At 72.0% G+C, this 54,795-nt stretch carries 55 protein-coding genes, 1 pseudogene and 1 riboswitch (1 of these 57 only partly in view); of the genes and pseudogenes, 19 read left to right on the forward strand and 37 right to left on the reverse strand.

Going from position 1 to position 54,795, the window contains the following annotated elements; all coding sequences use genetic code 11:
- Nucleotides 1-118 precede the first annotated feature (118 nt).
- Nucleotides 119-673: a TetR/AcrR family transcriptional regulator gene (locus tag HHX30_RS32495; protein ID WP_169986847.1), complete on the reverse strand. Its 555-nt coding sequence runs from the start codon at nucleotides 671-673 to the stop codon at nucleotides 119-121.
- 43 nt (nucleotides 674-716) lie between these two features.
- Here HHX30_RS32495 and HHX30_RS32500 point away from each other — a divergent pair, with 43 nt between their 5' ends.
- Nucleotides 717-1,877 (forward strand): serine hydrolase, encoded by a 1,161-nt coding sequence (locus HHX30_RS32500; protein WP_169986849.1) that lies wholly within the window; start codon nucleotides 717-719, stop codon nucleotides 1,875-1,877.
- A 61-nt stretch (nucleotides 1,878-1,938) separates the two neighbouring features.
- Entirely contained in the window at nucleotides 1,939-2,184 is a 246-nt protein-coding gene (locus tag HHX30_RS32505) for a hypothetical protein (protein ID WP_169986851.1), read from the forward strand.
- 251 nt (nucleotides 2,185-2,435) lie between these two features.
- On the opposite strand, the gene HHX30_RS32510 is transcribed toward HHX30_RS32505, so the two are convergent.
- The 4 genes from HHX30_RS32510 to HHX30_RS32525 form a co-directional block, all read right to left on the reverse strand.
- A complete protein-coding gene (locus HHX30_RS32510; RefSeq protein WP_169986853.1) occupies nucleotides 2,436-2,816 on the reverse strand; it encodes a PLDc N-terminal domain-containing protein in 381 nt (126 codons plus the stop codon).
- Between the two features lie 280 nt (nucleotides 2,817-3,096).
- On the reverse strand, nucleotides 3,097-3,318 hold the full coding sequence (locus tag HHX30_RS32515; protein WP_169986855.1) for a hypothetical protein: 222 nt from the start codon (nucleotides 3,316-3,318) through the stop codon (nucleotides 3,097-3,099).
- Between the two features lie 99 nt (nucleotides 3,319-3,417).
- Nucleotides 3,418-3,987 carry a hypothetical protein gene (locus HHX30_RS32520; RefSeq protein ID WP_169986856.1) on the reverse strand — a complete coding sequence of 190 codons (570 nt, stop codon included), beginning with the start codon at nucleotides 3,985-3,987 and terminating at the stop codon, nucleotides 3,418-3,420.
- 264 nt (nucleotides 3,988-4,251) lie between these two features.
- Nucleotides 4,252-4,668, reverse strand: coding sequence for a hypothetical protein (locus HHX30_RS32525; protein ID WP_169986858.1), 417 nt, complete (start codon nucleotides 4,666-4,668; stop codon nucleotides 4,252-4,254).
- 413 nt (nucleotides 4,669-5,081) lie between these two features.
- Between HHX30_RS32525 and HHX30_RS32530 the strand changes: the two genes are divergently transcribed.
- A complete protein-coding gene (locus tag HHX30_RS32530; RefSeq protein ID WP_169986860.1) occupies nucleotides 5,082-5,378 on the forward strand; it encodes a hypothetical protein in 297 nt (98 codons plus the stop codon).
- A 187-nt stretch (nucleotides 5,379-5,565) separates the two neighbouring features.
- Nucleotides 5,566-7,221, forward strand: a complete 1,656-nt coding sequence (locus HHX30_RS32535; protein WP_211592920.1) for a class I adenylate-forming enzyme family protein — start codon at nucleotides 5,566-5,568, stop codon at nucleotides 7,219-7,221.
- A 69-nt stretch (nucleotides 7,222-7,290) separates the two neighbouring features.
- On the opposite strand, the gene HHX30_RS32540 is transcribed toward HHX30_RS32535, so the two are convergent.
- From HHX30_RS32540 to HHX30_RS32570, 7 genes are all read right to left on the reverse strand, one after another.
- Nucleotides 7,291-8,919, reverse strand: a complete 1,629-nt coding sequence (locus HHX30_RS32540) for a beta-1,3-glucanase family protein (RefSeq protein ID WP_169986862.1) — start codon at nucleotides 8,917-8,919, stop codon at nucleotides 7,291-7,293.
- A gap of 157 nt (nucleotides 8,920-9,076) precedes the next feature.
- Nucleotides 9,077-9,706: a PaaI family thioesterase gene (locus HHX30_RS32545; RefSeq protein ID WP_169986864.1), complete on the reverse strand. Its 630-nt coding sequence runs from the start codon at nucleotides 9,704-9,706 to the stop codon at nucleotides 9,077-9,079.
- Complete coding sequence (locus HHX30_RS32550; protein ID WP_169986866.1) at nucleotides 9,703-10,572, reverse strand: MaoC/PaaZ C-terminal domain-containing protein; 870 nt, start codon at nucleotides 10,570-10,572, stop codon at nucleotides 9,703-9,705. Before HHX30_RS32550 ends, HHX30_RS32545 begins: the two co-directional genes overlap by 4 nt.
- A gap of 3 nt (nucleotides 10,573-10,575) precedes the next feature.
- Nucleotides 10,576-11,793: a lipid-transfer protein gene (locus HHX30_RS32555; RefSeq protein ID WP_169986867.1), complete on the reverse strand. Its 1,218-nt coding sequence runs from the start codon at nucleotides 11,791-11,793 to the stop codon at nucleotides 10,576-10,578.
- Complete coding sequence (locus HHX30_RS32560; protein ID WP_169986869.1) at nucleotides 11,790-13,991, reverse strand: acyl-CoA dehydrogenase; 2,202 nt, start codon at nucleotides 13,989-13,991, stop codon at nucleotides 11,790-11,792. The genes HHX30_RS32555 and HHX30_RS32560 overlap by 4 nt, the downstream gene beginning before the upstream one ends.
- Nucleotides 13,992-13,996: 5 nt before the next feature.
- Complete coding sequence (locus HHX30_RS32565; protein WP_169986871.1) at nucleotides 13,997-15,181, reverse strand: steroid 3-ketoacyl-CoA thiolase; 1,185 nt, start codon at nucleotides 15,179-15,181, stop codon at nucleotides 13,997-13,999.
- Complete coding sequence (locus HHX30_RS32570; protein ID WP_169986873.1) at nucleotides 15,174-16,787, reverse strand: acyl-CoA synthetase; 1,614 nt, start codon at nucleotides 16,785-16,787, stop codon at nucleotides 15,174-15,176. The genes HHX30_RS32565 and HHX30_RS32570 overlap by 8 nt, the downstream gene beginning before the upstream one ends.
- A gap of 199 nt (nucleotides 16,788-16,986) precedes the next feature.
- Between HHX30_RS32570 and HHX30_RS32575 the strand changes: the two genes are divergently transcribed.
- On the forward strand, nucleotides 16,987-17,919 hold the full coding sequence (locus HHX30_RS32575; protein ID WP_169986875.1) for a 3-oxoacyl-ACP reductase: 933 nt from the start codon (nucleotides 16,987-16,989) through the stop codon (nucleotides 17,917-17,919).
- Between the two features lie 28 nt (nucleotides 17,920-17,947).
- Here HHX30_RS32575 and HHX30_RS32580 read toward each other — a convergent pair whose 3' ends face one another.
- The 5 genes from HHX30_RS32580 to HHX30_RS32600 form a co-directional block, all read right to left on the reverse strand.
- Complete coding sequence (locus HHX30_RS32580; protein ID WP_169986877.1) at nucleotides 17,948-18,652, reverse strand: hypothetical protein; 705 nt, start codon at nucleotides 18,650-18,652, stop codon at nucleotides 17,948-17,950.
- A 40-nt stretch (nucleotides 18,653-18,692) separates the two neighbouring features.
- Nucleotides 18,693-18,914 carry a hypothetical protein gene (locus HHX30_RS32585; RefSeq protein ID WP_169986879.1) on the reverse strand — a complete coding sequence of 74 codons (222 nt, stop codon included), beginning with the start codon at nucleotides 18,912-18,914 and terminating at the stop codon, nucleotides 18,693-18,695.
- A gap of 73 nt (nucleotides 18,915-18,987) precedes the next feature.
- Nucleotides 18,988-19,764 (reverse strand): SDR family oxidoreductase, encoded by a 777-nt coding sequence (locus HHX30_RS43520; RefSeq protein WP_169986881.1) that lies wholly within the window; start codon nucleotides 19,762-19,764, stop codon nucleotides 18,988-18,990.
- 28 nt (nucleotides 19,765-19,792) lie between these two features.
- On the reverse strand, nucleotides 19,793-20,539 hold the full coding sequence (locus HHX30_RS32595) for an SDR family NAD(P)-dependent oxidoreductase (RefSeq protein WP_169986882.1): 747 nt from the start codon (nucleotides 20,537-20,539) through the stop codon (nucleotides 19,793-19,795).
- Nucleotides 20,540-20,588: 49 nt separating this feature from the next.
- Nucleotides 20,589-21,218 (reverse strand): TetR family transcriptional regulator, encoded by a 630-nt coding sequence (locus HHX30_RS32600; RefSeq protein ID WP_169986884.1) that lies wholly within the window; start codon nucleotides 21,216-21,218, stop codon nucleotides 20,589-20,591.
- Nucleotides 21,219-21,374: 156 nt separating this feature from the next.
- Between HHX30_RS32600 and HHX30_RS32605 the strand changes: the two genes are divergently transcribed.
- A complete protein-coding gene (locus HHX30_RS32605) occupies nucleotides 21,375-22,913 on the forward strand; it encodes an FAD-binding protein (protein WP_169986886.1) in 1,539 nt (512 codons plus the stop codon).
- 64 nt (nucleotides 22,914-22,977) lie between these two features.
- On the opposite strand, the gene HHX30_RS32610 is transcribed toward HHX30_RS32605, so the two are convergent.
- The 3 genes from HHX30_RS32610 to hsaA form a co-directional block, all read right to left on the reverse strand.
- Nucleotides 22,978-23,736, reverse strand: a complete 759-nt coding sequence (locus tag HHX30_RS32610) for a maleylpyruvate isomerase family mycothiol-dependent enzyme (protein WP_169986888.1) — start codon at nucleotides 23,734-23,736, stop codon at nucleotides 22,978-22,980.
- Nucleotides 23,736-24,107: a TetR-like C-terminal domain-containing protein gene (locus tag HHX30_RS32615; RefSeq protein WP_211592922.1), complete on the reverse strand. Its 372-nt coding sequence runs from the start codon at nucleotides 24,105-24,107 to the stop codon at nucleotides 23,736-23,738. Before HHX30_RS32615 ends, HHX30_RS32610 begins: the two co-directional genes overlap by 1 nt.
- Before the next feature lie 86 nt (nucleotides 24,108-24,193).
- On the reverse strand, nucleotides 24,194-25,360 hold the full coding sequence (gene hsaA / locus HHX30_RS32620; protein ID WP_169986890.1) for a 3-hydroxy-9,10-secoandrosta-1,3,5(10)-triene-9,17-dione monooxygenase oxygenase subunit: 1,167 nt from the start codon (nucleotides 25,358-25,360) through the stop codon (nucleotides 24,194-24,196).
- Nucleotides 25,361-25,532: 172 nt separating this feature from the next.
- On the opposite strand from hsaA, the gene HHX30_RS32625 reads away from it, so the two are divergent.
- From HHX30_RS32625 to HHX30_RS32635, 3 genes are read left to right on the forward strand one after another with little or no spacing between them, the layout of a single operon-like run.
- Nucleotides 25,533-26,702: a Rieske 2Fe-2S domain-containing protein gene (locus tag HHX30_RS32625; RefSeq protein ID WP_169986892.1), complete on the forward strand. Its 1,170-nt coding sequence runs from the start codon at nucleotides 25,533-25,535 to the stop codon at nucleotides 26,700-26,702.
- A complete protein-coding gene (locus tag HHX30_RS32630; protein WP_169986894.1) occupies nucleotides 26,699-26,953 on the forward strand; it encodes a ferredoxin in 255 nt (84 codons plus the stop codon). Before HHX30_RS32625 ends, HHX30_RS32630 begins: the two co-directional genes overlap by 4 nt.
- Entirely contained in the window at nucleotides 26,950-27,747 is a 798-nt protein-coding gene (locus HHX30_RS32635; RefSeq protein ID WP_169986896.1) for an SDR family oxidoreductase, read from the forward strand. Before HHX30_RS32630 ends, HHX30_RS32635 begins: the two co-directional genes overlap by 4 nt.
- Nucleotides 27,748-27,798: 51 nt before the next feature.
- Here the strand turns inward: HHX30_RS32635 and HHX30_RS32640 are convergent, their stop codons facing one another.
- Complete coding sequence (locus tag HHX30_RS32640; RefSeq protein WP_169986898.1) at nucleotides 27,799-28,575, reverse strand: TetR/AcrR family transcriptional regulator; 777 nt, start codon at nucleotides 28,573-28,575, stop codon at nucleotides 27,799-27,801.
- A gap of 113 nt (nucleotides 28,576-28,688) precedes the next feature.
- On the opposite strand from HHX30_RS32640, the gene HHX30_RS32645 reads away from it, so the two are divergent.
- From HHX30_RS32645 to HHX30_RS32655, 3 genes are read left to right on the forward strand one after another with little or no spacing between them, the layout of a single operon-like run.
- Complete coding sequence (locus HHX30_RS32645; RefSeq protein ID WP_169986900.1) at nucleotides 28,689-29,279, forward strand: NADPH-dependent FMN reductase; 591 nt, start codon at nucleotides 28,689-28,691, stop codon at nucleotides 29,277-29,279.
- A gap of 1 nt (nucleotide 29,280) precedes the next feature.
- Nucleotides 29,281-31,023, forward strand: a complete 1,743-nt coding sequence (locus HHX30_RS32650) for an ABC transporter ATP-binding protein (RefSeq protein ID WP_169986901.1) — start codon at nucleotides 29,281-29,283, stop codon at nucleotides 31,021-31,023.
- A complete protein-coding gene (locus HHX30_RS32655) occupies nucleotides 31,020-32,840 on the forward strand; it encodes an ABC transporter ATP-binding protein (RefSeq protein WP_169986903.1) in 1,821 nt (606 codons plus the stop codon). The genes HHX30_RS32650 and HHX30_RS32655 overlap by 4 nt, the downstream gene beginning before the upstream one ends.
- Nucleotides 32,841-32,924: 84 nt before the next feature.
- Here HHX30_RS32655 and HHX30_RS42950 read toward each other — a convergent pair.
- Nucleotides 32,925-33,323 (reverse strand): annotated as a pseudogene (locus HHX30_RS42950) (TetR/AcrR family transcriptional regulator); the annotation flags it as partial.
- Between the two features lie 22 nt (nucleotides 33,324-33,345).
- Here HHX30_RS42950 and HHX30_RS32665 point away from each other — a divergent pair.
- The gene (locus HHX30_RS32665) at nucleotides 33,346-33,687 is read left to right on the forward strand and encodes a dihydrofolate reductase family protein (protein WP_249350696.1); all 342 of its coding nucleotides are present in this window, start codon (nucleotides 33,346-33,348) and stop codon (nucleotides 33,685-33,687) included.
- An 18-nt stretch (nucleotides 33,688-33,705) separates the two neighbouring features.
- Here HHX30_RS32665 and HHX30_RS32670 read toward each other — a convergent pair whose 3' ends face one another.
- Genes HHX30_RS32670 through HHX30_RS43525 form a run of 3 tightly spaced genes read right to left on the reverse strand, consistent with a single transcriptional unit; the run spans nucleotide 33,706 to nucleotide 36,858 of the window.
- On the reverse strand, nucleotides 33,706-34,455 hold the full coding sequence (locus tag HHX30_RS32670; protein WP_169986905.1) for an SDR family NAD(P)-dependent oxidoreductase: 750 nt from the start codon (nucleotides 34,453-34,455) through the stop codon (nucleotides 33,706-33,708).
- Nucleotides 34,455-35,936, reverse strand: coding sequence for an FAD-dependent oxidoreductase (locus HHX30_RS32675; protein ID WP_169986907.1), 1,482 nt, complete (start codon nucleotides 35,934-35,936; stop codon nucleotides 34,455-34,457). Before HHX30_RS32675 ends, HHX30_RS32670 begins: the two co-directional genes overlap by 1 nt.
- A 7-nt stretch (nucleotides 35,937-35,943) precedes the next feature.
- Nucleotides 35,944-36,858, reverse strand: coding sequence for a VOC family protein (locus tag HHX30_RS43525; protein ID WP_169986909.1), 915 nt, complete (start codon nucleotides 36,856-36,858; stop codon nucleotides 35,944-35,946).
- 160 nt (nucleotides 36,859-37,018) lie between these two features.
- Between HHX30_RS43525 and HHX30_RS32685 the strand changes: the two genes are divergently transcribed.
- Complete coding sequence (locus tag HHX30_RS32685) at nucleotides 37,019-37,837, forward strand: SDR family NAD(P)-dependent oxidoreductase (protein ID WP_211592924.1); 819 nt, start codon at nucleotides 37,019-37,021, stop codon at nucleotides 37,835-37,837.
- 58 nt (nucleotides 37,838-37,895) lie between these two features.
- Here the strand turns inward: HHX30_RS32685 and HHX30_RS32690 are convergent, their stop codons facing one another.
- The 4 genes from HHX30_RS32690 to HHX30_RS32705 form a co-directional block, all read right to left on the reverse strand.
- On the reverse strand, nucleotides 37,896-38,234 hold the full coding sequence (locus tag HHX30_RS32690; protein ID WP_169986911.1) for a TraR/DksA family transcriptional regulator: 339 nt from the start codon (nucleotides 38,232-38,234) through the stop codon (nucleotides 37,896-37,898).
- The gene (locus HHX30_RS32695) at nucleotides 38,221-39,051 is read right to left on the reverse strand and encodes a rod shape-determining protein (RefSeq protein ID WP_169986913.1); all 831 of its coding nucleotides are present in this window, start codon (nucleotides 39,049-39,051) and stop codon (nucleotides 38,221-38,223) included. Before HHX30_RS32695 ends, HHX30_RS32690 begins: the two co-directional genes overlap by 14 nt.
- On the reverse strand, nucleotides 39,048-39,371 hold the full coding sequence (locus tag HHX30_RS32700) for a TraR/DksA C4-type zinc finger protein (RefSeq protein ID WP_169986915.1): 324 nt from the start codon (nucleotides 39,369-39,371) through the stop codon (nucleotides 39,048-39,050). Before HHX30_RS32700 ends, HHX30_RS32695 begins: the two co-directional genes overlap by 4 nt.
- A gap of 347 nt (nucleotides 39,372-39,718) precedes the next feature.
- Nucleotides 39,719-40,084: a hypothetical protein gene (locus HHX30_RS32705; RefSeq protein WP_169986917.1), complete on the reverse strand. Its 366-nt coding sequence runs from the start codon at nucleotides 40,082-40,084 to the stop codon at nucleotides 39,719-39,721.
- A 235-nt stretch (nucleotides 40,085-40,319) separates the two neighbouring features.
- On the opposite strand from HHX30_RS32705, the gene HHX30_RS32710 reads away from it, so the two are divergent.
- The gene (locus HHX30_RS32710) at nucleotides 40,320-40,778 is read left to right on the forward strand and encodes a hypothetical protein (protein ID WP_169986919.1); all 459 of its coding nucleotides are present in this window, start codon (nucleotides 40,320-40,322) and stop codon (nucleotides 40,776-40,778) included.
- Nucleotides 40,779-40,811: 33 nt separating this feature from the next.
- A complete protein-coding gene (gene secD, locus HHX30_RS32715) occupies nucleotides 40,812-43,058 on the forward strand; it encodes a protein translocase subunit SecD (RefSeq protein ID WP_169986921.1) in 2,247 nt (748 codons plus the stop codon).
- 48 nt (nucleotides 43,059-43,106) lie between these two features.
- Here the strand turns inward: secD and HHX30_RS32720 are convergent, their stop codons facing one another.
- Entirely contained in the window at nucleotides 43,107-43,829 is a 723-nt protein-coding gene (locus HHX30_RS32720; RefSeq protein WP_169986923.1) for a glycoside hydrolase family 25 protein, read from the reverse strand.
- A gap of 12 nt (nucleotides 43,830-43,841) precedes the next feature.
- A riboswitch (cyclic di-AMP (ydaO/yuaA leader) is annotated at nucleotides 43,842-43,986 on the reverse strand.
- A gap of 360 nt (nucleotides 43,987-44,346) precedes the next feature.
- Between HHX30_RS32720 and uppS the strand changes: the two genes are divergently transcribed.
- Both uppS and HHX30_RS32730 read left to right on the forward strand, forming a co-directional pair.
- The gene (gene uppS, locus HHX30_RS32725; RefSeq protein WP_311922962.1) at nucleotides 44,347-45,063 is read left to right on the forward strand and encodes a polyprenyl diphosphate synthase; all 717 of its coding nucleotides are present in this window, start codon (nucleotides 44,347-44,349) and stop codon (nucleotides 45,061-45,063) included.
- Nucleotides 45,060-46,505: an oxygenase MpaB family protein gene (locus HHX30_RS32730; protein WP_169986927.1), complete on the forward strand. Its 1,446-nt coding sequence runs from the start codon at nucleotides 45,060-45,062 to the stop codon at nucleotides 46,503-46,505. The genes uppS and HHX30_RS32730 overlap by 4 nt, the downstream gene beginning before the upstream one ends.
- A 43-nt stretch (nucleotides 46,506-46,548) precedes the next feature.
- On the opposite strand, the gene HHX30_RS32735 is transcribed toward HHX30_RS32730, so the two are convergent.
- The 7 genes from HHX30_RS32735 to HHX30_RS32765 form a co-directional block, all read right to left on the reverse strand.
- Nucleotides 46,549-47,733, reverse strand: a complete 1,185-nt coding sequence (locus HHX30_RS32735) for an acyl-CoA dehydrogenase family protein (protein ID WP_169986929.1) — start codon at nucleotides 47,731-47,733, stop codon at nucleotides 46,549-46,551.
- A gap of 8 nt (nucleotides 47,734-47,741) precedes the next feature.
- Nucleotides 47,742-48,764 (reverse strand): 4-hydroxy-2-oxovalerate aldolase, encoded by a 1,023-nt coding sequence (gene dmpG / locus HHX30_RS32740; RefSeq protein WP_169986931.1) that lies wholly within the window; start codon nucleotides 48,762-48,764, stop codon nucleotides 47,742-47,744.
- Nucleotides 48,765-48,776: 12 nt separating this feature from the next.
- Nucleotides 48,777-49,670, reverse strand: coding sequence for an acetaldehyde dehydrogenase (acetylating) (locus HHX30_RS32745; RefSeq protein ID WP_169986933.1), 894 nt, complete (start codon nucleotides 49,668-49,670; stop codon nucleotides 48,777-48,779).
- A 9-nt stretch (nucleotides 49,671-49,679) separates the two neighbouring features.
- Nucleotides 49,680-50,468: a 2-keto-4-pentenoate hydratase gene (locus HHX30_RS32750; protein WP_169986935.1), complete on the reverse strand. Its 789-nt coding sequence runs from the start codon at nucleotides 50,466-50,468 to the stop codon at nucleotides 49,680-49,682.
- A gap of 137 nt (nucleotides 50,469-50,605) precedes the next feature.
- A complete protein-coding gene (locus HHX30_RS32755; protein WP_169986937.1) occupies nucleotides 50,606-51,640 on the reverse strand; it encodes a ferredoxin--NADP reductase in 1,035 nt (344 codons plus the stop codon).
- Nucleotides 51,641-51,653: 13 nt separating this feature from the next.
- Nucleotides 51,654-53,348, reverse strand: a complete 1,695-nt coding sequence (locus HHX30_RS32760) for an FAD-binding protein (protein WP_169986939.1) — start codon at nucleotides 53,346-53,348, stop codon at nucleotides 51,654-51,656.
- Nucleotides 53,345-54,211 carry an alpha/beta fold hydrolase gene (locus HHX30_RS32765; protein ID WP_169986941.1) on the reverse strand — a complete coding sequence of 289 codons (867 nt, stop codon included), beginning with the start codon at nucleotides 54,209-54,211 and terminating at the stop codon, nucleotides 53,345-53,347. Before HHX30_RS32765 ends, HHX30_RS32760 begins: the two co-directional genes overlap by 4 nt.
- Nucleotides 54,212-54,440: 229 nt before the next feature.
- Between HHX30_RS32765 and HHX30_RS32770 the strand changes: the two genes are divergently transcribed.
- Nucleotides 54,441-54,795 carry the 5' portion of a flavin reductase family protein gene (locus HHX30_RS32770; RefSeq protein WP_169986943.1) on the forward strand. It continues 218 nt past the right edge of the window, so the window shows 355 of its 573 coding nt (coding positions 1-355); it begins with the start codon at nucleotides 54,441-54,443; the stop codon falls past the right edge of the window.

Genomic DNA, 54,795 nt, shown 5'->3' on the forward strand with positions numbered 1-54,795 from the left:
GACCACGACGCTCCAAGCATGGCAGCTGCGCCCCGAGCAGCTTCTCTACCCCTGGCAGACCGACGACCCCCAGTAGCCACACCAGGCGAGGCGACAACAACTCATCCACAGATCTTGACTATTGCTCGCCGTTCAGCGCAGGCAGGCCCTGACGCACGAGTTCGAGCAGGATTTCAAAGTCGATGTCACGCTGGTCGGGCGGTACGTCGTGGAACCGGCCGCCGGCCTCGCTTGCCAGGAATCCGAGGGCGACCGTAGAGACGAGACGTTCACCACGATCCAGGTCTTCAGCCGAAACACCACAGTCGAGCAGCGCGCCACGGATCCGCGCGCGCAGAAGCAGACTGCCACTTGTGATCGCGGGCCGCTGCAGGAGCAGAGGAAACACATGCGGGTGCCGTTCCGCGGCCGCGCGTAGCCCATGAGCAAGCGCCTCGAGCAGTGGCCATCCGGAGAGACGACTGCCGGGGTCCGAGAGCTCACTCAACACGGCTTCGACCAGGAGATCGAGCAGGTGCTCCTTATCGTCGACGTGCCGGTAGAGCGCCATCGGCGTGACGCCGACTCGTCCGGCGACCGCAGCCATCGTTACCGCACCGAGACCTTGTTCGTCGGCGATCGAGAGCGCGCCGGCTATCACGTCGTCGCGTGTGAACCGTGAGTGACGTGGCATCGGGAACCTCCTCCGCCATAACTATATGGCATATAGTTATGGCGTGAAGCGAACAGCAAGAATCTGCCTGCTCTCCCTCTCCGCTGCTGTGATGGTCGCGGTGACGGCGGTGGTCGTCCTTTCCGGCGGAGACACTGCCTTCGCATGGCGGGTCATCCGCCATGGCGAGTCCAGCACAGACGACATCCGCTGGAAGCAGCACGCGATTCTCCCTGCGGATGATCCGAAGCCCTGGGTGGGTTCAGATCAATGCGACGACGTGCGACGGGTGGCCGGCGCGAGCCTCGATGATGTCTTGATTCCAGGCGGCGCAACCCAGCTCGTAGTAGTCCGACATGGACAGCTCATATGCCAGTGGTCTGCCCCGGGCCACGGGCTCGACGAACCACGGCCCGTGTTCTCGATCAGCAAGACGATCAGCGCACTGTTGCTATCGAGGGCTGCTGAGGCAGGGAAGATGGCCTGGGATGACCCGATCACGAAGTGGGTTCCAGAACTCAACGAACGAGACGCCCGGTTCGCGCGGATCACCCTCAGCGATTTGGTGGACATGCGATCCGGGATCGATTTTCAAGTGGTCGCCAGGTTCCCATGGTTCAACCAGGACGCCCCACGCGTCTACTACGCCAGCGACCTGAGGACCGCCAGCATCAACGACCCTCGCATCACCTCCGAGCCTGGCCTCTTCACATACAACGACTGGGCGCCCAACCTGCTCGGCATCGCATACCAGCGCGCAACCGGGAACCTCATGACCGGGCCGGGCGCAGAAGCCCTGTGGTCAGGGATCGGCGCTCAGAACCCAGCATGGTGGCTCGTCGACAGCCACGGCTTCCCCTGGCACGAGAGCGGATTCGTCGCATCCGCCCCCGACATCGCCCGAATCGGCCAGCTTCTCCTCGACGAACCGAACAGCGACTTCGCACGCCGCAGCGCGGCTGCGCTCAACACACCGGTGGTCTCGGACGCTACAGGTGCCCCGCCCCGCTACGGCCGCATTCCCATGGGCTACGGAAACGGTTTCTGGATCCTGCACGACACGCCTCAGCCTGCATACGCTGCACTCGGTTACCACGGAGAAGTGATGGTCGCCGATCCGAGCACGGATACAGTCATCGTGCGACTCGGGAACTCCGGTTACGAAAACCTCGCCTCGGAACCCCAGATCGCCGCCCAACTAGAACATTGGGCTCGAAAACTTTGACCTCCCTGCTCGCTGGCCCCGTCAACAACCTGGCCAGCAACAATTAGGTCCACTCGCCTGAGTGATGTGGTTACACGCGGACGAGCAGCGTCACCTACAACAGCTGCGCGACCATCTCGGCGAACTCCTCCGGGGACACGATTCGCACGACGAGGGATTCGGGCTCCGCCCGCTGGACCCCGCGGTCTCTCCCGCGACGACCAGCGAGGTCTTCGCCGAAACGCTGGACGACGCCCGGCCCCCGGCCTGTTCGATGAGCTCGTTCCTCTGTTCCGCGTACAGCCGCGTCGTCTCGGCAGAAGCGTGACCCGGACTTGGACCGGGACCTGACCCGCCACCTGACTTCCGGCTTCTACGGCGTCCAGCTCACCGCTGCCGTCGCGCCGGACATCAAGTCGGGCGACCACCTGCCGGAAGCCGCGCTGCAGCCTCTCCCCGAGGCGCGCGACCGTGCTTTCGAGATCTCCGCGGACGTCCTCGCGCTGCCCGGCAACCGGTCCGTGCCCGGCTTCACCTCGCTGACGTTGGGCCGGATCGGGCTCGCACCACAGCCCGCCACTACTGGTCCTGGTTCTTCTCCGCCCGACGCTGCTGTTCGCGGTGGGCGCGGCGCTGCTCCTCGGCCCGCTCCCGGCAGCGGCGGAGGAACTCCTCGTCGTCGTCCGGGTTGGAGGGGACGAACCGGCCCGGCCGGTCGTACTCGGGGAAGCGCCCGGTGTTGCCCTTGTACGGCAGCCCGCCGGGCCGCGTCACGGTCTGCGGCCGGCCTGCGACCAGCCACAGGATCGACCCGACCTCGGGGAGGAACAAGACGATCAGGATCCACAACCCTTTGGGCAGGTTCCGGCAGTCCTCCTCCGCCGCGACGATCACGTCGAACAGGCAGAAGATCCATAAGGCGAGCAGAACCAGACCGAACCCGCCGTAGATGAGGGGCATCCCGAATCCTCCCAGTTTCAGACGCGCAGAGCGTAGTGGATCCGATCTTCGTCTGATGGGACTTTGCCGGTAGGTGATCTTTTCGATATGGCGCCGGCCGCCGGCTCTGGCGACTCGCGGCGCAAGTGAAATCCCGCGCGGCGCCCTGCTGCCCGACACCCTCACCACGCCGGTCGAATGCGATTTGGGCCAGCACGCTGCTGACACCCTGCACGACAGGCCGTGTGCGCGAAGTACCGCTCAGCTTGCGCTCAGCGCCGCACCACCGGCCCCAACGGGTTCAGGCGCTTTCGCGGCGCCGCCAACGTGCCAGGATGCGCTGGTCCTGCTCAGCCTCGTCTCCCTGCCACAGCTCAGATTCCCGCTGGGCGTAGGGCAGCCATTGCGGGTATTCCGGGTCGTCCGGGCGGACCTCGCGGGTGCCGTCGACTTTGGTGCCGTTAGGCAGAGTGGTCGCGGTCGGCACGCGGAGCACACCGCCGGGCAGCATTATCACGCTCATCGCCGCGCCTCTCCGTTCGAACAGCCGTTACCATGGCCGCTCCGCCAGCATAACCGCAACGTTTGCCCGCCTACCATCACAGGCCTTCCCCGAGCGCCGTCATCCGATGCCGTAGCGACCCGACAGCCAGTGATAGGCGCGTTCGGCCGACGCCTCGTCCCCGCCGAAAAGCCGGATCAGGCGGGTGACCTTCCTGATGAGCGTGCACGCGAAGGCCTCGGCGAACAACTCGCCGGCATCTTCCCGGTAGGGCCGTATCAGGCGGTCTCGGCAGCTGTCCTGCACGTGCTGCCAGAACTCCTCGCGTGAGGGGTATCCGTCCATGTGATCGCAGGCATGACCCAACTCGTGGCCGCACACGCTGACACTCGTCGACGGGACGGTACCGATCCCGATGCGCCGGGTGTTGGGATCGTAGACCCCCGGAGTCAGGTCCCATGAGGCGTCCTGGACGGGCAGTCGCAGGCTTCGCAGGGACTCGAACCCGGGCAGGTCCGGCACCGAGCCGTAGCCCAGGTAGACGCCCCCGGTGAGGTGGGCCGCCAGGTGGACCGCGAGGGCGTGAGGCACTGCGGCCAGCGTCATCACGGCGAGGAGCAGCTCGGCGTCGGGGAAGGTGTCCGGACTCCAGCCGCGTGTCAGCCGCTCCTCCAGGGGCCCGACGTGCATCCACCCGGGGCGTCCCCGATTCTGGCCGGCCAATCGCGAACCCTCCGCCTTCCGCTACAAGATCAGGTACAAACTCTAGCCAGGGCCCGGGCGACGGGGGACGGCGTCACTCTGACGGACGCCGGCCGGCATAGCGGGGGCATCGGGTTCTGTGCGGCTAGGCATCCTTAGGCGGAGCCAGGCAGATCGGCCGATAGATCCCGGCTGAAGGACCGCGGTCAAGCCGTGGTTTCCCGCCGACCGGTGTGATCACCGTGGCAACGACTACTGAGCCCGGTCTCGTCCGGCAGACCGCGATCGGTGACGACCAACTCGTCCGCCAGGGACGCTCACCCGGCCGTGATCGAACTCCAGCACAAGCCCGATCTCCGCGTCGAGGTGTCGATCCACGATGTGCCTCACCGCTCGGATCGATTGGCCGAGGAAGCCGCTCATCGGGAAGGCCTGCGGGGCGGAGGCGACGACGACCCGGCCGCACTCGTCCATGTCGTAGTCGCCGTGTGGTTGATCGAGGGCCAGTTCGACCGAATCGTCCGGCGCTGTGTGGAAGCGGACGGAGCCCAGGCCGCTCACGTGAAGCCACATGTGCACCAGCGAGGGCTCGTCAGCGCTCGAGTGCTCGTGCAACGACAGCGTCACCTGTTCAAGCCGCCGGCCAACGAGCTCATCAGCGGAGATCACCCCGTCATGGTGTCACGGACGTCGAGGCCGCCGCATGCAGGTGTGGGCGGATGTAGGCGTGCCGGGCGGCGGCTTCGTCACTGACGCCGAGACGACACCGAGGACAAGGAGCAGAGCCCGGCCGGACTGTTGTCGAGTCCAACGGCCGAGGCCGGAGCGCCGTCCCGCTGATGGCTCGCTCCGGCGGGGCTCCGACCTGCCGCGGAGGATCCATCGAGGAGGAGACGGTGTCGCCGGCCTTCTTCGCACCGGTGGCCAGCCCCGTGATGACCCGCCCCCGCCGCGCCTGCGGCAGGACCCGCGGCGGCGCCGGCCTTCGCAGCCGACGCCCCGGACCCGCCGGACGCGGCGGCCGCTGCGGAGGAAGGGCCTGCACCGGTCGGGGGCGGCATCGCCGAGGACATGAACCGGGCGTGCTCGACCGCGCTCGCCCCCCGCCGTCGCCGCCGCCGAAACCACCGGAACCGGACCGGCCCCCGCGGAAGGCGCGACCGCGACCGCTCCCCCCCACGGCCGTACCGAGCAGACCACCGTCCGAGGCCGCCTCGCTGACGCTGCCGCTCGCCCAGGTGAAGAACTTCGGCAACGCGGGCAGCGCCAGGATCGGCATGACGACCATCGCGAAGCCCATCAACGTCGCCCGGGCTTCGGAGACCTTCCCCAGCATGGTGAAGGCCGTCGCGCACACCATGGCGGCTGCGGGCTTCTAGAAGATCAACGCGAGCATCCAGCCGGTCACTCGGCGTCTCAGTGAGCGGCACGCCGGACGGCGACGGCCGTCCACCCGTCCCGGTGACCGGGAGTCCCGGCGTGCCGCGCCCGGCCTATGCTCACAATTCTCGCCACGGACTGACTCCGGCTCGCGGTGCATCCCGGCGTGAAGGGGAACTGATAGGCATGTCGACAGATCCGAGGCTCGCGGCGGCGGCGGTGATGGCCGGCCTCACCGGTCCCGGCGGGGTGTTCGAGCTCGCCGAGGAGGAGGTCCTCGGCACGCGCATGACGGTCTTCAAGAACCGGCACCGCGATCTCGGCGAGGTGCTCACCGCCTCCGCGGCGTACGGCGACCGCGACTACGTCGTGACGGCGGACGAGCGGCTGAGCTTCGCCGAGCACGCGCGCCGGGTGGCCGCGCTCGCCGCCGCGCTGCGCGAGGAGCACGGCGTGCGCCCCGGCGACCGGGTCGCGATCAACGCGGCCAACCACCCGGGCTGGATCGTCTCGTTCTGGGCGGCGGTGGCCGCCGGGGCCATCGCGGTCGCGTACAACGCGTGGTGGTCACGCGGGGAGGTCGAGTACGCCCTCGGCCACACCGAGCCGAAGGTGCTCATCGCCGATGCCAAGCGGGCCGCGCTCGCCCCGGCGGGGACGACGGTCCTGACCCTGGAGGAGGACCTCCCCCGGCTCGTCGAGCGGTACGCGGGCGCCCCGCTGTCCCCGCACGCCGCCGCCGAGGACGACCCGGCGGTCATCATCTACACGAGCGGCACCTCGGGCCGTCCCAAGGGCGCGGTCCACACGCACCGCAACCTCACGTCCGTCGTCGAGTACCACCGGATGAACGACGCCCTCGGTAAGGCGTTCGGCGACCCCACGGACCCCGCGGACCGGCGCTACCTGCTGGCGCTGCCGTTGTTCCACATCGCGAGCCTGCACAATCTCGCGGTGCCCCGCCTCGCGACCGGCAGCGCCGTCGTGATGCACCTGGGCGCGTTCGACGTCGACCGGGTGCTGCGGCTCATCGAGCGGGAGCGGGTCACCAACTGGGGCGCGGTGCCGACGATGGCCAACCGGCTGATCGAGCACGGCGACCTGTCGGGCTACGACCTGTCCTCGCTGACCGCCTTCGCGCTGGCCTCGGCGCCGTCCTCCCCCGCGTTCAAGGAGCGGCTGCGCCAGGCGTTCCCGGTCGCCCGGCAGTCCCTGGTGGACAGCTACGGCCTGACCGAGTCGTCCACCGCGATCGCCGTCGCCACCCCGATGGACCTGCAGGAGGCGCCCGGCACGCTGGGCCGTCCGATCGCGACCGTACGGCTGGAGATCCGCGACCCCGAGGGCAAGGCGCTGCCGGAGGGCGAGGAGGGCGAGGTCTGCGTCCGCAGCCCGTTCAACATGCTCGGCTACTGGCGTGACCCGGAGGCGACCGCGCAGGCCATCCGGGAGGACCGGTGGCTGCACACCGGCGACATCGGGGTGATCGAGGACGGGCGGCTGCGCCTGAGCACCCGCCGCTCCGACCTGATCATCCGGGGCGGGGAGAACGTCTACCCCGCCGAGATCGAGAACGCGCTGGCCGAGCACCCGGCGGTGGTGGAGTGCGTCGTGCTCGGCGCCCCGCACTCCGACCTCGGCCAGGAGGTCGTGGCCGTGGTCGTCACGGCGGCCGGGCGGGACGTGGGCGAGGACGACCTGCGGGCGTATCTGCGGGACCGGCTCGCCTACTTCAAGGTGCCGTCGCGGTGGCGGATCACGACCGAGGCGCTGCCTCGCAACGCCACCGGCAAGGTGCTCCGTCAGGAGGTCAAGCGCGAGCTCGGCATCGCCGGCTCCTGAGCCGCGGGACGGGCGACCGGCCCGGCGGTGCGAGGGCGCGCCGCCGGGCCGGTCTGTCACTCTGCTGTCTCACCGCATGACGAAGCGCTGTGCCGCGGTGCCGTTGCAGTCGTAGATCTGCAGGCGGGTGCCGTTGCCGGTCGCGCCGCCGGGCGAGTCGACGCACCGGCCCGACTGCGGGTTCTGGATCGACCCGTCGGACAGCCGCACCCAGTTCTGGGCACCGGTGTTGTTGCAGTCGTAAAGCTGCAGCGGAGTGCCGTTGGCGGTGCCGCCCGACCGCACGTCGAGGCAGCGGCCGAGGGTGCGCAGCGTCTGCCCGCTCCAGGTCCAGAACTGGTCCTTCGCGTAGGACTGGCAGTCCCACAGCTGCACCGCCGTGCCGTTGCCGCCCGTGTCGTCGCCCGCCACGTCGACGCACTTGCCGCCGGGGCCGATGATGTTCGCGCCGCCCGGGCCGCCCGTGCCCCCGCCGAATCTCCCGATCGTCATCCCGGCCGACGACGGGTTGGGCTGGTCGATCGTCGGGGCGAACCCGCCGACGTCGTCGTAGGAGAAGCCGTAGGCCAGGCCGTTCAGCGAGTTGGCGTGGATCGTCTTGCTGAACAGGTTCGACGCGGACTGCCCGTAGAACCTCGTCGCGTCCGTCGTCGGCTGGGTGTCGTACATGACCCGGCCGGCCGTCGAGAGCGTCGCGCGGTTGAGCGCGGCGCACACCCGCGCGCCGACCGCGAGGATGGCCGCCTGGTCGGGCTGGTTCGGCGGTTGCATGCCGCCGGAGCACGCGAAGACGTCGCTCGTGGCCGGTCTGGTGAGCGTGCCGATGACGGCGCCGGACGCGTTCCTGAACGTCCAGTTCGTGCCGCTGGTGGTGCCGGTGAAGGTGCCCAGCGACGTCTGCACGGTCAGCGGACGCGTCGCGTAGTAGGACCAGACCCCGTTCACGTAGGAGTCGAGGTACGTCGAGGGGAACAGGCCCTTGGCGATGGCGTGCACGGGCGCGAGCACGCGCAGCGGGAGACCGTCGGAGGCCCTCGTCGTCGTCAGGGCCGACCACGGCGACCCCAGGCCGGCGAACGCGTTGAGTATGCCGGTGCGGTTGCCGGCGATGCCCTGCGTCTGGGTGCCGCCCGAGGCGTCGGTGACGCTGACCGTCACCGGGATGCTGAACATGTCGACCGTGGTCGAGTTGATGAAGATGCCCGTGCCGCCGTTGCTGGTCCGGGCGAACTCGGTCCAGTCGTAGAGGATGCCGGCGTTCGGGTCGCTGTCGACCCAGGGCGCGGGCTCGACCAGTCCGTTCGTGGTCAGGAAGAACCGCAGCTTCGCGCCCATGGACAGGTAGACGCGGCCGCCGGACAGGTTCGGCGGCAGCGTGATGGTCGTGCTGGCGCCGTTTCCCGGCCCGGGGATCGCGATGTCCGGCGCGGGGACCGGCCCGTTGGGGATCGACGAGGGGAAGGAGTACGCGCGCCACGTTCCCGCGGCGTCCACGTATCCCTGCTGACCGGTGGCCGAGTTGCGCGCGACGACGTAGACGTACGTCGCGTCGCCCCGGCCGGAGTTGTTGGTGATCGTGAATGGCAACCGCGTGACGGCGGCGTCCGCCGCCCGCTGCCCGGCGGCGAGGACCACTACCTGGGTCAGCAGGACGACGGCGAGTAGGGCTCGCCGCCATCGCCGCAACGACATGTGCATCTCTCGGCTCCTCTGGGGGGTGCGAAGACAAGCCATGAGAGCGCTCTCAGAAAAGTAACTTTACTGTTAACTGACCGCTCGTCAATACCTTCTGACGCCTGTCTATCGCCGCGAGAAGCCGAAGCCGTTCGAGAGAGCGTTTCCTCGATCGGCGTGATCAGCGGGGCCGGTCGAGCTGCTTGTCGATGAACAGGCCCTCTGCGCTGACGCACACCTGCCCGCCCGCGCTGATCGACCCCGTGGTGTGGATCTTGCGCCCGTCCACCGAGGTCTGCCGCCCGGTGACCGTCAGCGGCTCGAACAGCGGGGTGACCCGGTGGTAGCGCAGCGTCAGCGTGCCCGTCATTCCCGAGGTCCCCGCCCAGGCGTTCGCGACGCCCAGCGTGTGGTCGAGCAGCAGCGCCGACACGCCGCCGTGCACGCACCCGGGAGGTCCCTGGTACGGCATGCCCAGCACGACCGTGCCCTCGATCGAGCCGTCGTCCTTGCCGTACAGGCGCAGCGGCGGGGCGATCGCGTTCTCCGGCCCTGTCACCGGGTCGTGCCGGGTCACGCCCTCCCCCCGCCACATGTCGACCATGCGCTCGCCCACCGTGGGGGCGTGCGCCTGCAGGTGGTCGGCCACGGCGTTCAGCTGCTCGGCGACCTGGGTCATCTCGACCGCCGACAGGTCGCCGGAGTGGAGCAGCGCGTCGATCACGCGGCGGGCCGCGGCGACCGCCGCGTCCACGCCCTCGTTGTTCGGGGTCGCCGTCAGCTCGGTACGGTCGATCCGCGTCTCCGTCATGAAATCTCCGCTGTCGCGTGGGTGAGCACGGCGGCGTCGCCGCGCTCCGGGCAGGTGGACCGGAACACCAGCCGGTCGCCCTCACGCCACACGCTGGTCCGGATCGTCTCACCGGGGAACAGCACCCCGGCGAAGCGTACCGACAGCCCGGTCAGCCCGGTCACCTCGCCCCCGAGGACGCCGTCCACGATCGCCTTGGCCACGATGCCGTACGACGCGAGGCCGTGCAGGATCGGGCGGTCGAAGCCGGCCGCCCGCGCGAACCCGGGGTCCGCGTGCAGCGGGTTGAGGTCGCCGTTGAGCCGGTACAGCAGCGCCTGCCCGGGGGTGGTCGGCGAGTCGAGCACGAAGTCGGGCGCACGGTCCGGCGCCGCCCAAGGGGTCTCCGGTCCCGGCTCGCCGCCGAAGCCGCCCTCGCCCCGCGCCCAGATCCGCATGGTCGTGGTCCACAGCGGGCAGCCCTCGCCGTCCGTCGCGGACTGCTCCATCTCGATCACCGCGGCCTTGCCCTTGTCCCAGACGTTCGCGACGCGGGAGGACACGACGGCCCGCCCGGCGGCGGGCAGCGGCCGGTGCACGGTGAGCGTCTGCCCGGCGTGCAGGATCCTGCGCAGGTCGATGTCGATCCCGGGCATGCTCATCGCCGCCGGCGGCCGGTCGCCGGAGGAGACGCCCTGTCCGGCGACCATGGCGAAGGTGGGCAGCACGCGCAGCCCGCGCTCGTAGGTGTAGGACAGCTCGGGATCGGAGGCCGCGTCCGCCCCCGCTCCCAGGCTGAGGTGATAGAGCAGCACGTCCCTGCCGGTCCAGGCGATCTCCCGGGTCGCCGGCGGCGCCCCGAGCGCCGTGCCGAGGTCGATCGGCATGTCTCAGCCCTCCTCGTCGTCTCGACGGCCTTCGGCAGGGCCGCGGTAGAGGGTCACGACACAGGCGCCGCCGAGACCCAGGTTGTGCTGCAGCCCGACCCGCGCGCCCTCGACCTGGCGCGGACCGGCCTCGCCGCGCAGCTGCCAGGTCAGCTCGGCGCACTGCGCGAGTCCGGTGGCGCCCAGCGGGTGTCCCTTGGAGATCAGGCCGCCGGAGGGATTGACAACCCAGCGCCCGCCGTACGTGGTCGCGCCCGACTCGGCGAGCTTGCCGCCCTCGCCCTCGGGACACATGCCGAGGCCCTCGTACGTGAGGATCTCGTTGATCGAGAAGCAGTCGTGCAGCTCGATCACGTCCACGTCCTCGATGCCCAGCCCGGCCTCGGCGAACACCCGGTCCTTGGCGGCACGGGTCATGGCGGGGCCGACGAGGGCGATGTCCGAGCCGCCCGCGAACGCCTCGGCGGTGTCGGTGGTGAGGGCCTGGGCGACGATCTCGACGGCGCGGCCGGTGAGCCCGTGCTCCCGGGCGTACCGCTCGCTCACGACGACGGCGGCCGCGGCGCCGTCGGAGGTGGGCGAGCACTGCGACCGGGTCAGCGGCGCGTGGATGGACTTGTCCGCGAGAACCTGCTCGAGCGTGTACTCGTCGCGGAACTGCGCGTACGGGTTGTTCACCGAGTGCCGGTGGTTCTTCACCGCGACCGCGGCGATCTGCTCGGCCGTCGTGCCGTACCGCTCCATGTGCTCGCGGGCGGCGTTGCCGAAGAACTGGGCGGTCATCGGCGCGTTCGCCCAGCCGCGGCCCGCGGCCGGCACGGCGAGGTGCCGGTCCACGATCGTGACCTTGGGCATGCCGCCCGGCGGGTTGAGCGCCTCCTTCGTCATCTTCTCGAAGCCGACGGCGAGCGCCACGTCCACGAGGCCGGCCTGGACCCACTCCCGTGCCAGCATCAGCGCGGTCGAGCCGGTGGCGCAGTTGTTGTTGACGTTGACGATCGGGATGCCGGTCAGGCCCACGTCGTACAGGGCGCGCTGCCCGGCGGTGGAGGGCGCGAACACGTATCCGACCGCGGCGCGCCGCACGGCGTCGTAGCCGATCCCGGCGTCAGCGAGCGCCGCGCCGACCGCCTCGGCCACCATGTCCGGGTACTCCCAGTCGCGGGTCTCGATCTTCTCGAACTTCGTCATGCCGACGCCCGCGACGAACGCCCTGCTCATGACTTCACCTCCGGGTCGCGGGGCAGGCCGAGCAGGCGCTCCCCGATGATGTTGAGCTGCACGTCGGTGGTGCCCCCTGCGATGGACATGCAGCGGGAGCTGAGGAAGCGCAGCGTGGGGTCGGACCACCGGTCCATGCCCTCGCCGGTCAGCGACTCCGGGCCGATCCAGTCCATGGCGGTCTCCCAGACCTCCTGGACGTGCTCGACGCCGATCAGCTTGGCGACGCTGGACTCCGCGCCGGGCTGCTGCCCGGTCAGCGACCGCAGCGTGGTCCGCAGCGCGAACAGGGCGCCGGACTGGGCGTCGCAGAGGATGCCGCCGAGCCGGGTCAGCCGCTCGTCGTCCATCTCGTCCGGGCGTGCCGCGGCGATGTCGAGCAGCGCCTCGCCGCCGCTGCCGAGGGAAGAGTCGTGCGACAACGACACCCGTTCGTTGGCCAGCGTCGTACGGGCCAGCTTCCAGCCGTCCCCGGGCCGCGCCACGATCATGTCGTCGGGGACGAACACGTCGTCGAGGAAGACCTCGTTGAACAGCGCCTCGCCGGTCAGCTCGCGCAGCGGCCGGATGTCGATGCCGGGACTGGACATGTCGAGGAGGAAGTACGACAGGCCCTTGTGCTTGGGGGCGTCCGGGTCGGTGCGGGCGAGCAGGATGCCCCACTGCGCCTCGCGGGCCATCGACGTCCAGACCTTCTGGCCGTTGATCTTCCAGCCGCCCTCGACCTTCTCGGCGCGGGTGCTCAGCGCGGCCAGGTCGGAGCCCGCGCCGGGCTCGCTGAACAGCTGGCACCACACCAGGTCGCCGCGCAGCGTCGGCGGCAGGAACCGTCCCTGCTGCTCGGGGCTGCCGTGCGCGATCAGGGTCGGCACCACCCAGGCGCCGATGACCATCTCGGCGGCGCGGAGGCCACCGGCCCGCATCTCCTCGGCGACGACGAGCTGCGTGACCGCGTCGGCGCCCTTGCCCCAGGGCGCGGGCAGGTGCGGCGCGGTGTAGCCGTGCTCGGCCAGGTACCTCAGCCGGTCCCGGCCGGCGAGGTCGAGCGCGGGCCGCAGCTCCGCGCGCACCTCCGCGCGGATCCGCTCGGCCTCCGGCGGCAGCTCGACGCCGAGCTCGCGGCGCACGCCGTCCAGCGTGAGCCGGGCCACCCTGCGGCGCCACCACGAGCCCGATCCGAGCGTGATGCGCAGCGTCTGCGCCCGGCGCAGGTACAGACCGGCGTCGTGCTCCCAGGTGAAGCCGATGCCGCCCAGCGTCTGGATGCAGTCCTTGGTGACGGAGAAGGCCGCCTCCGGGCTGGTCGCCCCCGCGACCGCCGCCGCGAGCGACGCCTCACCGTGAGCGCCGGCCTCGTCGAGGGCCCGCGCCGCGTCCCAGGCGCACACCCTGGCCTGCTCGGCCCGGGTCAGCATGCGGGCGCAGCGGTGCTTGACGCCCTGGAACTGGCCGATCGGACGGCCGAACTGGTGGCGCACCTTGGCGTACTCGGCGGCGGTGACCGTCGCCCAGTCGGCCAGGCCGGACGCCTCGGCCGCGAACAGCGCGGCGGCCAGGTCGAGCACCGCGCCGTCGGCGAGGCCGTCCAGCACGTCGGCCGCCGGCACGGCGACGCCGTCCGCCCGGACCCGCGACGGGCGGCGGGTGAGGTCGTGACCTGGCAGGTCCTCGGTCGTCTCGACCGCCTCGCGCGGCAGCACGACCCAGGCCGTGCGGGTCCCGTCGGCCGCGGGCAGCACGAACACGTCGGCGACGTGGCCGCCGAGGACCGGTTCGGACACGCCGGAGACCGTACCGCTCCCGTCCGCACCGCGGGTGAGCGTGAGCCCGCCCGGGCGCAGGCCGACCGCGCCGACCGTCGTGCCGCTCGCCAGGCCTTCCAGCAGGGCGCCGTGCCCGGCGCGGTGCAGCACCGCGCCGGCGAGAACCGTGGGCAGGAACGGCCCGGGGACCATCGCCCGGCCCAGCTCCTCCAGCACGACGGCGAGTTCGAGCAGCCCGGAGCCCGCGCCGCCGGCCTCCTCGGGCAGGTGCAGCCCGAGCAGGCCCTGCTCGGCCAGCAGCGGCCAGAACTTCGGCAGCTCCTCGTGCGCGGCGTCCACCGCGCCGCGCACCACGGCGGACGTGACGTGCCGCGTGGCGAAGGCGCGTACGGCGTCGCGCAGGTCGCGCTGCTCGTCGGTCAGTCCGATCGACATGTGCCTCAGATCCGTTCGATGATGGTCGCCGTGGCGTGCGCGCCGCCGGCGCACATGGTCACGAGGGCCGTCGAGCCTCCGGTGCGCTCCAGTTCGCACAGCGCCTGGGTGATCAGGCGGGAGCCGGTCGAGCCGACCGCGTGCCCGAGCGCGATCGCGCCGCCGTTCACGTTGACCTTGTCCATGTCGGCGTCGAGCACCCGCGCCCAGGAGAGCACGACCGAGGCGAACGCCTCGTTGATCTCGACGAGATCGACGTCGGACAGCTTCATGCCCGCCTTGTCCAGCACGTGCCGGGTCGCGTCGATCGGCCCGTCGAGGTGGTAGTAGGGGTCGGAGCCGACCATGCCGGAGGCGACGATGCGCGCCCGCGGGCGCAGCCCGAGCGCGCGCGCCCGGTCCGCGCTCATCAGCAGCACACCGGCCGCGCCGTCGCTGATCTGCGAGGAGTTGCCCGCGGTGTGGATGCCGCCCGGCATCACCGGCTGCAATCTCGCCAATGCCTCCATGCTGGTGTCGCGCAGCCCTTGGTCCCTGGTGACGACGGCGGTCTCCCCCGTCGGTCCCTCGGATCCCATCACCGGCGCCTCGACCGCGAGGACCTGGCCGTCGAACCTGCCCTCCGCCCACGCCTGCGCGGCGCGCCGCTGGGAGCGCAGGCCGAGCGCGTCCGCGTCCTCACGGGTGATGCCGCGCCGCTGCGCGATCCGCTCGGCCGCGGTGAACTGGTCGGGCATGTCCAGGGACCAGGACGCCGGGAGCGGGCTGCCGGCGCCCGGGGTGACCGCGGCGCCGAGGAAGACCCGGCTCATCGACTCGACCCCGCAGCCGATGCCGATGTCGATCGCGCCGGCCGCGATCAGCCCGGCGACCAGGTGCACGGACTGCTGGCCGGAGCCGCAGGCGCAGTCGATCGACGTACAGGCCGTGGTGTACGGCAGGCCCGCGTGCAGCCAGGCCTGGCGGGTGACGTTGTTGGCCTGCTCCCCGGCCTGGGTGACGCAGCCGCCGACGACCTGCGCGACCGCGTCGGGGGCGAGGCCGTTGCGCTCGATCAGAGCCCGGTGCACCGTGCCGAGCAGCTCGGCCGGGTGCAGCCCGGACAGGGCGCCGTAGCGCTTGCCGACCGGTGTGCGCACCGCGTCGACGATGACGGCCCCAGTGACGGCCCCGTTGACGGCCTCAGCCATCGTTCCTCCTCGTGTGGGTGGACAAAACGTTCTTGGCCCACCGGTAGTCGGCCTTGCCGCTGGGCGAGCGTTCGACCGTGTCGACGACGACGATCGAGGCGGGCACCTTGTAGCCGGCGATCTGGGTGCGGCAGTGCGCGCGCAGTTCCCCGGCGTCCGCCGCCACGCCGGGGCGTAGCTCCACCACGGCGGCGACCCGCTCGCCGAACCGCTCGTCGGGCACGCTCGCGACCACCGCGTCCATGACCGCCGGGTGGGACTTCAGCGCCTGCTCGACCTCCTCGGGGAAGACCTTCTCCCCGCCGGTGTTGATGCAGCCCGATCCGCGGCCGAGCAGCACGATCGTGCCGTCCTCCTCGACCCGGGCCATGTCGCCGAGCACCGCCCAGCGCACGCCGTCGACGACCGGGAACGTCTTCGCCGTCCTGTCCGGGTCGTTGTGATAGCGCAGCGGGACGTGCCCGGTCCGCGCGACGTACCCCAGCCGATCGGAGCCGGGCTCGATCGGCCGGAAGCCCTCGTCGACCACCTTGATCCGGGGGCCGGCGGCCAGCCGCATCAGCCCGTCGGGGCCGATCCCGATCGTGCCGTCCACGCCGGACTCCGACGAGCCGAAGCCGTCGTTGACGTAGAGACCGGGAACCAGCGAGGTGGCCTCCTCGCGCACGCTGCGCGACAGCAGCGCCCCTCCCGAGCCGAGCACCTTCATCGAGCTCAGGTCGTGCTCCGCGCCGTGCTCGCGGATGGCGTCGACCAGCGGGCGGGCGATGGCGTCGCCGACCACGGTGACGATCACAGCGTGCTCGCGTTCGATCAGTCGCAGCGTCTCGACCGGGTCGAACCGCCGCAGCAGGACCGTTGTCGAGCCGGCCAGCAGCGCGCTCAACAGCGTGTAGCAGGCCGCGCCGTGCATGAGCGGGGCGGTGAGCAGGTAGACGACGGGCGTGCCCGCCGCCGCGGCCGCGGCCAGTTCCTCCGCCGTCCGGTACGGCGGGCCGTAGTGGTTGCCGCCCTTGAGCGCGGCGAAGTAGAAGTCCTCGTGCCGCCACACGACGCCCTTGGGCATCCCGGTCGTCCCGCCCGTGTAGAGCACGTAGTGGTCGTCGGGGCCGCGCTCGCCGGCCATCGGGACGGCGGCGGGCCGGGCGGCGACCGCCTTCTCGTAGTCCACGACCTCGACGCCGGCCGGCCAGTCGGGCGCCCGCGTGCCGTCGTCCACGACCACCACGTGGCGCAGCTTCGGGCACCGGTCGGTGAGGGCGGCGGCGGACGGGGCGAACTCGCCGCCGATGACGAGGGCGACCAGGCCGGCGTCCTCGTAGATGTAGTGCAGCTCCCGGTCGGTGTACCGGTAGTTGATGTTGATCGGGACGGCTCTGATCTTCAGGCAGGCGAGCAGGGCCTCGACGAACTCCACCCCGTTGAGCATGTGCACGCCCACGTGCTCCTCCGGCCGCACACCGGCCGCGCGCAGGTGGTTGGCCAGGGCGTTCGCCCGGGCGTCGAGCTCCGCGAAGCTCAGCCGCCGGGTGTCGCAGACCAGTGCGAGGCGTTCGGGGACCGCCGCGGCGACGGCCTCGAACAGGGATGCCACGTTCAGCGTCATGGGGTGAGGCTAGAAATCATTTCTGTTTCAGGCAACGGCCCGGTCCCGCTCAGTGGTGCCGCCGATCGCTCGCCGTGCTGCATAGACCCATCCTTGTGTCACTGAGTGGGACACCCGCGACTGAGAGGCCACCCACTGGGCGAGAACTAGAATACATACTAGTTCTGACTGTGATCACTGAGCGGGCAGGAGTGCGCGGATGAGCTCGAACACGAGCCTGGAGGACAAGACCGCCGTCGTCACCGGCGCCGGGGCGGGCCTGGGCCGCAGCGAGGCCCTCGCCCTCGCCGAACGCGGCGCGAACGTCGTGGTCAACGACGTCGGCCCGGCGGCCGAGGACGTCGCGGCCGAGATCAGGGCGCTCGGCCGCAAGGCGGTCGCGGTGACCGGCGACATCGGCGACTGGTCCATGGGCGACCGCCTCGTCCAGACCGCCGTGGAGTCCTTCGGCCGCCTCGACATCGTGGTGAACAACGCCGGCGTGCTGCGCGACAAGATGCTGTTCAACCTGACCGAGTCCGACTGGGACGACGTCATCCGCGTGCACCTCAAGGGGCACGCCGGGCTGTCGCGGGCCGCGGCCGTCCACTGGCGGGCGGCGAGCAAGGCCGCGGGCGGCCCGGTCTACGGCCGTGTGATCAACACCTCCTCCGAGGCGTTCCTGTTCGGGTCGGCCGGCCAGCCGAACTACGCCGCCGCCAAGGCCGGCATCGTCGCGCTGACGCTCGCGACCGCCCAGGGCCTGTCCCGGTACGGCGTGCGGGCCAACGCGATCTGCCCCCGGGCCCGGACGAACATGACGGCCGGCGTGTTCGGCGACGGCGGCGAGGTCGGCGGGCTGGACGTCCTCGCTCCCGAGCGGGTGGCCACGTTCGTCGGCTACCTCGCCTCCCCCGCCTCCGAGGAGATCAACGGCCAGGTGTTCGTGGTGTACGGCGACATGGTGGCCCTCATGGCGGCCCCGACCGTGGAGCGCAAGTTCACCGCCGGCGACGGCGTGTTCTCCGTCGAGGAGCTGGACGCGCAGGTCACCCCGCACTTCAGCGGGCGGGACCCGTACCGGACCTACGCGGCCTACTCGGTCGCGCAGCTCGACACCACCGGCGTGCGGAACGTCGCGCACGCGAAGTGAGGAAGGCGGGCCGCGCGCCGTCGCCCGCTCAGCCGGGAGCCGGCGTGCGGGACCGAACCGGCCGTACGGCCGTACGGACTGAAGCGGCGACGGCCGCGGCGAGAACGGGCAGGCCGGCGGCCAGAGCGGCGATCGACGGCCACGGAGTCGCGAAGCCCACCCGGGGCGTCGGTTCCCACCAGGACGAGGTCGTGACCGGCCACGCCAGGAGCAGGCCGATGAGGCAGCCGGCGGCCACACCCACCGCCGTGCCGATGGCGGCGGCCAGCCCCGCACGGCACGCGGCGGACCACCGCGGCCGTGCGTCCGGGCCGCCGGCCCGCGGTGGTACGCGTCGCGACCGGGCGCCGGGGACCCGGCCGGCCGCGACCAGCGCGCCTCCGAGTGCGACGACGACCGCCACCGCGACGACGATCCGCCAGCCGGACGGAGGTTGGTACCCCCGTTCGACGTAGGTCTGCGCCACGTCGCCGAGCCGCCGGTCCAGCCGCTGCTGCTCCATCTCCGAGGTGCTGTGGACGGAGGGGTCGACGATCAGTTCATCGGGCTCCAGGTTCTGGCCGAGATCCCGGAAGACCCGCGCCGGAAGGAAGACCTCCTCCACGGAAGGGTCGGCCGGCCTCGCGACGGTCGCGGGGACCTGCTTGATCACCGGCGCCGTCGTATCCTCGCCGAGGAGGTCGTACCTGATCGTCACGGAGCCGACCTCGACGTCGTCGGCCGTGACCACCACGGCCGTGTTGTGACCGCGAGGGCCGTGGCGACCATCGTCGTCACGAGCGCGGGAGCGGTCTGTCGTCGTAGTGCACGTCCTCGTGAGTGGACCAGGCGGCGAGCGCCATGATCGCGAAGCCGCTCACGAGGAGAGCCGCTCCCCAGACCAGGGGACGCCGGCGTACGAGCGCACTGGGGGCGGACGGGACGGAGCGCGCCGCGAGCACCGCCGAGCCGAGCCCGAATCCCGCGAAAAGGAACGTGAGGATCTCCGCAGGCACGACAGCAGCGTATTGATCGACCGGCGCGGGTGCCAGGAGTCGAACGGCGACGACCGGGGAGCCGCGCGGGCCGTCAGTACACGTCGGGGCCGCGCAGCGTGGCCTCGGCGCCGCCGTCCACGAAGACGATCTGCCCGGCCATGTGGGAGTTCTCCGGGCTCACCAGCCAGCGCAGCGCGCCGGCGACCACCTCGGGCTCGGCGTAGCCGTTCAGCGGCATCGGCACCGCCCGGTCCATGACCTTGCGCATCGCCTCGTCCTCGAACAGCGGCGCCGACATCGGGGTCAGCACGACGCCCGGCGCCACCGCGTTGAGCGGGATGCCGCATCCGGCCCATTCCGGCGACACCGCCCGGGCGCGCAGCCAGCGGGCCAGGGCGGACTTCGAGGAGGGGTAGAGCAGCCGGCCCTGGCCGCGCTCGACCGCCCGCTCCGCCAGCGCGACCGCCCGCGGTTCGTCGCCGTCGAGGCAGGCGCGGACCACTTCGGGGTCGGCCGGCTGGGTGGCGGAGATCGAGGCCACCGCGGCTGCGCGGGGCCGCTCCGCGCGGGCGAGCGCCGGACGCAGCCCCTCCAGGATCGCGGTCACGCCGAAGAAGTTGACGGTGACCGTGCCCACGGTCACCCCCGAGAGGCCGGCGCAGGCCACGACGGCGTCCAGCTCGCCGCCCGCCCGCTCCAGCACCTCGTGCACCGCGCGGGCGCGGCCTTCGGGGGCGGACAGGTCGGCGCACACCTCGGCGTCCCTCAGGTCGACGCCGATCACCTCCTCGCCTCGCTCCCGCAGCGAGGCGGCCAGCGCCCTGCCGATGCCCGAGGCCGAACCGGTCACCGCGATCGTCCGTGTCACGTCGTCACTCCTTGTCGAAGGGGGCGCGTCAGGTTCCGGAGCCGCCGTCGACCCGGAGGTTCGCACCCGTGAGATATCCGCCGTCGCAGGAGGCCGCGAACGCGATCGCGGCCGCGATCTGCTCGGGGGCGGCGCTGCCGAGCAGCGAGCGGATCCGCCCGAAGTACCGCAGGTCCGCGCCCTCGGGAAACTCGATGTCGCGCGTCAGGGGGGTCGCCACCGTGCCCGGGGAGATCGGCACCACGCGGATGCCGCGCCCCACCACCTCGGCGGCCAGGCTCAGCGAGAAGGCCAGCACGGCGCCCTTCGACGCGGCGTACGCGGTCATGTACGGGTTGCCCTGGGTGGCCGCGATCGACGCGACGTTCACGATGACGCCGGTCCGGTCGGGCAGGTGACGCAGCGCCTCCCGGCAGAACACCGCGGTGCCGACGAGGTTGACCGAGAACAGCAGGTTGAGATCGGCCACGGTCAGCGACTCGATCGGCGTCGTCCGCTGGATCCCCGCGACGTTGACGAGCACGTCGATGCCGCCGAGCGCGGCCGCCGCCGCGTCCACGGCCGCCACCACGGCGGCCTCGTCGGTCACGTCGGCCACGTGCGGGACGTACCGGCCAGGACCTTCGATCAGCGAGCCGGTCTCCGCGAGCCCTGCGGCCGCCCGGTCCACCGCGAAGAGGTCCGCTCCCTCGGCGGCGAGCCTGACCGCGGTGGCCCGCCCGATCCCCGAGCCGGCCCCCGTGAGCAGGACCTTCACCCCGTCGAAGCGATTCATACGCGCACGCTAGCGGCGCGCGGCGGGAGCGGCCCGGGGCGCGTCCCGGTCAGCGGGAGACGGGACCGGAGGGCGCGTTCGATCGGGGCGCCAGCAGCAGCCGGCAGGCGATCCGGATGTCGCTTTCGGTGTCGGTGACCGACGCCCGGCCGTTCAGGCTCATCTGCAGCACGCCGTACCAGCACTGCATCAGCAGCCGGATCAACGTGACGTCCATGACGGTGGGCTCGGCGATGCCGAGCGTCCGCAGGACGATCTGCCGGAACATCAGGTCGATCCGGCCCGCGTCGGCCACCGCGGCGGCGTTGGCGGAGTTCGCCGACTGCAGCATCGCGGTGGCGAGCGCGGGGCGGCGCAGCAGTTGCCTGCTGGCGAGCACGAGCACCTCGCCGACCGCGTCATCCGGCGTCATCCCCGGCTTGGGCTGCTGGACGGTCTCGCCGAACCTGTCGATCTGCTCGGCCATCACCGCGGTGAACAGATGGGTCTTCGAGGGGAAGTACCGGTACAGCGTGGCGATCGCCACCCCGGCCTCCTTGGCCACCTCGTGCATCTGGACCCGCTCGAGCCCCTTCTCGGCGCCCATCCGGGCGGCGGCGCGCAGGATGCGCAGATGACGGGCGCGCTGCTCGGGTGAGCTCGGCTCGGCCGGCGCCCTGACCTCGGCGATCCTCGGCACGTCTCCCCCTGGTCGTTCGTGTGTCGCAACGACGATACACAGCGGAGCTCGCCCACCCGCCACTGGTCCATACCGCTGAGTGGGACGAACGGGCCGGTCACGCGTCCGCTGCGCTTGCCTGTAGCCACCACTATCAGCGACGACAGGAGGAGCGGCATGGCGGGCGCACCCACCCGGGCCTGGGACGACGAGTACGACGTGGTGGTGGCCGGGTCCGGCGCGGGCGCCATGACCGGCGCGCTGACGGCGGCGGCGGGCGGACTGCGCACCGTGGTGCTGGAGAAGACGGCGCTGCTCGGCGGCACGTCCGCGTACTCGGGCGCCGCCGTCTGGCTGCCCGGCACCCAGGTGCAGCGCCGTGCCGGGATCGGCGACTCGACGGAGTCGGCCCGCGCCTACCTCACCGCCCTGCTCGGCGAGGCGGAGGCCGACCGGCGGGAGGCGTTCCTCGCGACCGCGCCCGAGGTGGCCGAGTTCCTGGAGCGCGACCCGGCGATCGAGTTCGAGTGGCGGGCCTTCCCCGACTACTTCCCCGCCCCGGGACGGCTCGACGCGGGGCGGTCGTTCGTGCCGCTGGACCTGCCCGCCGAACGGCTCGGCGACCTCGCCGCGCTGGTCCGGCCGCCGGTGGACCGCGACCGCGAGGGCCGCGGCCACGGCGAGGGCCCGCTGTCGGCCGGGCGGGCGTTGATCGGGCGGCTGCTGCTCGCCCTCGTGAACACCGGCAACGGCACCGTGCGCACCGGCACCGCCCTCACCCGGCTCGTCGTGGAGGACGGCCGGGTGACCGGCGTCGAGGCCGCCACCGCGGAGGGCACCGTACGGCTGCGCGCCCGGAAGGGCGTGCTGCTGGCGGCCGGCGGCTTCGAGGGCGACGCGACGATGCGGGCGGCCCACGGCGTCCCCGGAACGGCCGAGTGGTCGATGGCCCCGGCGGGCGCGAACACCGGCGACCCGATCCGGGCCGCCGCCGCGATCGGCGCGGCCACCGGCCTGATGGACGAGGCGTGGTGGTGCCCGGGCGTGGCGCTGCCGGACGGCCGGGCCGCCTTCACGCTGGGCTTCCACGGCGGGCTCATGGTCGACGCGTCGGGCCGCCGCTTCGCCAACGAGTCGCTGCCGTACGACCGGATGGGCCGCGAGATGCTCGCCGAGCCCGGCCGCGTGCCCGCCCACCTGATCTTCGACTCCCGCTTCGGCGGGCGGCTCCCGGCGATCTCACTGCCGGGACGCCGCGCCGAGGAGCACCTGGAGGCCGGCACCTGGGTGCGCGCCGGCACCCTGGAGGAGCTGGCGGAGCTCATCGGCGTGCCGGGCGAGGCGCTGAAGCACACCGTCGATCGGTTCAACGGCTTCGCCGCGACCGGCGTGGACGAGGACTTCCACCGCGGTGAGGACCCCTACGACCGGTTCTTCGCCGGGAAGTCCGAGGCGCCGAACCCCTGCCTGGTCCCGCTGGGCACCCCGCCCTACTACGCCGCCCGGGTGGTGCTCAGCGACCTCGGCACCAAGGGCGGCCTGCGCACCGACCCCGACGCGCGGGTGCTCCACGGGGACGGGCGGCCGATCCCCGGCCTGTACGCCGCGGGCAACACCAGCGCCTCGTTCTCCGGGCGCCGCTACCCCGGCCCCGGTGTCCCGATCGGCTCGGCCATGGTCTTCGCCTACCGGGCCGCCAGGGACATGGCACGTTGAAAGGACCATTGATGTCAGTCCCCGACCGGCGCCCGCACACGTGGCGGCTTCGCGCCGATACGCGTCAGAAGGGCACGGGCTGGGTGAGCAGCCCGGTTCCGCCGCCCCTGCCGGAGAGGATCCGGCAGAACTCGACGGCGTCCAGGGTGATCTGCTCGCCGCCGCCGCCGTCGCCACCGGTGAAGGTGCCTCCAGCGGGCCCTGTCAGGTGAAGCCGGAACGGCCGGCCGTGGCGCCGTGCCCACTCGGCGGCCACGTCCGCCACGATGCGGCCGTCGTGATCGGCCGTGAGCACGAGGGGGCGGCCCACCGCCCTGGCGATGTCGACACGGTGCATCCACGTGTCGCGGGTGTAGACGACGTCGTACAGGTAGCCCAGCGTCCAGGTCTCCGTCACGCCCCCGACGTCTTGCCTGAGCGGCATCCGGCGCAGCGGCGCCGGCAGCCCGCGCCGGGCGCGAGCGGCGCGGGGCGCCATGGCGGTGAGCCGTTCGACGAGCTGGGACGTGCTCAGATGGGCGCGCTCGGCGACCTGCACCTCGGTGATGCCGTCGATGAGGGGACGGTCGCCCGCCGCCCTGCCGCCCGCTCGGACCTGGTGGACGAACTCACGCAGGGAGACAGGGGACTCCATCGCACCCAGCACGTGCGCGACCACGGCCCGCACGTCCCAGGCCGGGCAGTCGGTCTGTAGGGCCCAGTCGTCGCCGTCCAGCGATCGGACGAGGTCGGCGAAACGCTCGTTCTCGGCCTCGGCCAGCATGGCGGCCTGTGAGCGGCCGAGTGATCGTACGGACTCGATCGCCGTCGCGGTGTCGGGCATCAGCGGACCTTCCTGTGCGTTCGGCTGCGCATGTGGGCGAGAAACATCTCCATGGCCTCGTCGACCAGCTTGAGCCAGCGGTCTCCACCCGGGTCGTTGGAGATCTGCTGGTCGACCAGGCCCGTGGTGAGCGCGGTGAGCATGTCGAGCGCTTCGGGGGCGGTTATGCCGATCGTCACCAGCCCCGCCCGCAACGACTCCAGTGCCTGAACCGCCAGGGCGTAGGACTCGGCGGACGGTTCGAACCCCGGAACCGTCCGCTGGAACATCAGCTGGTAGCGAGCCGGGTCCTCAACGCAGAAGTCGATGAAGATCCACGCGCCGGCGGTCAGATCGCGCAAGGGGTCGCCGGTGAGATCGTGCCGCGACAAGGAGACCGTCAACACCCCGTCTGCGAAGGACGCGCACGAAGAAGAAGCCCGGGCGCGGCGTGCGCCCGGGCTCCCGCGTCGCGGCGTCAGATCAGGTTGTCCTCGACGGCCAGGCCGAACTCGCCCTTGCCGTACATCGCGAGGGCCCGCTCGACGTCGTTGGCCACGTGGACGCTGCCCGCGTGGGCGTCGCGCCAGGCCCGCTCGATCGGGTTGCCCCGGCTGAGGGAGTTGCCCCCGGCGGTCTTGAACAGGATGTCGATCGCCTCCAGCGCCCGCTCGGTGGCGCGCACCTGGTCCCGCCGCACCCGCAGCCGCAGCTCGACCGGGATCGTCTCGCCCCGCACCGCGTGCTCGTACACCTCCCGCACGTTGCGGTCGGTCTGCAGGATCGCCGCGTCGATCTCCGACGCCGCCCGGGCGACCGCCACCTGCGCGAACTGGTCCTCGGCGAACCGGCCGCCGCCCAGGCTGAGCCGTACGCGGTCACGCATCGCGGTCACGTACGACCGGTAGCAGCCGGCCGCCATCCCGATGACCGGGGCGGTGATCGTGGTGGTGAACACGGTGCCGAACGGGATGCGGTAGAGCGGCCCCGGGTTCACCTTCTGGCCGGGGCCGCGCAGCTGCGCCATCTCGTAGTTGCGCATCACGCGGTGCGCGGGCACGAAGGCGTCCTCGACGACGATGTCGTTGCTGCCCGTGCCGCGCAGCCCGATGACGTCCCACACGTCCGCGATCAGGTAGTCGGAGCGGGGCACCAGCACGGTCATGAAGTCCACCGGCTTGCCCTGGTCGCCGAGGACCAGGCCGCCCACCATCGCCCATGACGCGTGCTCACAGCCGGAGGAGAACCGCCACCGGCCGGACAGCCGGTAGCCGCCCTCGGCGGGGACGAGCCGCCCGACCGGCGCGTACGACGAGGAGATCAGCGCGTCCTGGTCGCTCCCCCACACCTCGTCCTGGGCGGCCTCGTCGAACAGGGCCAGCTGCCAGGGGTGCACGCCTAGGACGGAGACGGTCCAGCCGGTGGACCCGCACACCGCCGACATCTCCCTGACCACCTCGTAGAAGCTCACCGGGTCGCTCTCCGCGCCGCCGTACCTCTTGGGCTGCAGCATGCGGAAGACCCCTGCCTGGACCAGCTCCCTGATCGACTCGGCGGGGACCCGGCGGTCCTCGTCGGTGGACCGGGCCCGTTCGGCGATCTTCGGCAACAGCGTGCGAACCGCGTCCAGGACCTCGTTGCTCATGTGGGAGTTCTCCGTGTCGCGCTCGTCGGGCAGATGCCGTCCATGATGGTGCGCGGCGCCGATGAACGCATGTCAGGACCATCCCGGCCAATGGGACTCACCCGTCCGTGGACCCCCGCACCTCCTACCTTGACGGACTGAGAGAACGTGCGTCCTGAAGGGTCGGATCAAGGTGACTGCAGTAGAAGCCGGGAACGACGACATCCGCAGAATCGAGGCGGAGGCGGTGCCCACCCGGTTCGCCCGGGGCTGGCACTGCCTGGGCCTGTCGGAGAAGTTCAAGGACGGCAAGCCGCACACGGTCAAGGCCTTCGGCCAGAAGCTCGTGGTCTTTCAGAGCGGCGACGGCAAGCTCAACGTGCTCGACGCCTACTGCCGGCACATGGGCGGGGACCTGTCGCAGGGCGAGATCAAGGGCGACGAGATCGCCTGCCCGTTCCACGACTGGCGCTGGGGCGGCGACGGCCGCTGCAAGAAGATCCCCTACTCGCGCCGCGTCCCGCTGCGCGCCCGCACCGCCTCCTGGGTCACCATGGACCAGGACGGCCTGCTGTTCGTGTGGAACGACCCGGAGGGCAACCCGCCGCCGCCGGAGGTCACGATCCCCCGGATGGAAGGCGCGACCCGCGACGACTGGACCGACTGGGTCTGGACCGAGACCGTCGTGCACACCAACTGCCGCGAGGTCGTGGACAACGTCGTCGACATGGCGCACTTCTTCTACGTCCACTACTCGTTCCCGACGTACTTCAAGAACATCTTCGAGGGCCACGTCGCCACGCAGATCATGAAGGGCACCGGCCGGCAGGACACCCGCCCGCCCGCGAAGGACGGCGAGCCGAAGCTGCTCGGCAACGACTCGGTCGCGTCGTACCACGGGCCGTCGTTCATGATCGACGAGTTGACCTACCACTACGACACGATGGACATCAACTCGGTCCTGATCAACGCCCACTACCCGATCGACGCGAACTCGTTCGTGCTGCACTCGGGGATCATCGTGCAGCGCACCGACACGCTGCCCGGGCCCGCGGCCGACGAGATGGCCAGGAAGATGAGCTCCTTCATCCTCAAGGGCTTCGACCAGGACGTGCAGATCTGGAAGAACAAGGCCCGCATCGACAACCCGCTGCTGTGCGAGGAGGACGGCCCGGTCTACCAGCTGCGCCGCTGGTACGAGCAGTTCTACGTGGACGCCGCCGACGTCAGGCCGGAGATGGTGGAGCGCTTCGAGTTCGAGCTCGACACCACCCGCCCGGTCGAGGCGTGGAAGAAGGAGGTCGAGGAGAACCTCGCCCGCAAGGCCGCGGAGCTGTCGGCGAGCACGGGCCGGCCCGCATGACGATCCGCCCCGACGACCGGCTGCTCGACGCGCCCATGCAGCCGCTGACCTGCCGCCGGTGCGGTGCCGGGGTCCAGGTGCGCAAGGCGAGCTGGCACCAGACCAGCGTCCAGTGGAACGCCGACGCGGCCGGGACCTGCCAGGAGCGCCGCACCGCCGGTGCGGGAGTCTTCGCCGGCTGCGCGGCGCTGCGGGACTCCATCGTCCAGGCCGCGCTCGACGGCGAGATCGCCGTACCGGAGGAATCGTGATCGACAAGGACGTGTACGGCCCCTGGGCCGTCGTCGCGGGCGGCTCCGAGGGAGTGGGCGCGTCGTTCGCCCACCAGCTCGCCGACGCCGGGCTCAACCTCGTGCTCGTCGCCCGTAAGCCCGGCCCGCTGGCCGAGACGGCCGAGCAGGTCAGGGCCAAGGGCGTCGAGGTGCGCACGCTGGAGCTCGACCTGACCGACCCGGGCGCGCTCAAGACCGTCCGCGCGGCGACCGACGACGTCGAGGTGGGCCTGCTGATCTTCAACGCGGGCGCCAACAGCTACGGTCACGAGTTCGTGACCGGCGACCTCGACCGGGTGCACGGGGTCATCGACCTCAACATCACCGCCCAGCTCGCGCTCGCCCACCACTTCGGCGCGCTGATGCGCGAGCGCCGCCGCGGCGGGATCATCCTGGTCGGCTCGCTCGCCGGATACATGGGCCAGGCGCAGATCAGCGTCTACTCCGCGGTCAAGGCGTTCAGCCGCGTCTTCACGGAAGGGCTGTGGCTGGAGCTGGGCGAGCACGGCGTGCACGTCCTCGAACTCGTCCTCGGCGTGACCCGCACTCCGGCGATGGAGCGGGCGGGGCTGCGGATGGACCTGCCCGGGCTCAACGTGGCCGAGCCCGGCGACGTGGCCCGCGAGGGCCTGGAGCACCTCGCCGACGGCCCGGTCTGGATCGCCGGCGGCAACGAGGAGACGGCCCGCAAGCGGAGCGGCTTCCCCCGGGCCGAGATGGTCCGCAGGGCCCACGAGGCGACCAGGCGGATGATTCCCCCGCCCAGCTCCTGAACCTCGCCGGCACGACAGGCGGCACCCATCCGGGTGGCCGCCTGTCGTCTTTCATATCGTCAGCCGGGCGGCGACGCCGTCGAGCACGGACTCCAGGCCCAGCTCGAACTGCCAGTCGTCGTCGTCCTTCCTGACGCCCTCGCGGATGTAGCGCTCGAACGCGGGATAGCGGCCCGACTCCAGCAGCCACTTCATCCGGGACGAGTAGATGGTGCGCAGGTCGTCCATCTTCTCGGCGCCCTCCTTGCGCATCAGCCGGGCCATCCTGATCCGGGCGGTGGTCGCCCCGGTGACGAACGCCGTGACCGTGCCGATGACGGTCATCGCCGTGTCGGCGTCGAGGCCGAGGCCGTCGAGCGACGCGAGCAGCCGGTCGGTGCGCGCGACGAAGTTGGGTGTCAGCGGCCCGGCCTGGGCCGTGGTCTCCACCAGCCAGGGATGGCGCAGCATGAGGGCGCGCAGCCGCAGGGCGGACACCCGCAGGACCTCCCGCCAGTCGCGCCCCTCCGCGGCCCGCGCCTCCTCGGCGTAGACCGCGTCCACCATCAGCTCGATCACGTCGTCCTTGCCGCGCACGTAGCGGTAGAGGCCCATGGTGGCGACGCCGAGCCGCTCGGCCAGCCGGCGCATCGAGACCGCGTCCAGCCCCTCGGCGTCCGCGATCTCCACGGCCGCCGCGGCGATCTGCGCGTGGGTCAGCGCCGCGCGGGGCGGCCGGGCGGGGCGCTCCATCCGCTGCCAGATGGACTCGTGAACGCCGCCCCCAGTGTTGCCCCCCGGGTCGCCCCCTGTGTCGTCCGCAGCGTCGTCCGCTCTCTTCCCGGCCATCGTCGTGCTCCTCCCGGTTCGGTGTGTACATCGTACTTGGCCTTGTACACCGTACGCACGTGCGCGTACGGTGTACCCGTTGCGTACGACGTACACACCTCGTGGAGGAAACCATGTCCGGGAACAACCGGCTCAACGTGGCGATGATCATCGGCAGCGTCCGGGACGGGAGGGTGGCGCCCCTCGTCGCCAACTGGTTCGCCGGCCAGGCGGAACGGCGCGACGACGTCGCGCTCGACGTGATCGACCTGGCCGAGACCCGGCTCCCGGACGGGCTGCGCGGGCACTTCGGCGGCGAGAAGCCGGAAGAGGTCGCCGGGCTCCGGCCCCGGGTGGAGGCCGCGGACGCCTTCGTCGTCGTGACGCCGGAGTACAACCGCAGCTTTCCCGCCGCGCTCAAGCTGATGATCGACAGCTACCACCGGGAGTGGGCGGCCAAGCCCGTCGGGTTCGTCTGCTACGGCGGAATGTCCAGCGGCCTGCGAGCCGTCGAGCAGCTCAGGCTCGTCTTCGCCGAGTTGCACGCCGTGACGATCCGCGACTCCGTCGCCTTCCAGAGCCCCTGGACGCTGTTCGACGCCGAGGGGAACTGGCCGAAGGACCCCGCGGGCCCCGAGGGCGCCGCCAAGGTCATGCTCGACGAGCTCGTCTGGTTCGGGCGGGCCCTGCGCGAGGCACGGGCGGCCCGGCCGTACGGGGGCTGAGATGGGCTCTCTGCTCCGCTCCGTTCTGCGGCCCCGTCGCGGCGCCGTCGCCCTGATCGGCGTGCTCCAGATCGCGCAGGCGCTCGCCGCCCTCCTGCTGCCCACGATCAACGCCACGCTCATCGACGACGGCGTGCTGCGTGGCGACACCGGGCTGATCCTGCGCCTGGGCGGCCTCATGGCGGCCGGGACGCTGGCACAGGTCCTGTGCTCGGCCGTGGTGGGCGCCCTCGCCGCCAGGACCGCCGCCGCCGTCGGCCAGGACCTCCGCGCGGCCGTCTACGCGAAGGTCCAGTCGTTCTCCTCCCGGGAGATGGGCCGGTTCGGCGTGCCGTCCCTGATCACCCGCACCGTCGGCGACGTGCAGCAGGTGCAGACGCTGGTCTTCATGGGACTGACCGGCCTGGCCGCCACGCCCATGATCTTCCTCGGCGGGGTGGTCATGGCGCTGCGGCAGGACCTGCGCCTGTCCACCCTGCTGCTGGTCGCGCTGCCCGCGCTGTCTGCCGTCCTGTGGGCGATCCTGCGCCGGCTCACCCCGCTGTCACAGGCGGCGCAGCGCGGCGTCGACCAGGTCAACCGGCTGGTGCGCGAGCAGATCGCCGGGGTCCGGGTCGTCCGGGCCTTCGCCGCCGAGGACCGCGAACGCGCGAGGTTCGCCGAGGCCAACGGCGCGCTGACGGGCTTCGCCGTACGCGCCGCACGGCTGGCGGCCGTGATGTATCCCGCCGGGATGCTGATCGGCAACCTGTGCGGCGTGGCGGTGGTCTGGTTCGGCGGGCACCTCGTCGACGACGGCGTCACCCAGGTGGGCTCGCTGGTGGCGTTCCTCAACTACCTGGCCGTGATCCTGGGATCGGCCCTGCTCGCGACCTTCACCGTCCTGGCCGCGCCGCGCGCCCGGGTCTCCGCCCTGCGGGTGCGCGAGGTGCTGCAGACCGGGACGGAACCGGACGCGTCCCCGGCCGGCACCGATCGGACCCGGCGGGGCCGGATTTGGCAGGGCGAGGTGGAGGTCCGCGACGCGCACATGCGCTATCCGGGGGCCGAAGATCCGGTGCTGCGGGGCGTGAACCTCCTCGTCCGCCCCGGCGAGACCGTCGCGGTCGTCGGCTCCACCGGCGCGGGCAAGACGACCCTGCTGAACCTCGTGGCCCGGCTGCTCGGCCCGACCGGCGGGCAGGTGCTCCTGGACGGGACGGACCTCTCGTCGCTGCCCCCGGAGGAACCGGCCGGCGTCGTCGGCCTGGTGCCGCAGCGGCCGTACCTGTTCTCCGGGACCATCGTCGCCAACCTCAAATACGGCAGGCCCGAGGCGACCGACGCCGAGCTGTGGCACGCGCTGGAGGTCGCGCAGGCGCGCGACTTCGTCGAGGCGCTGCCGGAGGGCCTGGAGACGCCGCTCGGGCAGGGGGGCGCGTCGCTGTCCGGCGGCCAGCGGCAGCGTTTGACGGTGGCGCGGGCCCTGGTCGCCCGGCCCCGGGTCCTGCTGCTCGACGACCCGTTCTCCGCGCTCGACCCGATCACCGAGCGGGCGCTCGCCGACGCGCTGGCGCGGGAGACCCGCGACGTCGCCGTCGTCCTGGTCGCCCAGCGGATCTCCTCGACCCGGCACGCCGACCGGCTGGTGGTGCTCGACGAGGGCCGCGTCGCCGGGTCCGGAACCCACGAGGAGCTGCTGGCCTCGTGCCCCGCCTACCGCGAGATCGTGTTCTCCCAGACAGGCCAGGAGGTGGCCGCATGACAGCCCGGAAGCGAGGCGCCGTACGGCGTCTGCTGGAGACGGCCCGGCCGGAACTCCCGCTCGCCGTGGCCGCCCTGGCCTGCGCGGCAGCGGCCGTGGCCCTGACCGTGGCGGTCCCCCGGCTGCTCGGCGCGGCCACCGACCTGGTGCTGTCCGCCGTGTCCGGGCACCGCCGGGTGGACTTCGCCGCGACCGGCCGGGTCCTGCTGGGCGCCCTCACCTGCTACCTGGCCGCGTTCGGTCTCTCCTTCGTCCAGCAGCGGACGACCGCGACCATCGCGCAGCGGCTGGTCTTCCGGCTGCGGGAGCGGACCCAGGCCAAGCTCGCGCGGCTGCCGCTGGCCTACTTCGACGGACGGCAGCGGGGCGACGTGCTCTCACGCGCCACCAACGACGTCGACAACATCGGACAGACGATGCAGCAGGTGCTCGGCGTGGCGGTCACCGCGCTGCTCACACTCGTCGGCGTGCTGGTGATGATGGTGTGGACCTCGCCGCTGCTCGCCCTGGTCTCGGTCGTCATGGTGCCGCTGTCCGTCGTGGCGGCCAGGGTGGTCGGCAGGCGGGCGCAGCCGAGGTTCGCCGAGCAGTTCGCCGCCACGGGCAGGCTGGGCGCCCACATCGAGGAGACCTACACCGGGCACGCCCTGGTCAGGGTCTTCGGCCGGCGGCGCGAGGCCGTACGGGAGTTCGGCGAGCACAACGACGCGGTGTTCCGCGCGGGATTCCGGGCGCAGCTGCTGTCCAGCCTGATCGGCCCGTCGATGTCGCTCGTCATGAACCTCAACTACGTGCTCGTCGCGGTGATCGGCGGCCTGCGGGTGGCGGCCGGCGCGCTGTCGGTCGGCGACGTGCAGGCGTTCATCCAGTACTGCCTGCAGTTCGGGCAGCCGGTGAACCAGGTCACGTCGATGTCCACCCTTCTGCAGTCGGTGCTCGCCTCGGCCGGGCGGATCTTCGAGCTGCTCGACGAGGACGAGGAGGAGCCCGTCGCCGACCCCGTCCGCCTTCCGGCCACGGCCACCGGGCGAGTGACGTTCGAGAACGTCTCGTTCCGGTACGCGCCGGATCGTCCCCTCATCGAGGACCTGTCCCTCGTCGCGGAGCCGGGGCAGACCGTCGCGATCGTCGGCCCGACCGGCGCGGGCAAGACCACGCTGATCAACCTGCTCATGCGCTTCTACGACGTCACGGGCGGGCGGATCACCGTCGACGGGGTGGACATCGCCCGGGTGTCCAGACAGGAGCTGCGCGCCAGGATCGGCATGGTGCTGCAGGACACCTGGCTGCGCCACGGCACGATCGCCGACAACATCGCGTACGGCGCCGGCGACGTGCCGCGCGAGCGAATCGTCGAGGTGGCCAGGGCCACCGGCGTCGACCACCTCGTGCGCACGCTGCCCGACGGGTACGACACGGTGGTCGACGACGACGGCGAGAGCCTCAGCGCGGGCGAGCGGCAGCTCGTCACGATCGCCCGCGCGTTCCTGGCCGATCCCCCGATCCTGGTGCTCGACGAGGCCACCAGCGCGCTCGACACCCGCACCGAGGCGCTCGTGCAACGGGCCATGACCTCGCTGCGGGCCGGGCGCACGGGATTCGTCATCGCCCACCGGCTGTCGACCATCAGGAACGCCGACCTGATCCTCGTGCTGGACGAGGGGCGGATCGTGGAGCAGGGCACGCACGACGAACTGCTGGCGGCGGGCGGCGCCTACGCCCGGCTGTACCGTGCTCAACTCTCCGGGGCTCAACTCTCCGGGGCTCAACTCTCCGGGACACGGCCGGCGGCGCCGGACCCGGTGGCGGCGAGCTGACGGGCACGCGGCCGCTCGGCCCGCCGCCGGGGCCCCTCCCGGCGGCGGGCCGCCCTCGCCGCCCTTCGTGTCCGGCACCAGGCGCTCCACCGCGTGCTCGACGAGGTCGTGCAGCCGCGCCTCGGTGAACACGTCGGGCAGCGTGAGCCGCTCCACGATGAGCCAGTTCATGGCCAGGTAGAGCAGCTCCACCGCCGTGGCGTCGCCGGGCAGGCCGGAGTCGAGGTGGTGGCGGACGTTGGCGTCGACGTCCTCCCTGATCCGCTCGGTGAGCACGGCCCGCAGGCCCGGCCTGCGGGTCGCCTCCAGGCGCAGCTCCAGCAGCGCGAGATAACCCGTGCGGTAGGTGCTGATCCGGTCGACCAGCTCGTGCATCAGCTCGGCGACCCTGGCCCGGTCCCGCGGCCCCTCCAGGCTCCTCGCGACGGTTTCGGCGTCCGGCTCCAGCCTCTCGTAGATGTGCGCCCCTGCCTGCGTGAGCATCTCGTCGCTGTTGGCGAAGTAGTTGGAGGCCGTTCCGCCCGGCACCCGCGCCTGGGCGTCCACCGCCCTGGCCTCGATCCCCGAGATCGCCGACCCGCGGGTGGAGCTGGTGCCCGGTGACCCGATCGGCCTCGTGCAGCGGCTGAGGAAGGAGGAGGGCGGCGACATCTGGCTCTGCGGCGGCGGACAGCTCGCGGGCGCGCTGCTCCCGGAGATCGACGAACTGATCGTCAGGAGCTACCCGGTCGTGGCCGGCGACGGGATCTCCGCGTTCACCGGAACCTTCCGCCCCACCCTGTTCACCCCAGCCCGCAGCCGCTCCTTCGGCAACGGCGCCACCGTCGCCTGGTACGACCGGACGTGACCGGGGCCGGGACGACGGTCAGCTGTGCGAGCCGCCGTCCACGCGGACCTCCACCCCGTTGAGGTAGGCGCCGTCCGCCGAGGCAGCGTACGCGATGGTCCCGGCGATGTCCTCCGGGCGGCCCGGCCTCCCCCAGAGGGGATAGGTGCGCGCGTACCAGGAGGTGTCGATGCCGGCGAACGTCTCCCGGTTGGCGGTCAGCGGCGTGGCGACGCCGCCGGGCGAGATCGGGACGACGCGGATGCGGCGCGGCGCCAGCTCGGCGGCGAGGCTGATCGAGAACGACAGCAGCGCGCCCTTGGACGCCGCGTAGCCGGTCATCCAGGGATGCGCCTTCGTCGCCGCCGTCGAGGTGACGTTCACCACCACGCCCGTGCCGTCCGGAACGTGCGGCAGCACCTCCCGGCAGAACACGACCGGGGCGAACACGTTGATCGCGAAGATCTGCCGGTAGTCGTCGAGCCGCAGCGACTCCATCGGGGTCACCCGCAGCACGCCGGCGACGTTGGCCAGCACGTCCACCCGGCCGAGGCGGGCGACGGCCGCGGCCGCGGCCGACTCCACCGCCGGCTCGTCCGCCAGGTCCGCCTGCCAGGGGATGAAGCGATCGGTCCCGCCCGCGAGCTTGCCGGTCTCCGCGAGCCCGTCCTCGTCCCGGTCCACGGCGAACACCGTGGCGCCCTCCTTCAGCAGCCGTACGGCCGCCGCCCTGCCGATGCCCGACGCCGCCCCGGTGAGCAGCACGTTCTTACCGTCGAACCGGTTCATCACGCCTCCCTGGCGACTGCGCGGCCGGCGCGGCGGCCGAAGAAGGTGCCGTCACCAAGTGACGTGCCGCTGATGTAACCCTCGCCGTGCATGCCCGAGGAGGCGCGGCCCGCCGCGTAGAGGCCCGGGATGGGCCGTCCGGACTGGTTCAGCACCTCGCCGTCCACGGTCGTCCGCAGGCCGCCGAGCGTGAAGCCCGCGGCTCCGGTTCCCCTGCCCGCGCTGTCGCGATCGCCCATGCCGAACCCCAGGCGCGGGTCGGCGGCGGCGAACGGCCCCTTCAACGGGCGCAGCCACTTCGGGTCCTTGTGGAAGTAGGGGTCCTCACCATGCTCGGCGTGCCTGTTGTACACCGCGACGGTGTCCTCCAGCGCACCGGGCGGCATGCCGAGCGACTCCTCCAGCTCCGCGAGGGTCTCGGCCACGAAGACCGGGCGCACGCCCCACAGGTCCCGCGCCGGGATGTCCTCGTAGCCCTCCTCGTCGATGATCGCCCAGTACGGCCCCGGCTGGTGCCGTACGGCGGCGACGCTGAACAGGCCGGGATAGACGTCCTCGTTGACGAAGCGGCGGCCGAGACCGTTGACGAGCATGCCGCGCACCAGCATCGCGGGCAGCGCCGTCATCGCGATCTCGACCTCGCCCATGCGGCGGGTGGCCGCGCCGACGGCGGTGGCCATGCGGATGCCGCCGCCGTCGTCCAGGCCGTCGCTGACCTTGCCGTGCCCGATCAGCACCGGGGCGTGGTCGGCGAGCATCTCCTCGTTGTCGACGAACCCGCCGGTGGTGAGCACCACTCCCCTGCGGGCGCGGTAGGTCACCCGCTCGCCGTACCGGCGGGCCACGACCCCGGCGACGCGGCCGTCCGCGTCGAGGACGAGATTGGTGGCGCGGGTGTCGGTGTGACATGCGGCTCCGGCCGCCCGCGCCGCCCCGATCAGCTTCTCCATGAGCAGCCGCCCGCCCCAGCTCTCGACGGCCGGGCGGTGGCCGCGCGGCACCGGCCGCGCGAGGGTGGTGTACGGCCAGGCGTTCTCCCCCAGCCACATGAGGCCGTCGCTCGTCGGCGGCATCCAGCTCGGCGCGTCGTAGAACGACTCGTTGAACGGCACGCCCCTGGCCCGGAACCACTCGAAGTGCTCGACGCTGCCGTCGCAGTACAGCCGCAGTTTCTCCTCGTCGGCGTGCGGGCCGAGCGCCGCCGCGAGGTAGGCGAACATGTTGTCCGGGTCGTCCTCGAACCCGCAGGCCCGCTGGACGGCCGTGCCGCCGCCGAGGTACAGCTCGCCGCCGGACATGGCGGACGAGCCGCCGGGGCCGCCCGCCCGCTCCAGCACGAGCACGTCCGCGCCCGCCGTCGCGGCCTCGTACGCGGCGGCCGCCCCGGCGCAGCCGAAGCCGACGACGAGCACGTCGCACTCGTGGTCGAACGCCGCCACGGAGGCCGCCGGCACGGGGTCGACCGAGGGCAGGGGGGTCATGCCCGGCTCACTTCTTGGGGACGAAGGTGGCCAGCGGCTCGGACCCGGACCAGTCATGGCCCCAGTAGCTGTCGGCGGTGATCTCCTCGGCCGTGTAGTACGTCTCGTCGACGCGCATTCCCTCGGTGCCGTACTCGATGTCCCAGCCTCCGGGGGCGCGGACGTAGAAGGACACCATCTTGTCGTTGGTGTGCCGGCCGAGGGTGGAGGAGATCGAGAAGCCCGCCCTGCGCACCCGGTCGAGCGCCATGCCCACCGCGTCGAGGCTGTCCACCTCGACCATCAGGTGCACCAGGCCGGGGTCGCCGGCGTACCCGGCGGGGCAGATCGCGAGGCTGTGGTGGCGCTGGTTGACGCCCATGAAGCGCACCCGGCGGTACGGCGGCTTCCCGCCGCCCATCTTGATGGCGCCACGGGGCAGGAAGCCGAGCACCTCGGTGTAGAAGGAGACCGTCTCGTCCATCGCGGTGGTGGGCACCACGACGTGGCCCATCCCCTGCGCGCCGGTCACGAAGCGCTGGCCCAGACCGGTCACGACCGGGCTGTGGTCGAGCACGGGCCCGAAGAAGACCTCGACGGGCACGCCCGCGGGGTCGGTGAAGGCGATGACCGCCTCGGCGTCGCGCTCGGCGGACTCCTCGTCGGACAGCACCTTGACCGGTGTGCCGGACGCCTCGACCGCGCGGCCGACGGCGGCGAGCGCGAACTGGTCGCGCACCTCCCAGCCGACCGCGAGCACCCGGTCGGTGTCGCCGGGCAGCACGGCGAGCCGCGCACGGCGCTCGTCCATGCGCAGGTACAGCCCGTCCGGGTCCGGCCCGGACCCCTCGGCGAAGCCGAGTCCGTCGATGAGGAGGTCGCGCCAGCGCCCGATGTCACGCGTCTGCACCTTGAGGTAGCCGAGTCCTCGGATCTGCGTCACTTGTGCTCAATCCAATCTGCCGGTCGGGGGGAGCCGATCGTCGATCCCCACCGTGACAGACCCCACGTCCGGCCGCCCCGGCCCTCCCGCTCAGTGAGAGTCCCCGCCGCGCCGGCCCGCCCGTACGGCCGACCATGGCGGCCGAAAGGAAGGTGGGCACGTGGAAGGCGGGCGCATGGGCGACGGGCGGCTGGCCGGGCGTACGGCGATCATCACGGGGGCCGGCGACGGGATCGGCAGGGGCGTGGCGCGGCGGTTCGCCGCCGAGGGCGCCCGGGTGCTGGTGGCGGAGATCGACGAGGAGACCGGCGCGCGGACCGCGCGGGAGCTGGCCGGCGAGTTCGGGGCGGACGCCAGGTTTCTCCGCACCGACGTCACCGACCGGGCCCAGGTCGAGGCGATGGTCGAGGCCGCCGCCGAGGCGTGGGACCGCGTCGACATCCTGGTCAACAACGCCTGGGGCAGCGCCGGGCCGCTCGGCCGGGTGGAGAACAAGAGCGACGAACAGCTCGTCCGGGGCTTCGCGATGGGCTACTACGGCCCGTTCTGGGCGATGCGGGCCGCGTTTCCGCACATGAAGCGCCAGGGCTGGGGTCGCGTGGTCAACATGTGCTCGCTCAATGGCGTCAACGCCCACATGGGCACGCTGGAGTACAACTCGGCCAAGGAGGCGCTGCGCGCCCTCACCCGTACGGCGGCCCGGGAGTGGGCGCCGACCGGCGTGGTGGTGAACGCGGTCTGCCCGGGCGCGAAGAGCGCCGCCTTCACCCGCAGGATGGCCGGGAACCCCGAGCTGGAGGCGGCGGCCGGCCGGTCCAACCCGATGGGCCGGATGGGCGACCCCGAGCAGGACATCGCGCCCGTCGTGCTGTTCCTGTGCGGTGAGGACGCGCGCTATCTGACCGGGAACACGCTGTTCGTGGACGGCGGCGCGCACATCAACGGCGTCGTGTGGGCGCCCGACCTCGACGCCTCCTGACCCGCACGCCGGGGCCGCTCCGCCCCCGGCGTGCGGGGGCGGAGCGGGCCCGCCTGCGTCAGCGCGCCTCGTGGCGCCGCTGGCAGGTGATGCAGTAGCGGGCCATGGGCCGGATCTTCAGCCGGCCGAACGGGATGGCCGCGGCGCAGTCGGCGCACTGGCCGTAGCTGCCCTCCTCGATCCGCTCCAGCGCCTTGCGCAGCTCGGCGGTCGCCCGCTCGGTGGCGGCGACGTCGGCGAGCAGGGCGAGCCTGGCCGCGCCGTCGTTGCCGCCGTCGACGGCGGCCCGCAGATCGCGCAGCTGCACCTCACGCCACTGGAGCTGCTCCTCCAGGTCGGCGCGCATGGCCTGCATCTGCGGCCTGCTGATGGCGGTGAACTCGTCACTGGTGGTCATCGTCGACGTCCTCTCGTCCGATGGCAGAAATGCCGGGAGTGCGGTGCTCGACCGTGGCCAGCAGGAAGGCCAGCCCTCTCACGGTCGCGTTGGCGGGATCGGCCGCGGGGCTGACGGTGATCCGCAGCTCCGCGCAGAGCTTGCGGGCCAGCTCCGGGTCGAGGGCGCCGCCGCCCGTGATCAGCAGGCCCTGCTGCCTGGCGATGGCCCGCAGGGCGGCGGGAACGCGCGCGATCAGGTCGGCGACCATCGCCACGACGCGTTCCCGCGCGAACGGCGGGCAGCCGGCGCCCTCCGCCGGGCCGCCGACGGCGACCTGTACGGCACCCGCGTCGGCGATCTCGCCGGCCCGGATGACGACGGCCTCGGCGATCCCCGCCCCGGCGTCGAGCAGGAGCCGCGGCCTCGGGTCGGCGATGTCCACGCCGCAGCCGACCGCCGCGGCCAGCGGCTCCTCGACGATCGTCACCCGGCAGCCGGCGGCGCTGCTGACCGCCGCGTACGCGGCTCGCCGGTCCAGCCGCGAGGCCGCGACGGGCACGCCGAGCAGGACGCGTTCGAGGGGCGGGTGCCGCTCGGTCACGGCGTCCCGCAGCGCCGTGCGCACCAGCCGCGCGCAGCCGGGCATGTCGGCGACCATGCCGTGCCGCACCGGCCACCGGCGCGCCCCCGGATCGCCGCACGCCGAAGGCCGCTCCTTGATCGCCGTGCTGCCGGACAGCAGCAGCCGGGTCCGCGCGGTCCCGAGGTCGATGGCGAGGGCCGCTCCCCCGCCTCTCCTCCCGTTGACACCGGTCATGCCGGTCATGACCGTCATGCCGACATCCGGGCCTCTCCCGCGCAGGCCGCGCACTGCTGCACGTGCGGCGCGAGCCGGAGCCGGTCGAGCGGCAGGAACGCCTCGCATCGGGTGCAGGTGCCGTAGAGGCCCCGATCCATCCGCTCCAGCGCCGCCTCGATCGCGGCGACGTCGTGCCGTGCCTGCCGTACGCGCGTGTCGTACGGATCGCGCACCCGGGCCAGCTCGGCCCGGGCCGCGTGGAGCCGCTCCTCGAGCAGCATGCGCAGTTCGGACAGCTGCGCGGTGTACCGCCGGCACTCCTCGAAGAGGAGGCGCGGCGACCTGATCTCTGCCATAAGCGGCATCACTCCAGGTGAAGGACGATGTCGGCGCGCGAGCGCGCCTTCGGCGCACCGGTCGCCGGTGCGCGAGACGAGTACGCGGGCAGGCCCGCGGGACGGCGGTCAGGAGGCTCTGCTCGGGAGGGTGCGCCGCGACGACCGCCGGGGGCACGACGCGCAGTCGCGCGCCGGGCGGCCACGGCGGCACGGCGGGGTGCGGATGCGCGAAAGCCGGCACGCGTCACAGGTCGCGTCGCCGGTCGCCTGACCTGCCGGGCGGGTGTCGCCGGGTACGGGTCAGGCGCGCGACGACGAGGACCGGGACGGTGCCGCGGTTCCGGCGCGCTCCGAGCGAGCTCGTGTCACCTGACCTGTGGTGGGCTGCGCGAGCCGGCGGTGCGGTGCCCGGTCTGTTGCGGGCTGAGGACAATGTCCTCGTGGCTCCGGGCGGGCACCGGTGCGGAGACGGGAGCCACGGCCACGGCGACGCGCGACCGGAACGGGAACGGCAGGTGCTCGGGACCGGCGGGGCCCGCGGGCAGGGTCGCCGACTGCGGCGTCCACGCCCCCGGTGTCCACACCTCGGCCGCGGCCTGCGGGGTACGCTGAGCGGGATCCCCGCCGTACCAGGCGGGGGTGGAGGCGACCAGCGCGAGGGCGAGCATCAGCAGGCCCACCACCAACGTGAAGGCGGTGGACCCGCACGTGTCACGTCGTGAGGTCGCCATGAGACCGACCATAACCCACCTTCGCGAAACGGTCATCCGCGTTTCCCGCCGCCCGTTTCTCCCGCTCGGTGCCTGCCCGGTTTCCGCCATCCGTTCGGTGTACCCGTTTCCGGCGGGACGGCCCCCTCCGCACGGGTGCGTTTCCCGTTACCGCCCGGACGGCATGCGGCATATGCGCGCGGAACTCGCTACGGTGGCCGGAGGACCGGGCGAACGCGGAAGGGAGGCAACGATCGTGCGACGCAGGCTGACCGCCGCGCTGCTGCTCCTGCTGCACGCGATCGTCCTGACCGCCGGCGGCGTGCCCGCGTCCGCGTCCGCGTGGGAGACGCCGCATCGCGCCGCCGGTCTCCACGTCGCGGGCCCCCACACCATGAGTCGTGTGGCGGCCACGGCGAGCGGCGTGCGCCAGGGGGCCCTCCGCCAGGCCCCGGCGCGTGACGGCGCACGGCTCACGGACACGCGGATCTGCGCCCCGGCCCACGCGACGCGGCCGGCCCAGGGCGACCCGCCCCGCGTCCAGTCGGGCGCGGGCGGCCCAGGCCTGTCCGGCGGGCCGGTCGTGCTGCCCAACCCCGCGGCGCCGCGCGGCGGCACCCGGGTCACCCGGGCCGGACCGCACCACGACGGCCCGCCCGCCCAGTGCCCGCGCCGGGCGGCTCCGGCCCGCGCTCCTCCCTCCACCGCGTACTGAGACCTTTCCCACTCGTACGCCTGTGGAGGCTTCATGTCCCGTGCGCCCATGTGGCGTGCGGTGGCGGCGCTCGCCGTCATCGCGACCTCATTGCTGCTCGCCCTCACCATGGCCCCGCGCCTCGGCCTCGACCTGCGCGGCGGCACCCAGCTCGTCTTCGAGACGAAGGACTCTCCCACGGTCAAGGCCGACGCCGACGCCACCGACCGTGCCCTCGACGTGCTCCGGCGCCGGGCGGACGCCCTCGGAGTCGTCGATCCCACGCTGGTCCGCTCCGGCGAGAAGCGGATCATCGTCGAACTGCCCGGCGTGCTCGACCCGCGCGAGGCCGCCGCGGTCATCGGCAAGACCGCCCAGCTCAACTTCCATCCGGTGCTCGGTCCCGCGGAGGCCGGCGACAAGGACGCGATCGCCGACGAGAGCGGCCAGAAGCTGAAGCTCGGACCGGTCGCGCTCAGCGGGGCCGGCGTCACCGACGCCGCCGCGCGCACCGACCCCCAGCTGGGGCCCGGCTGGTTCGTCACGATCGACTTCAAGGAGCCCGGACCCTGGCGGGAGCTGACCGGGACGGCGGCCTGCGCGCCTCCCGGCGACCACAAGCGCCGCGTCGCCATCGTCCTCGACAACGAGATCATCTCCTCGCCGCAGGTGGACGAGTCGATCGCCTGCGAGGCGGGGATCAGCGGCGGCACCACGCAGATCACCGGGTCGTTCACCGCCCAGGAGGCGCAGAACCTCGCGGTGCTGGTCAAGGGCGGCTCGCTCCCGGTGCCGCTGGAAATGGTCGAGCAGCGCACGGTCGGCCCGACCCTCGGCGCCGACGCCATCGCGGCGAGCGCCAAGGCCGGCATCGTCGGAGTGATCCTGACCGCGCTGTTCATCGGCATCGTCTACCGGGTGGTGGGCGTGCTGGCCGCGGTCGCGCTCGCCTGCTACGGCCTGATCTCGTACGCCGGGCTCGTCGCCATGGGGGCCACGCTCACACTGCCCGGCCTGGCCGGGTTCGTCCTGGCGATCGGCATGGCGGTGGACGCCAACGTGCTGGTCTTCGAACGGGCCAGGGAGGAGTACGGCGAGGCGCCCCGCCGGGGCCTCAAGGCGGCCCTCGAACGAGGGTTCAAGAACGCCTGGAGCGCGATCGCCGACTCCAACATCACCACCCTGCTCGCCGCCGGGCTGCTGTTCTGGCTGGCCTCGGGGCCGGTGAAGGGCTTCGGCGTGACGCTGGCCATCGGCGTGCTGGCCTCGCTGGTCTCGGCCATGCTGATCACCCGGGTGCTCGCCACCGCGCTGATCAGCAGGATCGGCCCGCGGGCGGCCGGCATCGGCTCGATCGGCCGGGTCAGGACCTGGCTGACCCGGCGCGACCCGGATCTGATGCGGGGCAGGCGGCTGTGGCTCGCCGTCGCGGCCGGGCTGCTCGTGCTCGCGGGGGCGGGGCTGGTCACCCGCGGCCTGAACTACGGCGTCGAGTTCACCGGCGGCCGGATCGTGGAGTTCGGCACGAGCAGGCCCGTCGACGTCGCGGCGGCCAGGCAGGCGGTGGCGGACGCCGGGTTCCCCTCGGCCGTCGTGCAGCGGTCGGACGACGCGATCTCGGTGCGCACCGGGCAGATCAGCGCCGACGACGTGGTCCGCGTGGAGGAGGCGCTGGACCGGAGCGTGGGCGAGGTCACCAAGCAGCGCGACGAGCTCATCGGGCCGAGCCTGGGCGAGGAGCTGCGCCGCAACGCGATCATCGCGCTCGCCGTCGCGCTCGCCGCGCAGCTCGCCTACCTGGCGTTCCGGTTCCGGTGGACGTTCGGCACGGCGGCCGTGGCGGCGCTGTTCGTGGACGCGGCCGTCGTCGTCGGCACGTTCGCCTGGCTGGGCAAGCCGATCGACGGGGTGTTCCTGGCCGCGATGCTCACGATCATCGGTTACTCGGTCAACGACAAGGTCGTGCTGTTCGACCGGGTGCGCGAGCTGTGGCCGGTGCGGCGCGGCGAGCCGTTCGGCCGCGTGGTGAACGCCGCGATCCTGCAGACCGCGCCGCGCACGGTCAACACCGGACTCGGGGCGCTGTTCATCCTGGCGGCGCTGGCGGTGTTCGGCGGCGACTCGCTGCGGGACTTCGCCGTCGCCCTGCTGATCGGCATCGTCGTGGGCACGCTGTCGTCGTCGTTCGTGGCCGGGCCGGTGGCGATCGCGCTGGAGCGGCGCTCCGGTCAGCCGCCGCCGGCTCCCGCCGCACCGCGGGTCAAGCCCGCGCGGCGCGACGGCTCCGGCGCGGTGGTCTGAGGCCGGCACGGCCCCCGGGGCGGGACGCCCGCCCCGGGGGCCGTGCGGCTACTGGCGGCCGAGCGCGCGCAGCTGGGCGGGCGTCAGCGCGGAGACGTTCTGGTCGATGGGCGAGTCGGTGTACTGATGGATCGCCCAGGCCTTCCAGTCGGCGGGCGGCGTGATGTCGCCCGGAGCCTTGCTGTAGTGGGCCACCCAGAGCGGGTAGTCGCCGAGGCCGCGGCCGTACTTGTCGGCGAAGTTCCAGCCGCTGTAGAACATCGGCTTGGTCCCGGTCTTGGCCGTCACGTACTCCAGCCAGGCCTTGGCCCACTCGTTGACGTGCTCGACCGACTGGCCGTCGCTGGTCTCCAGGTCGAGCACCAGGATGTCGCCGGGCTTGCCCGGCTGCGAGCTCACCTCGTCGAGGAAGTGGTCGGCCTCGGCGATGGGGTCGTTCTTGGGATGACCGTAGTGGTAGACGCCGCGGACGATGCCCTTCTTGTCCAGCTCACGCCAGTGCCGGGGGAAGGACGAGTCGACCCAGGACGTGCCCTCGGTCGCCTTGATGAAGCCGAACTGCGCACGGCTGTTCATCCAGTCGTGGTCGGCCTCGTAGCCGGAGACGTCCTGGCCGTACGTGTGCGGGTTGGCGTAGGCCGGAGCGGGCAGGACGACGGCCGCCGTGACGCCGGCCGTGGCGGCCGAAACCGCGAGGGTCGCCGCCGCGAGGGCGGAGCGCAGGCGCCGGCCGGAGGGCCGGCGACCGAGGGAGGGGCGGTGGGTGGACATGTCGGGGTTGACTCCTTGCTTCCATGCCGCCTACCGGGTTAGCTGACGGGTTCGGGCAGGAAGTGCCCTACGGGCGCATCTGGGGGCTGCTCCCGATTCACCCCGGAGAGAAGTGGGTCCCCGGCTCCGCAGATCGCGGATTCGGCGGCCGCACGGTCATGGCACCGCGCGGACCGGGCAACGACACGGCAAGGGATACGGCACCGGAGGCCGGTCGGTACCCCAAACCGTGTGCCCTAAAGGTACACACACCACCAGAATGGTGTAAACGGGACAAAACATGTCTTTACCTGCGACAACCCGGACCCACTCACAGGGGCGGCGCCCGAATCCCCTCGCCCGGCACCCAGGGTAAGGATCATGACTACTAACGGTAAGTAGTCATGAAATCTCGCAGCGTGAAAGAGTCCGTCACCGGAGAGATCACTCTCCTCCCCTCCCCGAACCAGGGCCGGGGACGGCGGCGAACGACGGAAGTGACCATGTACTCCTCCCCGAGGCGGGCGATGTGAGAGGCGTGCCTCATCACGTGGCGTGCGTCATGGACGGGAACGGCCGGTGGGCCGCGCAGCGGTCGCTGCCCCGCATCGAGGGGCATCGGGCGGCGGAGACCGCCGTGATCGATGTCATCGAGGCGGCCCACACGGCCGGCGTCGGGTGGCTGAGCCTGTACGCCTTCTCCACGGAGAACTGGCGACGTCCGGCCGCCGAGGTCGACGACCTGCTTCGGCTGGTTCGCCGCGCCCTCCGCAAACACGCCCTGTCCCTGCACACACGCGGAATCCGCTGCCGGTTCCTCGGTGTCACCGATCCGCGGATCCCGCCCGCGCTGGCCCGGGACATCGCCGACCTGACGACGCTGACCCGCGACAACCGGCGGATGACGCTGACGGTGGCGTTCGACCACGGCGGTCGCCGCGACATCGTCGAGGCCGCCCGGTCGCTGATCCGCGACGGGGTGCCGCCCGAGCAGGTCACCGAGGAGAGTTTCGCCCGTCGTCTGCCCCACCCCGACATGCCGGAGGTGGACCTGGTCATCCGCACCTCCGGAGAGCAGCGGATCTCCAACTTCATGCTGTGGCAGGTGGCCTACGCCGAATGGGTCTTCCCCCGGGTGCTGTGGCCGGACTTCCGCGCCGGGCACTTCTGGGAATGCCTGGAGACCTACCGGCGGCGCGACCGCCGGTTCGGCGGTGTGCAGGCACCGGCCCTGACAGGAAAGGAATGTCGATGAGCGACGCCGCACCCGCCGGAACCGACGCCGATCCGCTCGGCCCGGGATCGATGCTCCACCGGTTGACCCACCAGACACGCTGGGGGCTGGTGGCGACCCGGGCCATCGTCCTGGAGGCCGCGCACCCGCAGATCGGCGCCGCGCTGATCACCAACTCGACCTTCGTCGCGCACCCGTGGCGGCGCCTGCGCAACACCGTGCTCAGCGCGCAGCGGATGGTCGACCCCGACAGCGAAGTACGGCGGCGGGAGGCGGCCCGGCTCAACCGTCTGCACGCCCGCATCACCGGCACCGACGCCGAGAACCGTCCGTTCAACGCCGCGGATCCCGAGGTTCGCGCCTGGGTGGTGGCGACGCTGTTCGAGTCCACCGTCACGATGTGCCGGCTCGGCGGCGAGTCCCTCGACGGCCCCGCCCTGGACCGGCTGTACGCCGAGTTCCAGGCGTTCCTCGCACTGATGGACCCCTACGGCGGCAAGCTTCCGCCCACATTGCGGGAGTTCTGGCGCTACTACACGTCCGTCGTCGAGGAGCGGCTGGAGAACACCGAAGCGGTCCACGTCATCCTCGACCGCCTGTTCGCGCAGGTACCCGCGCCCCCTCTGCTCCGCGACCGGCCGGCCGTGTGGGCGGCGGGCAGGGCGATCGCCGGCCCCACGGCCAGCGCGATCATCGTGGCGTCGCTGCCCGAGTCGCTCCGCGCGCGACTGGGCCTCGCCGAGGTGCCCGGCACGCGCACGCTGATGCACGCCGCCTGCCTGTCCACGAGTCTCGCGACGCGGCTGCTGCCGGAGTCGTGGACACGGCTCGACACGGTCATGACCATGCTCGACCCGGGCTACACGCCGCAGCGGGGCGGCGAGGCGCTGGCGGGGCTACGCCGTGGCATGGCGAAAGCCGGGGCGCTCCTGCGCCTCATCACGCCCGGTCAGGAGACGGCGGCCGCCGGCGACTCGGCGGTGCGCTCCGCCTCGCGCTTCTTCTCCGAGGTCCTCGATCAGACCGGCGACGGCCACCTCCGCTGGCCCGACCTCGCCGCGATGGCCCGGGAGATCGCCACCCGTCTCGACCTGGACACCCAGGACGAGGATCGCCTGTTCGCCGCCTTCGCCGACTGGTGGCGCGAGCTGCAGAAGGAGCTCGACACCGACGGCGACGGACGCATCACCGGCGGCGAGTACGCCGCGGCGGCGGCCGCCATGGCCGGCCCCGCCCTCATCAGGATCGCCGAGGTCCTGTTCGACGTCACCGACACGGACGACGACCAGGTCATCGACGCCCGGGAGTGCCGGGCTCTCTTCCGGACGGCCTTCGATCAGGACCCGGGCGGCGGAGACGCCGGCCAGCGGCTGACCCGTGGCGAGTTCGTCCGCCGGTTCCTGGACTTCATGGCCGGCCGCCGGCACTCCGGCGTCTACGACCAGATGTTCGCCCAGTCCTGACGGCTTCGACTCCGGCACGCTCGCCGGCGGGAACCGGCACTCTTCAGATCATCGAGCGCATCGGGCCGTGCGGCGGCTCGATGCCGAGCTGCGTCAGGGCGGAGACGTGGAAGACCGAGCCGGGCACGTGGATCGCGTGGGCCAGCCCGACGTGGGCGTCCCGCCAGAAGCGCTGGATCGGGTTGTCCACGCGCATCGCGTTGCCGCCCGACCGGGCCACGATCTCGTCCATCGCCCGCACCGCGCGCCAGGCCGCCTGGACCTGGGTGCGGCGGCCCACGGCCCGCTCGTCGAAGGTCACCTCGCGGCCGGAGGCCACGATGTCGTACATCCGCGAGGCGTTGTCGAGCAGCGCCGAGCGGGCCGCCGCGATCTCGGCCGCCGCCTCGCTGATCGCGTACAGGACGTACGGGTCGTCCTTGATCCTGGTGCCGGTGATCTGCACGCGGCTCCTCTGGTACGCCATGTGCTGCGCGAGCGCGCCCTCGGCGATGCCGACGACCGCAGCGGTGATCCCGAGCGGGAACGCCGCGGAGAACGGCATGTGGTAGAGCGGGTTGGTCAGCCCGGCCTCCTTGGCCTGGCTGCCGTCCACGACCTTGTTGTAGGGGATCACCCGGTAGCCGGGGACGAACGCGTCCTTGACGATGATGTCCTTGCTGCCGGTGCCGCGCAGGCCGACGACGTTCCAGGAGTCCTCGACGATCTCGTAGTCCGACCGCGGCAGGATGAGGTGCAGCGAGACCGGCGGCTGGGCCATCTTGCCCTCGGCGTCGCCGAGCATGCCGCCCAGGAAGATCCAGTCGCAGTGGTCGGTGCCGGAGGAGAACTGCCAGCGGCCGTTGAAGACGTAGCCGCCGTCGACCGGCCGGGCGATGCCCATCGGCGCGTACGGCGAGGCGATCCAGGTGTCCTGGTTCTCGCCCCAGATCTCCTGCTGGACCCGCGGGTCGGCGAAGGCCATCTCCCAGGGGTGCACGCCCACGACGCCCGCGACCCAGCCGGTCGAGCCGTCGAGGCTCGCCAGCTTCATGATCGTCTCGGCGTAGTCGCGCGGGTGGAACTCGAAGCCGCCGTGGATCTTCGGCTGGAGCATGCGGATGACGCCCGCTTCGCGCAGCACCTTGGCGGCCTGGTCGTCCAGCCGGCACAGCGTCTCGTTGGAGGGGCCGAGGGCGCTGATCTCCTCGGCGCGCTGGGTGATCGCTTCGAGTACCGGGTTGGCCATGGCTGTTCTCACTTCTTCGCCGCGAGGGCGACTGCGATTTCGATGAGCTGGTCTTCCTGACCGCCGATGAGCTTGCGGCGCCCGGCCTCCATGAGGATTTCGGCGCCGGACACGCCGTACTTCCTCGCCTGACGGTCGGCGTGCTTGAGGAAGCTGGAGTAGACCCCGGCGTAGCCCATGGTCAGGGTCAGCCGGTCGAGCAGGCACTCGCCGTCCATGATCGGGCGGACCACGTCCTCGGCGGCATCGATGATCTTGAGGGTGTCGATGCCGGTGCGGATGCCGAGCTTGTCGGTGACGGCGGCGAAGGCCTCCAGCGGCGTGTTGCCCGCGCCGGCGCCGAACCGCCGCACCGAGCCGTCGATCTGCTTGGCCCCGGCCCGTACGGCGAGGATCGAGTTGGCCACCCCGAGCCCGAGGTTCTCGTGGCCGTGGAAGCCGACCTGGGCGTCGTCCCCCAGCTCGGCCACGAGCGCGGCGATGCGGTCGCCCGTCTGCTCCATGATCAGCGCCCCGGCCGAGTCGACGACGTAGACGCACTGGCAGCCCGCGTCGGCCATGATGCGGGCCTGCTTGGCCAGAACCTCCGGCGACTGGCTGTGCGACATCATCAGGAAGCCGACCGTCTCCAGGCCGAGCTCCCTGGCCAGCCCGAAGTGCTGGATCGAGACGTCGGCCTCGGTGCAGTGGGTGGCGATCCTGCAGATGCTCGCGCCGTTGTCGGCGGCCTCGCGGATGTCGTCCTTGACGCCGACGCCGGGCAGCATCAGGAACGCGATCTTCGCGCGCCTGGCCGTGTCGACCGCGGCCTTGATGAGCTCCTGCTCGGGCGTGTGGCTGAACCCGTAGTTGAACGACGAGCCGCCGAGGCCGTCGCCGTGCGTCACCTCGATGACCGGCACGCCCGCGTCGTCCAGCGCGGCGACGATGGACCGTACGTGCTCGACGGTGAACTGATGCTGCTTGGCGTGCGAGCCGTCCCGCAGGCACGAGTCGGTGACCCTGATGTCGAGGTCGGCGCTGTAGGGCATGGGTCGGTCTCCTTACGAGTGGATGCGCTGCGCGAAGCCCTCGCCGACCTTGGTGGCGGCGGCCGTCATGATGTCGAGGTTGCCGGAGTAGGGCGGCAGGAAGTCGCCGGCGCCCTCGACCTCGACGAACACCGCGACGCGGGCGAGCCCGCCGCTGACCGCCGTCGGGTCGTCGAACTGGGGCTCGGTCCGCAGCCGGTAGCCGGGCACGTAGGAGGCGACGTCGGCGGCGACCTCCTTGATCGAGGCCGCGATCGCGTCCCGGTCGGCGCCGACGGGGATCGAGCAGAAGATCGTGTCCTGCATGAGCATCGGCGGCTCGGCCGGGTTGAGGATGATGATGGCCTTGCCCCGCCTTGCGCCGCCGATCGTCTCGATGCCGCGCGCGGTCGTCTTGGTGAACTCGTCGATGTTGGCGCGGGTGCCGGGACCGGCCGACGGAGAGGCCACACTGGCCACGATCTCCGCGTACGCCACCTCGGTGACCCGCGAGACCGCGTGCACGATCGGGATCGTCGCCTGGCCGCCGCAGGTGATCAGACTGACGTTGGGGGCGTCGAGGTGGGCGCCGAGGTTGACGGCGGGCACCACCGCCGGGCCGATCGCGGCCGGCGTCAGGTCGACGGCCTGGATGCCCAGCTCGCGGTACTTCGGCGCGTTCTCCCTGTGCACGTACGCCGAGGTCGCCTCGAAGACGATGTCGGGCCGCTCGTCCCGGCCGAGGAGCCAGTCCACGCCGTCGGCCGAGGTGATCAGGCCATGGTCGGCGGCCCGCTTGAGGCCCGGGCTGTCGGGGTCCACGCCGATCATCCAGCGCGGCTCGATGTGCGCCGAGCGCAGCAGCTTGTACATCAGGTCGGTCCCGATGTTGCCCGAGCCGACGATCGCGGCGGTCGCCTTACTCATGAGGTCCTCTTATTCGAATCGAGCGGTGACGGAGCCGAGCCCGGCGAACTCGGCGCGGAAGACGTCGCCGGGGCGCACGTCGACGGCCCTGGTGCAGGATCCGGGGAGGACGACGTGCCCGGCCTCGAGCTTGACCCCGAACGAGGCGACCTTCCTGGCCAGCCAGGCCACGGCGGTGGTGGGGTTCCCGAGCACGGCGCTGGTGTTGCCCCGGGCGACCTCCGCGCCGGTCCCGTCGTGGAGCACGGCCTCGATGTCGGCCAGGTCCATGCCCTTGGGGCTCACCCGGGCGTCGCCGAGGATCACCCCGGCCGAGGACGCGTTGTCCGCGATCGTGTCGGCCAGGCGGATCCGCCAGTCCGTGATGCGGCTGTCGATCAGCTCGATGCTCGGCACGACGTACTCGGTCGCGGCGAGCACGTCCTCCTCGGTGCAGCCCTCGCCGGGCAGGCTCGCCCCGAGCACGTACCCGATCTCGACCTCGACCCGGGGGTAGCAGTAGCGCGCGGCCTCGATCGGCTCGTCCTGCGACAGCACCATGTCGTCGAGCAGGTGGCCGTAGTCGGGCTCGTCCACGCCCATCATCCGCTGCATGACCGGGGAGGACAGGCCCACCTTGTGCCCGTACACCCGGGACCCGGCCGCCAGGCGCCGCCGGATGTTGGCGAGCTGGATCTCGTAGGCGTCCACCACGTCGATGCCCGGGTAGGCGTCGGTCAGCGGCTCGATCGGCGAGCGGTCCCGCTCGGCCGCCCGCAGCCGCCCGGCCGCCTCCGCCCGCAGTGCCTCGTCCAGCATCGGGGTCCTCCTCGTGTCCTACTGATGGTCAAAGGGTCGCGTCATGCCCGCCGCCCCGCCCGTCCGTCTCCCGCTCAGTGGGAGCGCAGTGGGAGCGCAGTGGGAGCGCAGTGGGAGCGGAGCCGCTGCGCGCGAGGTCACGCGTCGTAGGTGACCTTGAGCCGGTCGCTGAGCGGGATCGCCTGGCAGCCCAGGATCAGGCCGTCGGCGAGGTCCTGCCTGTCGAGCACCGTGTTGTGCTCCAGCTCGACCTCGCCCTCAAGCAGCACGCACGCGCACGCGCTGCACGAGCCCTCACGGCAGGAGTAGGGCGCGTCGAGGCCGGCCTCGAGCAGCACGTCGAGCAGCTTGTTGCCGCGCGGCCAGGTCAGCGTCCTCGTCTCGCCGTCGAGCTCGACCTCGACGGTGCTGACGGGACCCGCCGCGTCGAGCACCACCTCGGTCTCCGCGAACGGGTCGGTGGCCAGCGACTCGAACTTCTCCACGTGGACGCGCTCGGGCCGCGTGCCGTGCCGGGTCAGCACGTCGACGGCCAGGTCCATGAACGGCCCGGGCCCGCAGACGAACGCCTCCCGCCCGGCGTACGGCCGGGTCAGCGCGGCCAGGCCCGCCGCGGTGGGCAGGCCCTGCACGGACTCCAGCCAGTGGATCACCGTCAGCCGCTCGCCGTGCTCGGCGGCCAGCGCGACCAGCTCGTCCCGGAAGATCACGGAGTTCTCGTCCCGGTTGGCGTAGACGAGCACGACCGAGCCGGTCCCGGCGCGCAGGCACGACTTGAGGATCGACATCACCGGGGTGACACCGCTGCCGCCCGCCAGCAGCAGCAGGTCCTCGTCCAGCGACGCGGGGGTGAACAGCCCCGACGGCCGCAGCACCTCCAGCACGTCGCCCTCGGTGACGTTGTCGCAGATCCAGTTCGAGCCGTAGCCGCCCCGGGTGCGCTTCACCGTCACCTTGAGCTTGTCGTCGCACAGCGGCGAGCTGCTCAGCGAGTAGCAGCGCGCGGCGCCCTCCGGCCGGGTGGTCGGCACCCGGATCGTCAGGAACTGCCCCGGCTTGTACGAGAACTTGGACGGGTCCCCCTCCGCGGGCTCGAGGACCAGCGAGTGGGCGTCGGCGGTCTCCTTGACCACCTCGACCACCCGGACCCTGAGCGCTCCCCCCTGCGTCATCTCCCCCACCCCGTCATGCCGTGTTCGTGGTGCCGGCGGTGCTGGTCGTGCCGGTCGCGCGTGCCCGCAGGGCGGCGTGCCGCGCGGCGATGTAGCCGAAGACGATGGACGGGCCGATCGTGGCCCCCGGCCCGGCGTACTCGTTGCCCATCACCGACGCCGAGGTGTTGCCGGTCGCGTACAGGCCCTCGATGGGCGCGCCACCGGCCCGCAGCACCCGGCCGTGCTCGTCGCACACCAGACCGCCCTTGGTGCCGAGGTCGCCGACCTCGAGCCGGAACGCGTAGAAGGGCGCCTTGTCGATCACGTCGAGATTGGGGTTCCTCAGCGTCGGGTCGCCGTAGTAGCGGTCGTAGGCGCTGTCGCCGCGGCCGAAGTCCTCGTCCTTGCCCACCCGGGCGAACCCGTTGAAGCGCTGGACGGTCTCGGTCAGCGCGCCCGCCGGGACGCCGATCTTGTCCGCCAGCCCGGCGAGGGTGTCCGCCCGGAACGCGATGCCCTGGTCGTAGAACTCCTGCGGGATCGGCATGCCCGGCAGGATCTGCGCGAAGGGATAGCGCGCCCGGGCCTTCGCGTCCATCACGAACCAGGCCGGGACGTGGCCGCCGGCCAGTTGGTCGTGCACGAAGTTCACGTACGGCGCGGACTCATTGGTGAACCGCCGGCCGTCCCGCGAGACGATGACCGACGGCGGGATGCACCGCTCGGACACCAGCGGGATCGTCGCCCCGGCCGGATGCCGTACGGCCGGCATCCACCAGGCGTCGTCCATCAGGTCGAGGGCGGCGCCGGCGCGCTCGCCGGCGAGGATGCCGTCGCCGGTGTTCTCCCTGGCGCCCATGCCGAAGTCGGGCCTGGCGCCCTCGGGCAGGTACCTCTCGCGCAGCTGCGTGTTGTGGTCGAAGCCGCCGGTCGCCAGCAGCACGCCGTATCGGCCGCGGACGCGGACCGTCCTGCCCTCACGCCGCGCCACGATGCCGGTGACCGCGCCACTCTCGTCGGTGACGAGGTCGGTCATCGGCGTCTTCAGCCACAGCGGGATCCCGGCGTCCTTGAGCGCCATGCGCAGCCGGGCGACGAGCGCGCGCCCGCCGGTGGCCATGTGCCGGCGGCGGACCACGTTGGACGACACCCGCCAGGCCGCGACGACCGAGGCCCAGCGGCCGCGCCAGGTGCGCTTGACCATGGCCAGGTCGTGGTAGTCCTTGGCGGTGATCCACAGGCCGAGCGGGCCCTTCATGTTGTTCGGCCGCTGATACTTCTCGTCCTCGCCCAGCTCGCGGGTGTCGAACGGCAGTGCCTCGATCGAGCGGCCGAGCGGCCGGCCGCCCTCGTACTCGGGGTGGTAGTCGGCGTAGCCCTTCACCCAGAAGAACCGCATCCACCTGCTCTTCTCGAGCAGCTCCATCGCCGCCGGGCCGTTGTCGACGTACGCGTCGAGCCGGGCGGCCGGAACGCGGCCCTCGGTCAGCAGGTCGAGGTAGCGCCGGATCGACTCGCGGCTGTCGTCGTGCCCCCTGGCCCGCAGGGTCGGGTTGTTGGGGATCCAGATCCCGCCGCCGGAGATGCCGGTGCTCCCGCCGAACTTGCCGCCCTTCTCGACCACCACGCACGACAGCCCGCTGTCGTGCGCGGTCAGCGCGGCGGCCATGCCTCCGCCGCCGCTGCCGACGATGACGAGGTCGAACTCCTCATCCCATGTGGTCACCGCTCGTCCTTCCGGGTGAGGAAGGCCAGCACGACGCTCTCCCAGGCGGCTTTCTGCTCGATCATCACCCAGTGGCCGCAGTTGGGGAAGATGTGGACCTCGACGTCGGGGACCGTACGCATCGGCAGGAGCGCCATGTCGACGGGGCTGACCCGGTCGTCGCGGCCCCAGGTGATGAGCGTCCTGGCCTTCAGCTTGTGCAGCATCGCCCAGTACGGCGGGGCGTCCGACTTCGCGGCGGCCTTCTGGCCGGCGGCGAAGGCGGCCTTGCCGTACATGCGGCGCGCGGCGGCCAGCGTCTCCGGCTCGGTGGCGAGGGCCCAGCGCTCCTCGATCAGCTCCTCGGTGACGAGGGCCGGGTCGTACACCATGGAGTGCAGCCACTGGATGAGCCGCTCACGGGTGGGCTCTTCGGTGAACTCCATCAGGAGCTTGATGCCCTCGCCCGGCGAGGGGCTGAAGATGTTGCGGCCCATGCCGCCGATGGTCACGAGGCGGCGGATCCGGTCGGGGTGGGCGAGCGCCACCTGGGTGCCCACGATCCCGCCCATGGAGTTGCCGATCACGTCGACCTGCTGGAGTCCGAGCCCGTCCAGGAATCGGATCACCGCGCCGTTCGCGGCCATCATCGGGTGCTGGTCGGTCGGGTCGCTGACCCCGAATCCGGGAAACTCCAGCACCAGGCAGCGGAAGTGCTCGGCGAACGCCGCCAGGTTGCCGCGGTAGTTGCGCCAGCCGGTTACCCCGGGCCCCGAACCGTGCAGGAGCAGCAGCGGCGGGCCCTGTCCGGCCTCGTGGTAGCGCAGCACGCCCTGGTCGGTCACGAGTTCCCGCAGGGTCGACTCGTAGGTCAGCTCCGTCATTGTCCGTCCCGAATCGCAGTGTCGGATTCCGTGACGCTAACTGGACAGACGGCGCGAACAGGGCGATCATCCCGATGAGCGAGACCGGGACGGGCAGGCCCCGTGACCTGCCCGGACCACGCCCACGCCCGTACGCGCCTTCCATTGACCGGGATCCCCTTGCGAGCCGCCCCCAAGGGGGTTTGTAAGTTCGTTACCTGAGGCACCGACACCCACGCGAGGTGAGTCCATGACCGCTGCACCGGCCGACCCCGAGTTCACCGAGGTGGCGCCGCCCACGCCCGCCGAGTTCCGGCGCGCGCTGGGCATGTTCGCGAGCGGTGTGACCGTGGTGACGGGCCTCGACGACGGCGAACCGGTGGGCTTCGCCTGCCAGTCGTTCGCGTCGGTGTCCCTCGAACCACCGATGGTCCTGTTCTGCGCCGACCACAGGGGCCGCGCCTGGCCGCGGATCAGGAGGTCGGGCCGCTTCTGTGTGAACGTCCTCGGGGAGGAACAGGTCGACCTCTGCGGCCGGTTCGGCTCCAGCAAGGGCGCCAAGTTCGCGGGGCTCGACTGGGACCTGTCGCGGTGGGACACCCCGT

It is taken from the genome of Microbispora sp. H10836 (genome assembly GCF_012999525.1).
In the GTDB taxonomy this organism is placed as follows: Bacteria; Actinomycetota; Actinomycetes; order Streptosporangiales; family Streptosporangiaceae; genus Microbispora.

Excerpts from the sequence above, each read along its gene's own strand:
- HHX30_RS32640 (WP_169986898.1), bottom strand. The coding sequence starts at position 28,575 with ATGGCCGGGAAGAGAGCGGACGACGCTGCGGACGACACAGGGGGCGAC.
- HHX30_RS32675 (WP_169986907.1), bottom strand. The coding sequence starts at position 35,936 with ATGACCCCCCTGCCCTCGGTCGACCCCGTGCCGGCGGCCTCCGTGGCG.
- HHX30_RS32645 (WP_169986900.1), top strand. The coding sequence starts at position 28,689 with ATGTCCGGGAACAACCGGCTCAACGTGGCGATGATCATCGGCAGCGTC.
- HHX30_RS32705 (WP_169986917.1), bottom strand. The coding sequence starts at position 40,084 with ATGGCGACCTCACGACGTGACACGTGCGGGTCCACCGCCTTCACGTTG.
- HHX30_RS32670 (WP_169986905.1), bottom strand. The coding sequence starts at position 34,455 with ATGAACCGGTTCGACGGTAAGAACGTGCTGCTCACCGGGGCGGCGTCG.
- HHX30_RS32520 (WP_169986856.1), bottom strand. The coding sequence starts at position 3,987 with ATGCACGTCGGGCCCCTGGAGGAGCGGCTGACACGCGGCTGGAGTCCG.
- HHX30_RS32750 (WP_169986935.1), bottom strand. The coding sequence starts at position 50,468 with ATGCTGGACGAGGCACTGCGGGCGGAGGCGGCCGGGCGGCTGCGGGCG.
- HHX30_RS32570 (WP_169986873.1), bottom strand. The coding sequence starts at position 16,787 with ATGACGCTGAACGTGGCATCCCTGTTCGAGGCCGTCGCCGCGGCGGTC.
- HHX30_RS32630 (WP_169986894.1), top strand. The coding sequence starts at position 26,699 with ATGACGATCCGCCCCGACGACCGGCTGCTCGACGCGCCCATGCAGCCG.
- HHX30_RS32515 (WP_169986855.1), bottom strand. The coding sequence starts at position 3,318 with ATGAGCGTGATAATGCTGCCCGGCGGTGTGCTCCGCGTGCCGACCGCG.
- HHX30_RS32565 (WP_169986871.1), bottom strand. The coding sequence starts at position 15,181 with ATGGCTGAGGCCGTCAACGGGGCCGTCACTGGGGCCGTCATCGTCGAC.
- hsaA (WP_169986890.1), bottom strand. The coding sequence starts at position 25,360 with ATGAGCAACGAGGTCCTGGACGCGGTTCGCACGCTGTTGCCGAAGATC.
- HHX30_RS32765 (WP_169986941.1), bottom strand. The coding sequence starts at position 54,211 with ATGACGGAGCTGACCTACGAGTCGACCCTGCGGGAACTCGTGACCGAC.
- HHX30_RS32690 (WP_169986911.1), bottom strand. The coding sequence starts at position 38,234 with ATGACCACCAGTGACGAGTTCACCGCCATCAGCAGGCCGCAGATGCAG.
- HHX30_RS32560 (WP_169986869.1), bottom strand. The coding sequence starts at position 13,991 with ATGTCGATCGGACTGACCGACGAGCAGCGCGACCTGCGCGACGCCGTA.
- HHX30_RS32650 (WP_169986901.1), top strand. The coding sequence starts at position 29,281 with ATGGGCTCTCTGCTCCGCTCCGTTCTGCGGCCCCGTCGCGGCGCCGTC.
- HHX30_RS32605 (WP_169986886.1), top strand. The coding sequence starts at position 21,375 with ATGGCGGGCGCACCCACCCGGGCCTGGGACGACGAGTACGACGTGGTG.
- HHX30_RS32535 (WP_211592920.1), top strand. The coding sequence starts at position 5,566 with ATGTCGACAGATCCGAGGCTCGCGGCGGCGGCGGTGATGGCCGGCCTC.
- HHX30_RS32655 (WP_169986903.1), top strand. The coding sequence starts at position 31,020 with ATGACAGCCCGGAAGCGAGGCGCCGTACGGCGTCTGCTGGAGACGGCC.
- HHX30_RS32700 (WP_169986915.1), bottom strand. The coding sequence starts at position 39,371 with ATGGCAGAGATCAGGTCGCCGCGCCTCCTCTTCGAGGAGTGCCGGCGG.
- HHX30_RS32745 (WP_169986933.1), bottom strand. The coding sequence starts at position 49,670 with ATGAGTAAGGCGACCGCCGCGATCGTCGGCTCGGGCAACATCGGGACC.
- HHX30_RS32550 (WP_169986866.1), bottom strand. The coding sequence starts at position 10,572 with ATGCCGATCGACCTCGGCACGGCGCTCGGGGCGCCGCCGGCGACCCGG.
- HHX30_RS32595 (WP_169986882.1), bottom strand. The coding sequence starts at position 20,539 with ATGAATCGCTTCGACGGGGTGAAGGTCCTGCTCACGGGGGCCGGCTCG.
- HHX30_RS32730 (WP_169986927.1), top strand. The coding sequence starts at position 45,060 with ATGAGCGACGCCGCACCCGCCGGAACCGACGCCGATCCGCTCGGCCCG.
- HHX30_RS32555 (WP_169986867.1), bottom strand. The coding sequence starts at position 11,793 with ATGAGCAGGGCGTTCGTCGCGGGCGTCGGCATGACGAAGTTCGAGAAG.
- HHX30_RS32495 (WP_169986847.1), bottom strand. The coding sequence starts at position 673 with ATGCCACGTCACTCACGGTTCACACGCGACGACGTGATAGCCGGCGCG.
- HHX30_RS32735 (WP_169986929.1), bottom strand. The coding sequence starts at position 47,733 with ATGGCCAACCCGGTACTCGAAGCGATCACCCAGCGCGCCGAGGAGATC.
- HHX30_RS32610 (WP_169986888.1), bottom strand. The coding sequence starts at position 23,736 with ATGCCCGACACCGCGACGGCGATCGAGTCCGTACGATCACTCGGCCGC.
- HHX30_RS32545 (WP_169986864.1), bottom strand. The coding sequence starts at position 9,706 with ATGACGGAGACGCGGATCGACCGTACCGAGCTGACGGCGACCCCGAAC.
- HHX30_RS32510 (WP_169986853.1), bottom strand. The coding sequence starts at position 2,816 with ATGCCCCTCATCTACGGCGGGTTCGGTCTGGTTCTGCTCGCCTTATGG.
- dmpG (WP_169986931.1), bottom strand. The coding sequence starts at position 48,764 with ATGCCCTACAGCGCCGACCTCGACATCAGGGTCACCGACTCGTGCCTG.
- HHX30_RS32695 (WP_169986913.1), bottom strand. The coding sequence starts at position 39,051 with ATGACGGTCATGACCGGCATGACCGGTGTCAACGGGAGGAGAGGCGGG.
- HHX30_RS32755 (WP_169986937.1), bottom strand. The coding sequence starts at position 51,640 with ATGACGCAGGGGGGAGCGCTCAGGGTCCGGGTGGTCGAGGTGGTCAAG.
- HHX30_RS32540 (WP_169986862.1), bottom strand. The coding sequence starts at position 8,919 with ATGCACATGTCGTTGCGGCGATGGCGGCGAGCCCTACTCGCCGTCGTC.
- secD (WP_169986921.1), top strand. The coding sequence starts at position 40,812 with ATGTCCCGTGCGCCCATGTGGCGTGCGGTGGCGGCGCTCGCCGTCATC.
- HHX30_RS32575 (WP_169986875.1), top strand. The coding sequence starts at position 16,987 with ATGAGCTCGAACACGAGCCTGGAGGACAAGACCGCCGTCGTCACCGGC.
- HHX30_RS32720 (WP_169986923.1), bottom strand. The coding sequence starts at position 43,829 with ATGTCCACCCACCGCCCCTCCCTCGGTCGCCGGCCCTCCGGCCGGCGC.